Source organism: Marinobacterium lacunae, from assembly GCF_000705555.1.
GTDB classification, from domain to species: Bacteria; Pseudomonadota; Gammaproteobacteria; order Pseudomonadales; family Balneatricaceae; genus Marinobacterium_D; species Marinobacterium_D lacunae.
The window spans coordinates 1-48,511 of sequence record NZ_JMQN01000039.1 but is presented as its reverse complement, the minus strand read 5'-3'; the positions used below and the strand labels follow the sequence as shown (position 1 = coordinate 48,511).

Here is a 48,511-nt window from a genome sequence, read left to right as displayed (position 1 = left end):
GTTCTTCAACAACCCGCAGCATGAGCGGACACAGCTGTTCCTCAGCCAGATCCTCAATCACTGACGCCGGATTACGGCGCCGATTGCTCTCCACACAACGCCCGCGACATCGCCGATGCGATCTGCGCGGGCGTTGCTTTCTGCGCAATCAGCCAATGCAGTTTGGCAAACGCCGCCTCCAGCGTCAGATCCGCACCTGGAATCACCCCGACGGAGGCCAACGCAGCACCGGTAGCATAGGTCGCCGGCGCGACCGCTCCCCGCACACACTGACTGATGTTGATAATACTCACACCCCGTTGCACACCCGCCTCAAGCGCCTCCATAAGTGAACGATCACTTACCGGAGCGTTACCGACGCCGTAACTTTGCAGCACAACACCCTTTAAACCCGGCTGACTCAGCACCGCCTGGACAAAGGTGTTTTGAATGCCGGGGAAAAGGCGAATAACCGCCACCGAGGACGCGTCGAAAACGGGGCTGGTAAAGGCAGGCGCTCCGGCCGGCAGAAGCAGGTCATGACGCAGACGGATACCAATACCCACCTCGCCCAAATGGGGGCAGTTGGGGGAGTCGAACGCCGCCATGGCGCTGGCATCAAGTTTGACGCAGCGGTTACCACGCAACAGCCGGCCATTGAACAGCACGCAGACCTCATTGATCTGTCCGCCACCGGCAAGCCCAAGCGCGGCCAGCAGATGACCCTCTGCATCATTACGGGCGCTACTGAGAGGAATCTGAGAACCCGTCAGCAGCACAGGCTTGTTCAGCCCCTGCAACATGAAGGAAAGCGCCGATGCGGTGTAGGCCAGCGTATCGGTCCCGTGCAGCACGACAAAACCGTCATAGTCCGCATAACGCTGCAAAATCGGTTCAGCAATCTGGCGCCAATGCGCGGGTTTCAGCTCCGCACTATCGATCAGTGGCTCGAGCTCGACCATGTCAAACTCGGGCAATCCGGCTAAGCGCTCGCCCAAGCGCGCTCTGAGCAGCTGTTCAAAGCCCGCGGCCGGCGCCAGCCCTCTGTCAGTGGGCACCATGCCAATGGTGCCACCGGTGTGGACAATCAGAACTCTAGCGTCGCTCATCCCGTCGCCTCATCATCGGCAATCTGCCAGAGCAGCTCCCCGGTGGCCAGGGCCAGCTGACCCGGCAGGGTCTTGTGCTGCAAACCTTGCATCAGTTTGAGCCCCGCATCCCGCTGCGCCTGCTGCCAGGCTTTCGGCATGCACTCGAGCAGACGCCAATCGTGGGCACGGGCCACATCCGCTCTCAGGCGCTGATACTGAGAGATCAGTACCTGACAGTGCTCGGCCACCTCCGGCAGCGACTCAAGGGCAACCAGCAGAAGATCCAGCGTCCGCGCCAGCGATGCAAGTGCCTGTTCATCACCCGCAATGACCGCCTCCAGCTGTACCGGCCAGGCTTTAAGACACGCCTCGACCAGCGCCACCAGACTCAACACGGCATCGCCATCGAAACGCGGCGTCACCTCCGGCAGGGGGGCGTCGATACCGGCCAGTTGATACCCACGCTGCGCCTTGCTGGCATCGCAGACCCGCACCGGCAACTGCCGCGCGATCTCCAGCGCCAGATGAAACAGGGCATCGGTCGGCCCCGCCTTGAGTTCAAGCTCCAGCTCACACAGCGGCATACGCTTGTCAGCCGCACGGATTTCGCCTCTATCAAGCGCCACTTCAACCTTCCAGGTGCCCGCGTCATCCTCTCCGCCGAGCCACCACAACTGGCGCTCGAAGTTGGTTTCAAAAGCCGGCGCCAGGGATGCCAGCAGGACCTCATCTCGCAACGACTCCGGCAGATGCTCAGTGAGCAGCGCCAGATCCAGACTGGGTTCGGGCCGCACCCACTCCCACTCGTTACGTACCGAGAGTCCAGCCTGACCGTTACCCGCACTTTTCAGGGTTTGGATATAACGGTCGCCGTCCTGACGGATTCGCAAGGCCACTCGGGCACGATGCAGATGCTGCTCGGGTGTATCGTAGTAGACGTTGCGTAGCGTCCGGTGCTGCGAGGGCGCACAGGCCAACTGCTCCAGCATGGGCAACGTCGCGACCTCTTCGCTGTATTCCGGCAGCAGTCCCAGCTTCAGTTCCGTTTCAGATCCCATCGATCTACCTCATCATGTGAATAACCACCATTCTAGGTGGGTGAAAACCAAGTCTCCAGCCTCGCACCTTTGCGCGACACAGCGTTCTCAGGAGTCAATAAGCTGATTTGTCGCGCGAATTACCTGCCATATGACAAATTCATTGCTATTTTTTTACAAAAATTACGGATTGATCCGTATACTTGCGCCACCTTCAAACCGGCTAACAGGTACACATCAATGGTTAACAGTCCCCTTTTCCAGATGTTCGCCCGTTCTCCCTTCATGCCGATGCAGGAGCATATCGCCAAGGCGCAGGCATGCGCCGCTGAACTGGTCCCGTTCTTCAATGCGGTGATCGCGGAGGATTGGGAAAAGGCATCAGAGTATCAGCAGCGTGTCGTCACGCTCGAACATGAAGCGGACGAGATCAAACGGAAAATTCGTCAGAACCTGCCGAGCAGCCTTTTTCTGCCGGTGCCGCGCTCCGATCTGTTGGAGTTGCTGCGCATGCAGGACAAGATCGCAAACAAGGCGAAGGATATCGCCGGACTCATTCTGGGCCGTCAGATGACCATCCCGAATGCGTTGCAGCAGGGCCTGATCGAGTTCCTCGACACCGCTCTGCAAACCACAGAACAGGCCAAAACCGCACTCAACGAGCTCGATGAGCTGGTGACATCCGGTTTCCGTGGCCATGAGATCGATCTGGTCGAGCGCCTGCTCACCGAGCTGGATCGCCTCGAGAACGAAACCGACGGCTGCGAACGCAAACTGCGCTCGACGCTGTTCACCATCGAACGCGACCTCTATCCGGTGGATGTGATGTTCCTGTACCAGATCATCACCTGGATAGGCGATCTCGCCAACCGTTCCCAGCAGGTAGGCAGCCGCCTGCAGCTGCTTCTGGCCCGCTAACCGGCAAGATTAAGGATTCTCATGGAAATCATTGCTCAGCACGGTGAGATTTTCATCATTCTCGCCTGCATATTCGGCTTTTTCATGGCTTGGGGTGTGGGCGCTAACGACGTCGCCAACGCCATGGGCACCTCCGTTGGCTCACGCGCGATCACGCTGAAACAGGCGATCGTCATCGCCATCCTGTTCGAGTTCGCCGGGGCCTATCTCGCCGGCGGCGCAGTAACCGAAACGATCCGTAAAGGCATCATCGAGCCTGGCATTCTATCGGCCAATCCAGAGCTGCTGGTCTACGGTATGCTGGCCTCACTGCTGGCCGCCGGTCTCTGGTTGTTGATTGCCACACACTATGGCTGGCCGGTATCGACCACCCACTCCATCGTCGGCGCCATCGTCGGTTTTGCTGCGGTGGGCGTATCGGTAGATGCCGTGCACTGGAACAAGGTCGGCACCATCGTCGCCAGTTGGGTGGTTTCGCCGGTGACCGCCGGTGTCATCGGCTATGCGCTGTTTCGCAGCGTTCAACAGCTGATTCTGGATACCGAAGACCCCTTCCGTAACGCCAAGCGCTACGTGCCGGCCTACATCTTTCTGGTCGGGTTCATCGTCGCCATGGTGACCTTCACCAAGGGCCTCAAGCATATCGGTCTACACCTGAGCTGGGGCCAGAGCGCGCTGATCTCGCTGGTGGTTGCGCTCGGTATTATGGCGGTCGGCATCCTGATGCTGCGCCGGATCAAGCAGGACCCAACCGCTGATCGCGACTATCACTTCAGCAGTGTCGAGAAGGTGTTCGGCATCCTGATGCTGTTCACCGCCTGCGCCATGGCATTTGCACACGGCTCCAACGACGTGGCCAATGCTGTCGGACCGCTGGCTGCGGTGGTCGGCGTCATTGCCGCCGACGGCGGCGTGGCCCAGAAATCGGCCATGCCCGCCTGGGTGCTGCTGCTTGGCGGCGGCGGTATCGTTGCAGGTTTGGTGATGTACGGCCACAAGGTGATTGCAACCGTCGGCACCAACATCACCGAACTGACACCCAGCCGTGGCTTTGCTGCAACACTGGCGGCGGCTTCCACCGTGGTGGTCGCATCCGGTACCGGCCTGCCGATATCCACCACCCACACGTTGGTGGGCGCCGTACTCGGTGTCGGTATCGCCCGCGGCATGGCGGCGCTCAACCTGCGCGTGGTCGGCACCATCTTCATCTCCTGGCTGGTCACCCTGCCGGCCGGTGCGCTGCTGGCGATCATGTTCTTCTTCATGCTCAAGGGTATCTTCTCCTGAGCCACCCCGGGGGAGCTCTCACCTCCCCCGTTTTCCTCCTGCGTACCCCTCGCCACCCGGCTATTAGGCAACACCGTATTGGCCACCGGTAATTCCTTGTGTAGACTGCTTTTTACCCGGCACACAGTGCCAATGCTATGGAAGCCAACCGTCTAAATAAGGGTTCAAAATGCGAAAAATACTGTTGGGCGCTATCTGCGCTTTGACGCTTCTGCTGCCACAGGTTGGCTGGACACAATCGGCCGGAACGAACAGCCTGCCTCCGGCATTGCGAGCGGCAGTGCAGAGCGGAAACCCCAATGCAATCACTCAAGCGATAAGGGCGTTATCCGGCGGCAATCCGCAAGTTGCCGCTACGCTGGCGATGAACGTCGCGACAACCGCTGAGCAGTTGGTGGCAGTAAACCCCCAAGCGGCCGTTAGCGCGGTCGAGGCAGCGGTGGCCGCGATAAACCCAACCGAGACTCCAGCGCAGGCATTGTCGGTCGCATCAATCGCCTCACGGGTTATCGTGAACCCGGCGGTTCAGCGGGTAGCTCCCCAAAGTGTCGGCGCTCTTGCTGTCACCCTGAGCCAGCTGGCATCGACCCCCAGTGTTTATCAAGCCAATCCAAGTGCAGCCGTCACTATCATGGCCAACGCCTACGCTGCGGTTACCGCTCCGACGGTTACCGAAGCCTCACCTGGAGCTGAACAACAGGTGGTCTCTGCCCTGTCTGCTGCCTCAAACGACCCCACGCTCGCGCAGGCAAACCCCACCACTGCCGCACAGATTAATGCAATCCTCGCGAACGCCAACCAAGTGCAGCCGAGCGATACTGATACCACTCAGCAAACAACCACCTTCGAAACAATCAGCACGCTTGGTGACACAGGTGGAGGCAGCAACAATCCTCCCATCTTCTCCGCGAGCCCAAACTGAATCAAGCCATTCGCACATACCGTTGTCACAGGGGACGAGCTCAGCTCGTCCCCTGTGCCTTTAGGGCCCTCTGGCGGCCCAGCCTCTCCCGCTGAATTGTTCCATCGCGCATAAGGATCCATACTGGAACCTGCCGGTTATCCGCGGCACACTACTCTCTCTAACAGCGGAGACCACGCCATGCCCCTTCCCGATACGATGACGATGCTGCGCGCGCTGATCGCCGCACCCTCTATCAGCTCGACCACGCCGGACTGGGATCAGAGCAATCTGGCTGTGATTGAACATCTGCACACCTGGCTCGAGGCCTTGGGGTTCAACTGTGAAGTGATGCCGGTACCCGGTGAGCCGACCAAGGCCAACCTCATTGCCACACTCGGCACCGGCCCCGGCGGGCTGGTACTGTCGGGACACACCGATACCGTACCCTGCGACCCTGAGCTCTGGCGCTCCGACCCGTTCAAGGTGGTCGAGCGCGATCAGCGTTTGTATGGCCTCGGCACCTGCGATATGAAGGGCTTTCTCGCTCTGGCCATAGAAGCGGCCAAGTCATTTGCCGATCAACCGCTGAAAAGCCCGCTGATCATTCTGGCCACCGCCGACGAGGAAAGCTCCATGTCCGGTGCCCGTGCACTGGTCGATGCCGGACGCCCCAAGGCGCGGGCTGCCGTGATCGGAGAACCCTCTAGCCTCAGACCCGTGCGAATGCACAAGGGGATGATGATGGAAGCGGTGCGGATTGAAGGGCGCTCAGGCCACTCCTCCGACCCGTCACTGGGCGCTAACGCGCTGGATGCCATGCAACAGGTGCTCAACGAGCTGTCCGCTTTCCGGGGTGAGTTGCAGGCGCGTCATCGCAATGCGGATTTCAAGGTCGATATGCCGACGCTAAACTTCGGCTGCATCCACGGTGGCGATAACCCGAACCGGATCTGCGGTCGTTGTGAACTTGAATTCGACCTGCGACCGCTGCCCGGCATGTCGCTCGAGGGTCTGCGTAATGCGATCAGTGAGCGCCTGCTGCCCTTTGGCGAACGCTTCGGGGTAAAGCTGGAGGCCCGACCGCTGTTCCCGGGCATTCCGCCGTTCGAGACACCGGCCAACAGCGAACTGGTCGCCCTGGCCGAAAAGCTGACCGGACACACGGCGCAGGCGGTTGCCTACGGCACCGAAGCGCCTTTCCTGCAGCAGCTGGGGATGGACACAATCATCATGGGCCCGGGCTCAATCGATCAGGCACACCAGCCCGATGAATATCTGGCACTGGATCAGATCCAGCCCACCATCGATATTCTCAAACAGATGATCTCCCGTTATTGCCTCTAAACAGGACCTCTTACAGGTAAACCGTGTGAACGATACGACCCAAGACTTTGTTAACTGGTTTCGCCACTCCTCGCCCTACATCCATGCGCACCGCGGCAAGACCTTCGTGGTGATGCTCGGTGGCGAGGCGATCAACGACACTCACCTTGCCAGCATCGTGCATGATATTGCGCTGCTGAACAGTCTGGATGTGCGACTGGTGTTGGTGCATGGCGCCCGTCCGCAGATCGATGAACGCACACGTGAGGCCGGGCTGGAAACGCGCCTGCACCACGACCAGCGCGTTACCGACAGCGAGACGCTGCGCTGCGTGATAGAGGCCGTGGGACGGGTTCGTACCGAAATCGAAGCCCAGCTATCCATGGGGCTGGCCAATACGCCGATGCACGGCGCACGCATCCGCGTCTGCTCCGGCAACTTTATCACCGCACGTCCACTCGGCGTCCTCGACGGTGTCGACATGGGCCATACCGGGGAGTTACGCCGGGTCGATCATCAGGCGATCAAGCAGCAGCTCGACATGGACAACATCGTGCTGATCTCCAACCTCGGCTACTCGCCGACCGGTGAGATCTTCAACCTGTCGGTTGAGGAGGTGGCCACCGGTGCCGCCGTGGCGCTCAACGCGGACAAGCTGATTCTGTTCGGACAACAGGAAGGCATCTACGACTCCAGTGGCGAGTTGCGCAGTGAACTGCTGGCCGAAACGGCACGTCGACTGGTGCACCACTATTCCACCCGCGTATCCGCCGAACCGGAAAAGCCCTGGAGCGAAATGGCCTGTCTGCTGCAAGCGGCCGCCGATGCCTGCGACAAGGGCATACCGCGCTGTCATCTGGTCAGCCACGCGCAGGATGGAGCACTGCTGATCGAGCTGTTCACCCGTGACGGCACCGGCACGATGATCAGCAAGGAGTCCTACGAGCAGGTTCGCGCCGCCGATATCGAAGATGTGGGCGGCATACTCGAATTGATCGCGCCGCTGGAAGAGAGAGGTGTACTGGTTCGCCGCTCCCGTGAGCTGCTCGAATCCGAGATCGAGCGTTTCAGCATTGTCGTGCGCGACGGTGCGATTATCGGCTGTGCGGCGCTCTACCCCTTTGCCGACGAGGCGATCGGGGAGCTGGCCTGTGTCGTGATCAGCGGCGACTACCGAGGTGGCAACCGCGGTGATCTGTTACTGGAGCATATCGAGGATATGGCCAAGGAGCAGGGCCTCAAGCAGCTGTTCGTGCTGACCACCCGCACCGCGCACTGGTTTCTGGAGCGCGGCTTCAAACCCGCGCCCCTCGAGGCACTGCCCAGCCGCAAAAAGGAGCTGTATAACTTCCAGCGTAACTCCAAGGTGTTTATTAAGACGCTCTGAACCCGTCGGCCGACTACAGCGTCGGCAGCTGGATCAAAAAGGCAGCGCCCGACAGATCGGCGCTGTCCCGGATCTCCAGCGCGCCGTCGTAGCTGCTGAGTATATCGACGGCAACCGAAAGCCCGATCCCCTGCCCCGGCGCGGACGAGTCCAGCCGGGCGCCGCGCTCCAGAATGGTTTGCCGTCGATCGGCGCTCACCCCCGGCCCATCGTCGGCCACCTCCAGCACCAGCAACGCACCATCCTGACGCCCTCGCACCAGTACCTGTGACTCACCGTATTTGAACGCGTTCTCCAGAATGTTGCCGAGCAGCTCCATCAGGTCATGCTCGTCACCGGCAAAGCTGATGCCCGCTTCAAGATCGGTGCGCACAACCATATGCTTGTCGGCATATACCTTGGAAAGTGCCGACAGTATGCGGGTGATAACCGGCTCCACCGCCACCGGTTGCGCCAGTGGCGCACCCGGGGATTTCACCGCACGCGAGAGCTGGTACTGAACGATCTGCGTCATTCGCGAGGTCTGCTCATCAACCAGTTGGCGGTAGCGCTCGCTGTCGATCATCTCATCAGCGGCCCCCTTCATGACCGCCAGCGGCGTTTTCAGGCTATGGGCCAGATCACCGAGCGTATTGCGATAGCGCTCCCGCTGGCGGCGCTCACTCTCGATCAGTCGGTTCAGATTGTCGGTGACCGCCTGCACTTCGAGCGGATAGGTGCCCTTGAGCTTGTCAGACTGCCCCTGCTCGATCTGACTCAGGTCCTCTGCAAGGTGATCGAGCGGCTTAAGACCCCAGCGCATGATCAGGAATTGCATCAGCAGCGCCAACAGATAAACACCGCCGAGCCAGCCCCAAAGCTGGGTGGCAAACGCCTGCATCTCGTGATTGACGCTATCGTCAGAGTGCATCACCGAGACCAGAAAACGCTGCTCGCCATTCTCGCCCTCCCACACCACGGGATACTGGAACAGGAACAGGCCATCCGCGGCCAGATGCCGGAACAGAGTCTGGCCCGGTTCAAGATTGCTGCTTGGCAGATCTGCCATCAGCTCCTCTGACAGCAGCTCCGAGGAGGGTGAGCGCCAGAGCAGCTCACCGGCTCTGGAGTGAACCGTCGCGTAAAGACCGGACTGCACCTGGCTGAAACGCGGCTCCTGTACCGAATCCGGCAGCCAGATACGGCCATTGCGCAGCTCTGCCTCACCGAGCAGGAGGTAGACATGCAGCCGGGCCTGACTGGCCTCGGATGCACGCAGACTGTTATGAAAAGCGCGCTGCAGGGCTGCAGCGGCAAAGACAATCACCACCGGCAACAGCACCACCGACGCCCAGAACAGGCGCGCCTTGAGTGAGCGGGGTATCAGCGATGCCAGAATCATCCAGCGTTATCGGTGGCTTTCAAAACAAACCGGTAACCCAACCCACGCACGGTTTCGATCGGTTGCAGACTCTGCTCGGGGTCCAGTTTTTGACGCAAACGGCGGATGAACACCTCGAGCACATTGGAGTCGCGATCATAGTCCTGGTGGTACAGGTGCTCCGTCAATTCGGTCTTGGATACGGTCTTGCCGGCATTGAGCACCAGATACTCGAATGTACGGTACTCATAGCTGGTCAGCTTGACCGGCTCGCCGTCCAGATACACCACCCGGGCAGCGGTATCGAGCGAGAGCGGGCCGAAATCGAACTGCGGCCGGGCATGACCGGCGGCACGCCGCAACAGCGCATTGAGCCGGGCCACCAGCTCTTCGATGTGGAAGGGTTTGACCAGATAGTCATCGGCACCGGCTTCCAGCCCTTCAACCTTGTCCTGCCAGTCACCACGTGCGGTCAGGATCAGGATCGGGAAGTTACGCTCTTGCGAGCGCCACTGGCGGATCACCTCGATACCCGACACCTTGGGCAGGCCCAGATCGACAATCGCCAGATCATAGGGGTATTCACGCCCGAGATAGAGTGCATCCTCGCCATCGCTGGCCTCTTCCACGGTGTAACCGCGCTCGCTAAGGCCGGTACTGAGCTGACGGCGCAGATCCGGATCGTCTTCAACTATCAGTAGCTTCATGCTGTCACCTCCTGTTCAGGATCAGGGGTTGAGTATCCTGCCTGTTTGGGCATCGACCAGAACATCACGCACCCGACCATTGTTGACCAGCCGGATCTGGAACAGATGCTGGCCCTTGCGTGTGACCTCGTCCGCCTTGACGACCTCGCCTCCAAACGCCTGACGGGCGATCTCAACCGCCTGTTTGAGCGTGATGGCACTCTGCGCCAGAAGGACGCCGGCCGGCGCCCACTGCGCCTGCGCCGGCAGACTGAGGAGAGAGGGGATCACCGCCACCAGAGCAACACTTAGCCAACGCACGACAACCCGCCTCACACGCAACATAAACTCAACCTCTTCTATCGTAATAGTGATCAATTTCGATATAGCGGCCCGGGTGTTCTCGGGTACGCGTGGTATAGACCTGGCCGCGATAGATATAACGCACCCGATAGGCGACAGGTTGTTGATGATACTTTAGTTTATGCCGGCTGACACACTCTTTGCCGCGATGGGAAATGCGGCCCTGACTGACGATGATATCGGCCCCGGCAGAGCCGATCAGCGCACCGGCAACCGTGCCGACCAGGGCGTTGTCATGCTCGCGCCCGATCATGTTTCCAACCACACCGCCGGCCAGCGCGCCGACGATTCGCGCCTCGTCGCGGTCGCCGCAGTCGCCGCGGTCACGTCGATCGTCTCGATCACTGTACCGACGGTCATCCCGGCAGTACCGGTCATGCTTTGAATACCGATCGTGCTTGGGCCAGATCGGTTTGACATCAAGCACCCGTGCCAGACGCTCTCGCCGGTCATGCGCCGGATAGCGATCGTGATGCTTGTAGTGGCTCAGCTCAATACCTTGCTGCGGCCGGCGATCGAAAGGGCTGGCCTCTGCGACCAGGCTCGATCCCAGTGCCGACAACAGGGTTAATCCCGCAATAAGCACTTTTGAATTCATGACTGCCTCCCGGGGGTACCCCCTGTGGTGAACGGCCAGCGCTGATCTGCCAGCCTGTTAACGCCACTTTAGTCAGAGACAGATGAATCCAGCATGAACTTTTCGCGCTATTGATCAGATGCAAGCAGATGGTCGAGATCCCCCAGTTCCAGGCCGAACGCATCCGCGACACCGGCGCAATAAAGCGACCCGTCATGCACGTTCAATCCCGGTGCCAATCCCGGCACAGTGCGCAGCGCCTGCCGCCAGCCTTGCCCTGCCAGCGCCTCCACATAGGGCAACGTGGCATTGGTCAGCGCCAGCGTCGAGGTACGTGCAACCGCGCCCGGCATATTGGCAACGCAGTAGTGCACAATACCGTCGACCTCAAAAATCGGGTCAGCATGCGTCGTCGGATGACTGGTTTCAAAACAGCCACCCTGATCGATGGCCACGTCGACCAATGCCGCACCGCGTGGCATCAACGCCAGCATATCCCGCGTCACCAGCTTGGGTGCCCGTGCGCCCGGCACCAGCACCGCACCAATAACCAGATCGGCTTGAGCCACCTGCTGGCGAATATTCTCGCCGGTGGAGTAGAGCGTACCGACACGGCCGCCGAACAGATCGTCCAGCTCTCGCAGGCGGGGAAGCGACTTATCGAGAATGGTAACCTGAGCGCCCATGCCCTGAGCCACGCGCGCCGCCTGACTGCCCACGACGCCACCGCCGATCACCACCACACGTCCGGGTGACACACCCGGTACACCAGAGAGCAGCACGCCGCGCCCGCCCTGCTCCTTCTCCAGACAATGGGCACCCGCTTGTACCGCCATCCGTCCGGCCACCTCGCTCATTGGTGCCAGCAACGGCAAGCCACCCTGACGATCCTCCACCGTCTCGTACGCAACGGCCGTACAGCCGCTGGCGAGCAGCGCATCGGTCTGCGGCCGGTCGGCCGCCAGATGCAGATAGGTGAACAGCAGTTGGCCCCGGCTCAACCAGTCACACTCATTCAACTGCGGCTCTTTTACCTTGACGATCATCTCGGCATCGCGAAACACCGCTTCTGCATCGTTCACGATCCGAGCCCCGGCCTCGCGGTAAGCCTCATCCTCATAGCCGATTGCCGTACCTGCGTGTGCCTGCACCAGCAACTCGTGCCCCTGTGCCACCAGTTCATGGACACCCATAGGTGTCAGACCGACACGGTACTCATGTACTTTTATCTCCTTGGGAACGCCTATGCGCATACAGACCTCCTGCCCTTTTGAAACTCAGCTTTTTTGCTTTTCACACCGGCAGTCTAGACGTTATTTGCGCCCTTACCCGCGTCTGGCGCAGGCGAATACATGCGTGGGGCGATCTGCTATACTCTGGCCCTTTCCGAAACGACAGATCACCCCCAGTTACCGAGGGATCCGAGATGCCAGAGTATCGTTCCAAGACCTCAACAGCGGGCCGCAACATGGCGGGCGCACGCGCCCTGTGGCGTGCCACCGGCATGAAGGATGAAGACTTCCATAAGCCGATCATCGCCGTTGCCAACTCCTTTACCCAGTTCGTACCGGGCCACGTCCACCTCAAGGATATGGGGCAGCTGGTGGCACGCGAGATCGAAAAGGCCGGTGGTGTGGCGAAAGAGTTCAACACCATCGCCGTCGACGACGGTATCGCCATGGGCCATGACGGCATGCTCTACTCACTGCCGAGCCGCGACATCATCGCCGACTCCGTCGAGTACATGGTCAATGCCCACTGTGCCGACGCGCTGGTCTGCATCTCCAACTGCGACAAAATCACCCCGGGAATGCTGATGGCCGCCATGCGCCTGAACATCCCGGTCATTTTCGTCTCCGGCGGGCCGATGGAAGCAGGTAAAACCAAGCTGGCCGACCACAAGCTGGACCTGGTCGATGCCATGGTGCTGGCGGCCGACCCCACCGCATCGGACGAGCTGGTCGATGCCGTCGAGCGCTCCGCCTGCCCCACCTGCGGCTCCTGCTCCGGCATGTTCACCGCCAACTCGATGAACTGCCTGGCCGAGGCGCTGGGTCTGGCTCTGCCGGGCAACGGCACCGTGGTGGCCACCCACGCCGACCGCGAGCAGCTGTTCCTGCGCGCCGGACGCACCATCGTCGAGATGGCCAAGCGCTACTACGAAGGTAACGACGAGCGCGTACTGCCGCGCTCCGTGGGGCTGAAGGCGTTCGAGAACGCGATCACGCTGGATATCGCCATGGGCGGTTCCACCAACACCATTCTGCACCTGCTGGCGATCGCCCAGGAAGCGGAGATCGACTTCACCATGAAGGATATCGACCGCCTCTCCCGCAGCGTGCCGCAGCTGTGCAAAGTGGCGCCAAACACGCAAAAATACCATATCGAGGATGTGCATCGTGCCGGCGGCATCATGGGTATCCTTGGTGAGCTGGACCGTGCCGGCAAACTGCACACCGATGTGCCGACCGTACACAGCGAGACCATGAAGGACGCGCTGGATCAGTGGGACATCATGCGTAACCCGAGCCCCGAAGTGGTCGAGTTCTACCGTGCCGGACCCGCCGGCATCCCGACCCAGGTTGCATTCAGTCAGGCCACCCGCTGGCCGACGCTGGACGGCGACCGCGCCAACGGCTGTATCCGCTCCATCGAGCATGCCTTCTCTCTGGAAGGCGGTCTGGCGGTACTGCACGGCAATATCGCCCTGGATGGCTGCGTGGTTAAAACCGCCGGTGTCGACGACTCGATTCTGGTGTTCGAGGGCAGCGCCAACGTCATGGAATCCCAGGACGAAGCGGTGCAGAAGATTTTGAACGACGAAGTGAAGGCCGGCGATGTCGTGATCATCCGCTACGAAGGCCCGAAAGGCGGCCCGGGTATGCAGGAGATGCTCTACCCGACCTCCTATCTGAAGTCCAAGGGCCTGGGCAAAGATTGCGCCCTGCTCACCGACGGTCGTTTCTCCGGCGGCACATCGGGTCTTTCGATCGGGCACGCCTCTCCGGAAGCGGCCGCGGGCGGTGCTATCGGTCTGGTCCGTAATGGCGATCGCATCCGCATCGACATCCCCAACCGCACCATCGACGTGCTGCTGTCGGATGACGAACTTGCCGCTCGCCGCGTCGAGCAGGACAAACTGGGCTGGAAACCGGCCAAGGAGCGTCCGCGTAAGGTGTCAGCCGCTCTGAAAGCCTACGCCAAGCTGGCTACCAGCGCAGACAAAGGCGCAGTACGCGACCTGTCACAGCTCGACTGATTGGCAGATCATTAAAAAGGCGACCCTCGGGTCGCCTTTTTTGTCGCTACAGCTTTACTCAGGCGGCACTCAACGCCGTCATCGCCAGCCCGAGCATGCGCAGCGCCAATAGCGTAACCAATGACTTGAAGATCAGACTAAAGCGCTCTGCGGGTATCTTTTTCAACAGGTGCAGGCCGATCCAGGTACCCAGTGCACCGCTGGCGATCATGGCCAGTGACAGTCCCAGCCAGTCGATAAAACTGAAGCCGATAAATGAGAATACCGCCGCTTTCAGCAGATGCTGTACCGACAAGCAGGTAGCAAAGGTGCCGACAGTGCGAAAACGGTCAAAGCTGTTGCGATGAATATAGGCACCAACCAGAGGCCCCGTGGCGCCCACAAACACCGTCAACACCGTGGTCAGCCCGCCCATCAGCATCAGGCTCCAGCGTGTGAGTTCGCGTTTGCTGGGCTTCGGCCCCCACACCAGCCACAATATAAACAGACCGATACAGAGCTGGATGGTCGCCAACGGCAATTGAACCACCACCATCGATGCCAGCAATGCCCCCGGAATTGCACCAGCGGCAAACAATCCCACCATCCGCCAGTCGATATGTCGGCGCATCATGACCGCACGGTTGGCATTGGAGCCCAGCTGCACCAGACCGTGCACCGGAATCAGCGCCGTCAGTGGCACGATCTGGCCCATCACCGCCAGCAACAGTAACCCACCACCGATCCCCATCGCGGCCGTCAACATCGAAGTGAAGCCTGCGGTCAATATGAGTACGGCCGCGTCCGCCACCGCCAAGTCCGGCGGCAACAGTCCGATCATGCCGCGCTCTGCAGCGCCTGCATCACCTGAGTGGCCCAGCTCAGGCTGTGGCGATAGGCCACCTCATAGGTGTGTTTATCGAGCATCTTGCGCAGGTGTTCGAACTCACCGCGCTCGTAATGCTCGACCTCCTGAAGCACTTCACCGTAGGAACCGGCACGACTGATCAACGCGGCCTTTATCTCCTGATGCAGAGGCACCTGGCTCATAAGCTCAGCCATATCCATATCCATCATCACATCCAGCTGGGACAGAAGGCCTACGATGAAGTGGTTAATCGGCTCCTCACGCCCGCTCATCTCGGCGATCAGCTCGCACATGCGGCCACGCTGCAGCATGTTGCGGGTCAGGTCATCCGGCTTATCGCCATTGCTGTTGGCCAAGAACAACATTACCCAGCGACGCACCTGCTCCATGCCCAACATGGCGATCGCGTGGGACAGGGAGGTGATTTCGCGGCGCAGGTTAAAGGCCGCCGAGTTGACTACCTTGAGAATCTTGAAGGTCAACGCCGGGTCGTTGAGGGCGATCTCCTCGACCGACTGTGCCGTGGCACTTGGACGCTGCAATTCGGTCAGCAGCTGGATCAGCAGCACCTTATTGCCGGTGATCTTCTTGCCCTTTACCGGTTCAGGCTTGCTGAGGAAATAGCCCATATAGAGCTCGAAGCCCATCTCGAGGCACTGGCGAAACTCGTCTTTGGTTTCGACCTTGTCGGCCAGCAGTTCCAGTTGGAAGGGCCGCAGCTTCTGCACCAGCTTCTGCACGTTACTAAGGCCGAGCTTCTGGATATCGAGCTTGAGTACATGAACCACATTAAGCAGCGGCCCAAAGCGGGGGTCTGTGGGATTGTAGTCAGCCAGCGCCAAACGGTAGCCGTCATTCGCCAGCCCCTTGACCCGCTCAATCAGCGCGGGTGAAATCTTGGAGTGGCCCAGAATTTCGATGACGAAGTTCTGCCGCGGCAGATCCGGCATCTCATTATCGAGCAGGAAAGTATCGGTCACCTTCAGGAAGCAGGGCAGGTTCTGTACCTCACCACCCTTACTGATACTGGAGTAGGTGCCCATCAAAACGCCGAGCGTAGCATCCTTGTCCTTGAGCCCATCGACGAACTTTCCATCCGGATCGCGGAAAAGCAGCTCGAAAGCCGAGACGTCGTGGCTCTTGGTATAGATCGGCTGACGCGCCATCAGAACATGAAGGTTCTCGTCTCCCATATCGACTGCACCCACGATTTACACCTCGCAACTCACTGTTATTCGATTCCTGTTTTCACGCTAGTATACCCGTGGATTGCTTTATGTCTGCACCGATCGCGGCTCAATCACCTCCAGATCTGCGCTGATCTGCTCAGCCCTGCGTTCCTGAACCCAGGTTTCAAGTTGTTTCAGCCGCATCGGCTTGCCAAAAAGATAGCCTTGCAGGCAATCACAGCCAGCTGCAACGAGCAGCTGTGCCTGCTGTTCGGTTTCGACACCTTCTGCCGTAACGCGTAGCCCGCGCGCATGACAAAGGGAAATAATGGGTGCCAGCAGCCGCTGGTTGGCCGGCTCGATCAACCGTTCGATGAAGCTGCGATCCAGCTTCACCTTATCTACCGGGTACTCAACCATCTGCATCATGGAGGTATAACCGGTGCCGAAATCGTCGATGGCGATCTGCAACCCCAGCCCACGCAACCGGGCCAGCATCTGGTTCCGCTGTACCGAAGCCTCGACACCGAAAGTCTCGGTCATCTCCACTTCGATGCACTCAGCTTTTACACCTACACGCTCCAACTGATCCCGCATGTACTGATCGAAATCGGGCACGGTGAGTTCGGCCGAGGACAGGTTGATCGACAGCGTGATCGAGTCGCCCAACAGTGCTTTCAACTGCTGCAGGTCGTCAAGTGATCGCTGCACAACCCAACGATCGATCTGACCATACAATCCGGTTCGTTCGGCAATGGGAATAAAGCTGTCAGGTCCGACCCAGCCCAGCGTCGGTGACTCCCAGCGCAGCAGCGCCTCACAACCGTCGATTAGACCTTGTGCGTCGATAATCGGCATGTAGGTCAGATACAACTCCTGGTCGAAGTCGATCACCTTGAGCTGATGCTCGATCTCAAGCTCACGCCGTGCCTTGCGCGCCAGCTCTTGAGAGTAGAATGCCACCCGGTTTTTACCGGCGCTTTTGGCCTGATACATGGCCGTGTCGGCGTTGGATATCAGCTGAGTGATGTTGTGGCCATCCTCGGGGAAGCGCGCAATCCCGATACTCAGTGTCACCGGATAGCTGCCCATCTCGAACTGGTAGCCATCCTTCACCAGATTGAGCAGTCGCGTCGCCAAATGTTCCGGCTGTCCGGCATCAACATAACCAAACAGCAGTACCGCGAACTCGTCACCAGCCAATCGTGCCAGTACCGCATGGCCGCAGCTCGGTGAACGGTTGCACTCGCTTTGCAGCAAGGCGCTGGCCCTGTGGGCGAAGGACTTAAGCAGGGCATCGCCAACACTGTGGCCATACTTATCGTTGACGAATTTGAAGTGGTCCAGATCGATATACAACAGGCCAACCTGAAGCTTTCGATCACCGGCAATCTTCAGCTCACGCACTGCCAGCTCGTAAAACCGATTCCGGTTGGGCAGTTCCGTCAACGAATCCTGCTCGGCGAGCTGGCGAGACCGACGATAGGCGTCATCCAGTTGACCGTACAGCTGCTGAAACTGTCGCGCCAGTCGGCCAATCTCATCGTTGCCGGAGTAGCTGATGCGGTTCTGCATGCCATGCATCACCTCGCTTAGTTGCCGCTCCAGGACCTGCACCGGACGGGTGATGAAACGACGAATCAACCACATCAACAACACCGAACACAGCGCACACAACATTAAGGCGCCGAGAGCCAGTGTGGTTTTCATGCTCCCGAGCTGCTCGGCAATAAAACTCGGATCCGGTACGACGCGCAGGTAGAGATTTGGCAGAAGCCTGACCTGACTGCTGAACGGCTCCATAGACTCGGTCATGGTTTGACTGTACTGGAGCGATCCACCGTAGATTCCACGCAGACGGCGGAGCTGGTCATCGAAGCTGGTCAGCTCCACCGCTACCTGAACCGCAACGCTGTGCTCGAGATGGTTTGGCAAGGGGGCAGCCAACGTACGCAGGTCCAGCAATCGGTTCTGGACCAGTAGTGACGCGCCTGATTCAAGCGTCAACACCTCGATAGACGATAGGGCCTTGGCGCTGAAACTGTGCTGCGCAAAAGCAAGCTCCTGTGATGACTGCTCTCTGAACGGGTTATCGGTGCTGGCGAAGAAGTATTCCGGTTTGCCCTCGGTGTCGATTAGCGAAAAGGCGATATAATCCGAGCGCGAGCGCGTCAGATTGCCAAAAGCTGCCTCCAATCGGCTGCCCAGTGCACGCTTCCTGTAACGGTCATCCGTTTCCTGCATAAAACGGTGCAGCTCTTCGGATTCGCTGACGGCGAACAGATAGCTGTCGGCAAAGGAGGCGTAGACAGAAAAGGTGGCGCCGAGCTCAGTCAGCTGGGTGTGCAGGCGAGCCTGTTCACGCCGCTCGATCGAGGAGCGCTCAACGAAATAGACGGCCAGCGCAACCAGCAGATACCCCACCAGCAGCACTGGAACGATCAGCAGGGCGGCTCGCCTACTGAGCGTCATGCAGTTTCCTTATCGCACCGGTGATGCGCTTGCGCAGCATAACGTTGTCATCACTTAGCACTTCGTAAATCTGACTCTTGGCCATCACCTCAGGCGGCGGATAGATGGTCAAATCAGCACGAAATTCGGGATCGATCAGTTCGAGCGCGGCGCTATTGGGTGTGGCCACCCACAGCGATTCGGCATTACGTGCCGCGATGTCGGGCCGGTTGAGGAAATCGATGAAGCGCATGGCCAGCGCTTCGTGTTCCGATCCACGGATAATCGCAAGACAATCCGCCCACAGGATGCTGCCCTCATCCGGGACGACATACTGCCAGTGTTCGCTACCGGAGATCTCATTGAGCACCCCCTGGTCACCGCTGTATACCAGCGCCATGTACAGCTCATTTGCCTCGGGACGGCTCTGCAGGTAGGTGATCGCGTAATCGTAGGTGAGTACCGCAGGCTCCTGCTGTTTGAGATCCTCGAACGCGGTTTGCAGTACCTCCCGCGATGCACTGTTGATCGATTGATCGCGCATCAACAGAGCCGGGGCCAGCATGTCGGTACCATCATCCATCATGCCGATATGACCGTTCATCTCAGGCGCCGGTCGCACCAGTGCCGACCAGCTGGTCGGGGGTAGCGACACCTTGTCGCTACGGTAGGCGATTCCGAGCGTGCCCCACATATAGGGGATGCTGTGCTCGCCGCACTGTTGCTGAAAACGGGGATCGATATGGTTCAGATTGGGGGCTTGTTCGACGGAGGGCGCGAAGGACACACCCCGCTCGCCGAAAAGACGGGACGCGACCTCATCGAGCACCACAAGGTCAATGTTGTGACGACTGGCGTCGACCATCATGCGGTCGCGACGTTCGTCATTGTCGAAGTACACCTGCTCGACACTGACCCCGGTCTCGGACTCCCATTGTTCGATGACGTCGGGGGCGAGATAAGCCTCCCAGTTCAACAGCGTCAGCTTCTCTGCCGACGCCAGGGGTGACAGCAGCGCCAGCAACACTGCGGTACCGTATCGATACAGCATCGGCGGAACTCCACTCGGGTATTTTTAGGTATCAAACATACCCTAAAACCCCAGAAATTCCACGTCATTTAACGCATCCCTAACCGCTGGTGCGCTTGCGTGCTCCGTGCTGTAGCACCGCGATAATCGACTCGACAAACTGACCGGCCCTTTCACTCAATGAGAAACACTCAGGACTTCTGAGCCAGCTGACGATTAGGCCATCCACCATCACCTTGATCAGAAGTGACGCGGCCTCCGGATCCAGATCGCTCGGTAGTTGCCCCTTCTTGATCGCGTTTTCCAGTGCGCGTACACGTCGGGTATGCAGATCGTTCTCGAGCGCCCGCATGCGCTCAGGCATATCGTCGTTCGAGAGCACCGATGTCTCGCGCGTGTACAGGGTCACCAGACGACGGATGTTTTGATCCTGCTCAGCCCCGACCAATACCAGCCGAAGCAGCTCAACAAATTTACCCAGCGGGTCGACTTGATCATCCGACGCACTGGCCGCCCCCAGCACCGTTAGCGGGCTTGAGTAATGCTCCCACAGCCCATCGAAGAGATCCCACTTATTCTTGAAGTGCCAGTAGATCGCCCCTCGGGTCACACCAGCGCTAAGGGCAATATCCGCCAGACTGGTCGCCGCTATCCCTTTTTCCGAGAACAGCTCCAGGGCGCTACTCATGATGCAGAGGCGGGTCGCTTCCGCTTCCTCTTTGGTTCTACGCAATTGTTGACTCTTTTGTTAAGTTTTTCACTGGTATCAGTTTACATACAAACGCGAATGTATGTAAACTGGCCGGTATATCAGAATCGTCACGGCTGCCACGCCCGGCGCCCCTTGCAACCCCTTTAATTACCTTCTGAGTTACATGAGGAGATCATGGGAAAAACTATCACGTTGTTACGTAGCTGGCCCTCCAGCCTGCTGATCGGCGGCATCCTCCTGAGCCTGGCTGGATGCCAGGACAAAAGTGACCAGGGCGCCGGCGCCACACCCCCGCCAACCACTGTTGATGTGGTGACACTGCAAACACAGGTAGTCGACATTAGCGAGACCTACGCCGGACGCGTGGCGGCCTACCGCAGTGCCGAGATTCGACCGCAGGTCGGTGGCATTATCCTGGCCCGCAGTTTCGAGGAGGGCTCTCGCGTCGAGGCCGGCGAACTGCTCTACCAGATCGATCCATCCCTGTACAAAGCGGAACTGGCCAGTGCCGAGAGCGAACTGGCTCTGGCTCAGGCCAACGCCCAGAGCGCCCGCCTGCTCGCCGAACGCTACCGCGAACTGGTGAAGAGTTCCGCTGTGAGCCGTCAGGAGGCGGACGATGCAGAAGCGGAATGGAAGCAGGCACAGGCTCAGATTCAAGCGGCCAAGGCCGCGGTTCAGAGCGCACGCATCAATCTGGACTACACCCGCATTACCGCGCCTATCTCGGGCATCATCAGCCGCTCCAGCGTCACCGAAGGCGCACTGGTTTCAGCTGCCCAGAGCAGTGCACTGGCAACTATTCGCCAACTCTCGCCGGTCTACGTGGATATACGCCAGCCTGCAAGCTCGGTGCTGAAAATGAAGCGCAACCGCGATGACCTTACAGCCGATGTGTACGTGCAGTTGGAAGATGGCCTCCAGCTAAGCGAAACCGGCACCCTGAAGTTTTCAGAAAGCAGTGTCGACGAGGGCACCGGCACAGTGAACGTGCGCGCTGAATTCACCAACGGCGATGAGCTCCTGCTGCCGGGCATGTTCGTGCGCGCCAGCGTCGTTGTAGAACATCTGGATGCGGCGGTACTGGCCCCTCAACAGGGGATCACCCGTCTGCCCAACGGCAGCACTCAGGCGATGGTCGTCGACGGCGAAAATAAGGTCGAAGTGCGCCCAGTTGAAGTGGGTCGGGCCATCGATGACAAGTGGGTCGTGCGCTCCGGGCTTTCGGCCGGCGACAAGTTGATCATCGGTGGCCTGCAGAAAGTGGCTGCCGGCGCGACGGTCACGCCGCGTGAACCAACCGCCGCAGGCAACGCCCAGTAAGGAGCTTTTCATGGCACGTTTCTTTATCGACAGGCCCATCTTTGCCTGGGTAATCGCCATTGTCATCATGGTCGCCGGTCTGCTTGCGATCCGGATTCTGCCAATTCAGCAGTATCCGACGATTGCACCACCCTCGGTGGCGATCTCAGCCAGCTACCCCGGCGCCTCTGCCAAAACGCTGGAAGACAGCGTCACGCAGGTCATTGAGCAATCGATGACCGGCCTCGACGGCCTGCTGTATATGTCATCCAACAGCAGCTCATCCGGCAACGTTCAGATCACATTGACCTTCGCCCCGGGTACCGACCCGGATATCGCGCAGGTTCAAGTACAGAACAAGCTGTCACAGGCTGAGCCGCTGTTGCCTCAGGCCGTACAACAGCAGGGCGTCAGTGTTACCAAGAGCAGTACCGGTTTCCTCATGGTAATCGGCCTTGTATCACCCAATGGCACGCTCGACCGGGCGGACCTGGCCGACTACGCGGTCAGCCAGTTGAAAGACCCGCTATCACGGACACAGGGTGTCGGCAGCATCCGTATCTTCGGCGGGCAGTACTCAATGCGCATATGGCTACAGCCGGAGAAGCTCACCTCCTTCGGCCTTACACCGCTGGATGTGAACGATGCGATCTCGGCCCAGAACAACCAGTTTGCAGCGGGCCAGCTCGGCGGCCTGCCTGCGTTCGGCAGTCAACAGCTCAACGCCACAATCATCTCCCAGTCCCGGCTTGAAAGTACCGAACAGTTCGAACGCATTCTGCTGAAGGTCAACAGCGACGGCTCACAGGTTCGCCTCGGCGATGTGGCCCGGATCGAGCTTGGTGCCGAAGATTACTCCGTGACCAGCCGCTACAACGGCAAGCCAGCCGCAGGGCTGGCAATCCAGCTCGCCAGCGGGGCCAATGCACTGGATACCGCCGCTGCGGTGCGGGCACGTCTTGAAGAGCTCAAGCCTTTCTTCCCCGCCGATATGGAGGTGGTGATCCCCTACGATACGACTCCCTTCATCGAGATCTCCATCGACGAAGTGGTCAAGACTCTGGGCGAAGCGATCGTGCTGGTGTTCTTGGTGATGTACCTGTTCCTCGGCAACTTCCGGGCGACGTTGATCCCCACCATCGCCGTACCCGTGGTGCTGCTTGGCACCTTCGGTGTCATGGCTGCGTTCGGCTACAGTATCAATACACTGACCATGTTCGGCATGGTTCTGGCGATCGGCCTGCTGGTGGACGACGCGATCGTGGTGGTCGAAAACGTCGAGCGCGTGATGCATGACGATGGCTTGTCACCGCGCGACGCAACGCGCAAGTCGATGGGGCAGATCACCAGTGCGCTGGTCGGTATCGGCCTGGTGTTGGCCGCCGTGTTCGTGCCGATGGCGTTCTTCCCTGGCTCGACCGGCGCCATCTATCGCCAGTTCTCGCTGACCATCGTGTCGGCTATGGCGCTGTCGGTGATGGTCGCCTTGATCCTGACTCCTGCACTCTGTGCCACCATCCTGAAACCGGCGAAGCCGGGTCATCATGAAAGCGGCGGTATCTTTGGGTGGTTCAATCGCAACTTCAATCGCGCGACGCATGGCTACCAGAGGGGTGTCAGCGGCATTCTCAAGCGCCCGGTGCGTCTGGTCAGCGTTTACCTGATTCTGGTAGCCGGGCTTGGCTACCTGTACGTGAAAATGCCCACCGCCTTCCTGCCAGATGAGGATCAGGGTGTCTTCCTGACGCTGGTTCAACTGCCGGCGGGTGCCACCCAGGGCCGTACGCTTGAGGTGATGAAACAGATCGAGGCGTTCGCCGATCACGAGGAAAACATCGAGTCGCTGTTCACCGTGGCCGGTTTCAGCTTCGCAGGTCAGGGTCAGAATATGGGGCTTGCGTTCATCAGGCTTAAGCCGTGGGACGAACGCACCGAGCCATCCCAGTCGGTGGGTGCCATTATCGGCCGCGCCTGGGGTGCATTCAGCCAGATCCCCGACGCTCGTATCTTTCCGATCAACCTGCCACCGATCTCGGAGCTCGGCACCGCCTCTGGCTTCAACATGATGCTGCAGGACCGCGGCAATATCGGCCACCAGGCGCTGGTGGCCGCCCGCAACCAGATGCTGGGCATGGCCGCCCAGGACCCGCGTCTGACCGGCGTACGCCCGAACGGCATGGAGGATGTGCCAATTTTCCATATCGAGCTGGACCACGAAAAGGTCAAGGCGATGGGGCTGAATATCGATGACGTAAACACTACCCTGAGCACAGCCTGGGCATCGAAGTATGTTAACGACTTCATCGACCGTGGCCGCGTGAAGAAAGTGTACGTTCAGGCCGATGCCGCGTACCGCATGTTGCCGAGCGATCTCGACAACTGGCACGTACGCAACGCCGATGGCGAGATGGTGCCGTTCTCTGCTTTCGCCTCCAGCTACTGGGATTTCGGCTCACCACGCCTTGAGCGTTACAACGGCGTGCCAGCAGTGAATATCCAGGGCCAGGCCGCTGAGGGCTACAGTACCGGCGATGCGATGGCGGCGATGGAGGAGATGCTCGACAAGCTGCCACCGGGGCTGTCCATCGAATGGACCGGCATGTCCTATCAGGAGCGCATGGCAGGCTCACAGGCACCGGCACTCTATGCATTGTCGATGCTGGTGGTATTCCTCTGCCTGGCGGCCCTGTATGAAAGCTGGTCGGTACCGTTCTCGGTGCTGCTGGTAGTGCCGCTCGGGGTACTCGGTGCCCTGACAGCCGCCAGTCTGCGCGGGCTCGATAACGACGTCTACTTCCAAGTTGGCCTGCTGACCACGATCGGTCTGTCGGCCAAAAACGCGATCCTGATCGTCGAGTTCGCCAAGTCACTCTACGATCAGGGGATGGGGTTGTTCGACGCTGCGGTCGAGGCCGCCCGTATGCGTCTGCGTCCGATCATCATGACATCGATGGCGTTCATCCTGGGCGTGACACCACTGGCTCTGAGCAGTGGTGCCGGTGCGGCCAGTCGTCAGGCGATTGGCACTGGTGTAATCGGCGGTATGCTCAGCGCCACCTTCCTGGCAATTTTCTTCGTACCGCTGTTCTACGTACTGGTCATTCGCTTCACCAAGAGCAAACCCGCCCCGGCCAGTGGCGAAGGAGAAACCGCATGAAAGTGATCCCTCTTGCGCTGACCATCGCGCTGCTGGGCGGATGCTCGCTGATCCCTGACTATCAGCAGCCGCAGGTGGACAGCATCAACACCTGGCAGGATGGACAGCCGGCAACGCTGGCTGCCGCTGATACCGGTTGGCGTGACATCTTTACCGACCCGGCCTTGTTGGAGGTAATTTCCCAGAGCCTTGAGAACAACAAGGATCTGAATCTGGCGTTGCTCAACGTGGACAGGTACCGCGCCCAATACCGCATCCAGAGAGCGGAACTGCTGCCCTCTATCGAGGCGTCCGGCAGCGGTACGCGCCAGCGTCTGCCGCAGACCTACAACAGCAGTGGTCAGGACAGCATCTCGTCCAGCTATAGCGCAACGGTTGGGCTGGCCAGCTATGAGCTTGATCTGTTTGGCCGCGTACGCAGTCTGAAACAGCAAGCGCTGGAGAACTATCTGGCGCAGGAGCAAAATCTGCGCGCCACGCAGATCACGCTGGTTGCGAACGTTACGAATGCCTACCTGAACTGGGTGGCCGATCGTGAGTTGCTGACACTGGCCGAGCAGACACTGGCGATCGAAGCCGACAACCTGAGTCTGGTCAAACAGCGCTTCGATCTCGGCGTTGCGTCCGAGCTTGAGTTGTCGCAAGCCCAGGCGGCACTGGAAGATGCCAACGTAACCTTGGCGCGCTACCGGCGCCTTGGCGAGCTGGACCGCAGTGCACTGACCCTGCTGGTTGGCGCACCACTTGGCGCGCAGTGGAACCCGGCCGATAAGATCGACCCTCATGCTGTGGCCGATGTTGCCCCAGGCATACCCTCTGAACTGCTGACACGCCGGCCGGATATTTTGGCCGCCGAACATCAACTCAAGGGGGCCAACGCCAATATCGGCGCCGCACGCGCGGCCTACTTTCCCAGTATCAGCCTGACCGCTAATGCGGGCTCTATGAGCCGTGACCTGAGCAACCTGTTCGAAGCCGGCAGCGGCAGCTGGTCGTTCATGCCCAGCATCAGCCTGCCGATATTCAACGCCGGACGGCTCGATGCAGAGCTGGACACCGCCAAAATCGATCGCGATATCGCGCTGACCCAGTATCAGCAAGCCGTGCAAAGCGCCTTTACTGAGGTATCCGACGCGCTGACCGAGCGTGACGGCTACGCGGTTCAGCTGGCGGCACAGGAGCGGGCGGAAGCGGCCTACACCCGCTACTTCAACATCGCCGATCAGCGCTACCACAACGGCGTCGACAGCATGCTGACGCGACTGGATGCACAGCGCAATCTGGTGGCCAGCCAGCAGGCCAGCATCAGTGCACGCCTGGCGTTGATGCAGGCTAAGGTGGATCTCTACCGTGCGCTCGGAGGTGGCTGGCAGGAGCGCAGTTCAACCAACCCGTAGTTCACATCTCCACCGCCTGTCCCCGAGCGTGGGGGCAGGCGGCTTTCCCTGTTTATCGCTAACTGGCACTGACCATCTCCTTGATCACACGCGCCTCATCATCATCGGCACCGTAAAGCAGCCCCTCCTCCAGCAGGCTGTTGATACGCTCCTTATGCAATGCAAATAGCTCATGCAGAGAGCGGGCGATCTCCAGCCGCTGCTCAGGGTAGAGCTCAACCAGATGCTTCATCAGCTCGCCCGACTGTTTTGGCAACGCCAGCACCATCTGCGTGGCCACATCCGCCGGGGCCAGTGCAGCGCTATCCAACGCCGTATGGATCAGCTCAGAGGGGTCGCTCGGGTGTTGCCGCAAAGCAACCAGCAACAGCTTCAGCGCCGGATCGTTGATCTCGGCCAGGCTGTAATCCAGACGCGGATCGAACGCGCTAGCCCCCAGGGAGCTGGCCTGCGTCGTCACCTGATAAGGGCCACTGGCGGACAGGCGCTCGGTGCGAATAAAGAATCGGCGCACCATGAGGAAAACCACTACCGCGGCGTGTACCGCTATCAGGTAGTAATACAGCCAGATGATCTCGAACTGACTCATCAGGAAGCCGGCGATCACCGGCCCCAGCACACCGCCTATACCCAACAGAATCTGCAACGTACTGGTGGCGGGCATCGCCTCCTTGAGATCGATGTGGTCGAACACCTGTGTGACGGCCAACGGGAACAGCGCCACGCCCGATCCACCCGACACCAGAAACACCACCACCAGCAGCGGTACCGGTATGGCGTGAAAATAATCCAGTACGATCAGCAGATTACTCACAACGCCCAATACCATCAGCCCCGCCGCCACCGTACGCTTATCGAACCGGTCCGCCAGCCAGCCAGTCGGGTATTGGGTCAGCAAACCGCCAAGCTGGTAGGAGCCCAGAATCAGCGCCAACCATATGCCACTGAAGCCGCGCTCATAGGCGTAGAGCGAGATCAACGACACACTGGCAGCGCTGATCAACCCTGCACAGAACGACGACAGGGTGCCCGAGGGCGAGTAGTTCCACAGCTGCCTTGGCGACATCGGCCGCGCACGATCGGGCACTTCCGGCACAGGTATTCGGCTCATTGCCATGATGATCAGCGAAAGTGACAGAAACAGACCGATCAGCCCGAACAGGCGTGGGTCACTGTCGACCGACAGGTTGAGCAGGAAAGGGGCGCTGCCAAAGCCGATCGCGATACAGATCTGGTAGAAACTAAAAACCTGCCCACGATTACTGCTGTCGGTCAGCACATTGAGCCAGCTCTCCAGGGTGATAAAGCCGGTGACAAAACAGAAGCCGGCCAGAAGACGCAGCAGGCCGGTAAACCAGACACTGTCGACGTAACTGTGACCGACGGCGATGATCGCCAGTGTCGCCGCCATGCTGGCGAACGCCCGGATATGCCCCACCCGCTGCACCGCCCTGGAACCGAACAGGCCCGCCAATATCGCACCGGCAGGGTACATACTCATCGCCAGACCGATATCGGCGGTGGTGATCCCCTGCTCACTCATGCGGATCGGCAACAAGACAAAAAACAGGTTAAGGCTGACCGCATAGGCACTGATGGCAAGCAGGATAGGGCTGATCCTGTGTAGAAGTGTTGGCTGCATGTCTCGGCTCCGTTCAGATCTCTGGGCGGCACCGGCGTGATTCGCGGCGGCATATGGTTACAAGCAAAATCCGGACCTGTACAGAGATCCCTATTTCGTGTGTTTTGGTATGCTAGAACAGAACGCGCCTTTGCGGGATGTATAGGGAGCATAAAGTGAATCAGGTCTGGGCCGCTCTACTTCTGATCGGAATCGCGGTTGCCGCTGGACGTTGGCTCAATGGCGATACCGCCGTCCTGCAGGCTGTCGTCGACAGCAGCTTCGATATGGCACGGCTATCGGTGGATATCGCCATCGGTCTGGTCGGTCTGCTCGCACTCTGGTCAGGCCTGTTCCGCATCGCCGAGCAAGCCGGTCTGTTACAGGGTATCAGCCGACTGCTCTCACCGCTGTTCAATCGCCTGATGCCGGAAGTACCGCCAGGGCACCCTGCTCAGGGCGCTATCACCATGAACCTGGCGGCCAACATGCTCGGGCTCGATAACGCGGCCACGCCGCTGGGCATCCGCGCGATGCAAAGCCTTCAGACGCTAAATCCTATCAAGAACACCGCCAGCAATGCCCAGATCCTGTTCCTGGTGCTGAACACCTCGTCAGTCACCCTGCTGCCGGTGACTATCTTTATGTACCGCGCCCAAGCAGGTGCCGTCAGCCCGACCGATGTATTCGTGCCGATTTTGCTGGCTACCACGGCGTCGACGTTGGCGGGACTCCTTGCTGTAATGGCGATCCAGAAAATCAAAATGGACGCCGTTATAGTGGCTTGGCTCGCGGGGCTGGTCGCCTTGATCACCAGCTTCGTTTACTGGCTGGGCGGACTGCCGGTGGAGCGCCTTTCGGAGGTCTCAGCGGCGTTGGCCAACAGCCTGCTGCTGGCGGTGATCGCACTGTTTCTGATCACCGGACTGGTGCGCAAGGTCAGGGTATACGATGAATTTATCGAGGGCGCCAAAAGCGGCTTTGAAACCGCCGTCATGCTCATCCCCTACCTGGTCGCCATGCTGGTTGCTATCGGGGTCTTCCGCGCCAGTGGCGCGCTGGACAGCCTGGTGTCGGCCATCGCCGCGGTGCTAGGCTGGATGGGCATCAGCACCGCATTCGTCGACGCCCTGCCAGTGGCCTTCATGAAGCCCTTCAGCGGCAGCGGATCCCGCGCCATGATGCTGGAGACCATCAATACGCTCGGCGTAGACTCACTGGCCGGTCGTATCGCCGCAATCATGCAGGGCTCCACCGAAACGACCTTCTATGTGCTCACGGTCTATTTCGGCGTCGTCGGCATCACCCGCATGCGTTATGCACTCTGGGCCGGCTTACTTTGTGATGTCGTAGGCCTGACCACCGCCATTGTCGTGGGTATGTGGTTTTTCGGCTAGGGTCATTCAATATTCTGGATCTGCTCATTGAGTAGCGGTCTAGACCCTCAAAAAATCAATAAGTTACCGAAAAGAAACCGTTCAAAAATGCCTGTTTGCCCACCAAACTGCCCACCACTTGCCTATGGCTTTTACTAAATCTTAGTGGTTAGCAATGGAAAAACAGTGTCGTTTTTATGCTGCTGTTAGAGCTAAAACATAGCAGTTTTGAAGGGCTTTATCGAGCACGATTTCCGTCAACATAGCTTTGCCATTTTTTCACTAGTTCTACGCGATAGTAATGAGTCAGCAGAAAGCTCACTTAGCCTGAAATGGACATTATGATGTCCATTTTAATAGAAATAAGCTCAATATGGATACTATGGTATCCAAGAGAGATAAGACTGAGTGTCGAATGGTAAGCATCAGGTCTACAAATTGTTATCCCTAAGGTAACTTTGTGTAGACCTTCGGGGCTAGGCAACGCGCTTTTACCACCTCTTTGGTAAATACTGCGTGAAATACAAAGGCATCACGATATTGGTTTGTTCTAACGCTGAAGAGCCTTGTGTACCCGTTAACTTAAAGGTTTTATTTGGAGTACATTTTTCAACGTAGGATGCCAACGATTTTGCTCTTGTACGTTTACCACTTTTGACTTCCACAGGGATGATATCGCCTTCATCGGTCGCCAAAATAAATTCGATTTCGGCGCGGGCGTCATTCCATGAATAGCTTGGGTCAACGCCAATAGCTGTGAGCTCTTGTTGCACAAAGTTTTCAGCCACATAGCCTTTGTATTCATAGTTTTGTTGCTTAATCTCTTTATAACTGCTGCCCAGCATATGATTGAGCAGGCCCACATCAAACAGAAATAGTTTAACCATATTGTCTTTTTTATAGGCCGCCAACGGAGATTTAGGTAATCCTTCAATAGGGTAGTTTGGCAAAGCTAAGCGGCAGCAGTTAAGCCAATGGATCGCGGTTTCAAAATCGCTATAACGAGATTTACGCTCATGCACATGCTTAAATTTAAAGCGTTTAACTGACTCATCGCTGACAAGTGATAGCTGGGCTGGAATGCTATTAAACACCGATTCAATCAGTGTGGCATCGACCTTGCCCGCGTACTTACCGAAATCGCGGCGATAACCTTCAACTAAATCGGCATGAATTTTTGTGACTTTTTCAACACGCTCTAGAATGCTTGAATCCTTAAACTGATACCAAGCAGAAACGGCTTCCGGCATACCACCGGTAAAAAAATAGTCGGTTAGTTTATCCATCAATTTAGTGTGCACCGCCGGTGTGCTTGCTTGACTATCAAATGCTTTGATCAGTGCTTGCTCGTTGGATGCGTAAATAAATTCTTGGAAGGTCAGTGGTCGTAAATTGTATTGTTCTACCTTGCCCACAGGGAAGGTGTTGAGCAAACCAATATTTGAACCGCTGGCTGCGACAAAATAGGACGGTGCTTTTTCGGCAAAATACTTCAGCGAAGTTACGGCTCGTTCACATTCGCCAATTTCATCTAATATCAGCAAGTCGGTGTCTGGATTGAACGCTTGGTTGGTTAACAACTCAATGTTCATTACTAGCTCGTCAGGTGACAACGAGCCATCGAACGCTTCTTTGTATGCTGGGTTTTCAAGGAAGTCGATACGAAGGATGTTGGCAAAGGTATTCCCAAACAACTCTTGCAGTAGATAGGTTTTACCTGTTTGTCTTGCGCCATCGATCAATAATGGCTTGCGCACAGGTTGACTTTTCCATGCTATTAGGGCGTTGAGTAAGTTGCGCTGCATTGTCATTTCCCGCCAATTTAGACTGTTAACTGCCTGTAGTATAACTCAGTCTACACTTTTACGCGCAGAAAAGTGTGATATTTTACATTTTTATGCGCGTAAAAGTGTTGTGGCGTTCTAATTGAGCAAGACTCTCCCTTTTTGATAAAGCTTTTGGCACTCATCCCTTGGGCTTTTGGGGCAGTCTGGGCAAAGCCTTAGTTCACGCCACTTAGGCACACACTAGCCCTGCCCACAGGGTATTTATGACTTGGGGCATTATGTAAATTCTGGGGCAAGTAGCTACTTGTACCCTCAGAAAGCTGCACGATCCGGGCATTTATCTGCCTACTGCGTCCGTTTAGTACTGGCAAACTCCTAACTGAACTTAACAGATCAGTGAGGAAGCAAACGATGAACCCAACCACACAATCACCCACAAACTCAGTACACCCAGCGCGTCAGCAGCGGATTTTGCGCTTGCCCGAGGTAAAGGCAAAAACAGGCTTTGGCCGCAGTACCATTTATGCCCTGATGGCCAGCGGTGAATTTCCGCGATCCATTCGTATTGGTGCGCGTGCCGTGGGCTGGTTAGAAAGCGATATCGACCAGTGGATTGAAACCCGCCGTATCGGTGCTGCTTATGGCCGTGGATAAACCATCAGTATCAACCCCGTTACCTGCCAATGAGATAAATAACAACATGCCAACGTTACCGGCTGGTTTTGCCTATAACGCGCAAAACTGGCTGGTGATGCAACCGGCAGGGCAAGATAGCCCAGTTAAAATCTGCTCTTGGCTGCAAGTGGCTGCCCGCACCCGCGATCCACAAGGGGACAACTACGGCTATTTATTGCACTGGTTAGACGATGACAATCGCCATCGCTATTGGGCCATGCCCGCAGAACTCTTAGCCGGAGACGGCAGCGAGTACCGTCGAATCCTACTCAGCCGAGGCATGCGGCTGAGTAACAGTGTCAAAGCGCGGCAGTTGCTCTCGTTGTTTATTCAACAAATGGGCGAGCTGGCCACGCAAAAGGCCATTAGCGTAAACTGTATTGGCTGGCATCACCACGCTTATGTGCATCCGCGCCTCACCTTTTACCCAAGCGAACACAGCAACAACCCGCGCATGGTGCTGCAAACCATGCACCCGATAGAAGGCTTTATTCAACAAGGCAGTAGCGACAGTTGGCGGCAGCACGTTGGCCGTTATTGTCTGGATAACCCGCTATTAATCGTTGGCGTTTGTGCTGCACTGGCTGCGCCTTTGTTGCACTTGTGTGGGGTGGATGGTTTTGGTTTACACCTCTATGGTGCCAGCAGTACTGGTAAAACCGCAGCGCTGTATCCGGCATTATCGGTGTGGGGCGAACCTAATCAACTGCGCCACAGTTGGCGTGCCACGGCCAACGGTTTAGAAGGCACAGCATTAGCGCATAACGATGCCTTGCTGGCGCTCGATGAAATGGGCGAAGTTGACCCAAAAGAGGCAGGTGATGTCGCTTACATGCTTGCCAATGGCCAAGGTAAAACCCGTGCAGGCAAATACGGTGAAATGCGCTTACCCGCCCGTTGGCGCTTGGTGTTTTTATCCACTGGCGAAGTGACGCTTGAAAGCCATCTTGCCGGTATCGGCAAGCGCGTAAAAGCTGGCCAGCAAGTGCGAGTGATTGATCTCAGTGCCGATGCCGGCGCGCAAATGGGCGTGTTTAACCAGAGTCATGGTATCAACGCCGCCGATTTAGCCGATCACCTAAAACAGCAAAGTCGCCAACATTACGGCTGCTTGGCCTTGGACTGGTTACGGTATTTAACGCAGCACAGCGCGCAGGTGCGACCCGTTTTTCAAAACGTACGCCAACGTTTTTTAGCTAGCTTACCAACCGAGGCTGACGGCCAAGTGCGCCGAGTAGCCGAAAAGTTTGCCTTACTGGCTAGCGCAGGCCTGTTAGCCATTCAAGCCAAAGTGCTCGATTGGCCAGCCCAAAGTGTCGAAGCCGCCTGTTTAAGCCAGCTTAACCAATGGATACTTGCTCGCGGTGGTGTAGCCGCCAATGAAGATCAACAAGCCATTCGCCAAGTGCGCAGCTTTATTGAGCAACATGGCGAAAGCCGCTTTACGCCTAAACAAATTGGTTACAGCAGCCAAGTACGCCAACGAGCAGGGTGGATAGATGTCACCGGCCCACAAACCCTCTACCTGTTTTACCCAACTGGCTGGCGTGAAGCCACCGAAGGCCTCAGCCCAGATCGCGCCGCCAAAGCACTGATGGCCGCAGGTTACCTAATCCCCGATGGCAACCGGCCACAGCGAAAAGTCAGCCTACCTGACAACACTCGCCCACGAATGTACTGCGTAAAAGGCAGTATCTTAGATGATTAGCGCCAGAATTACAGTTGACGTCTTATCATTAACTGATAACATACGATTTGTTTATTTATCTAGTATTAAGGGTGTTTTGTGTCAGAGGTGGGTATAGACGTGACTAGCTGTATTATTGGTATTAAAGGTCAAACTCCAAGTTCCACAAACCAAGTAGATGTTTGGTTTGACTCCCTTAAATCAATTGCATCGGTTCTATCTGAAGAAAATCAGCATTTGCTAAAGATTATTGCAGATAAAAAACCAGAAAATATTACAGAGCTATCTGAATTAACTGGGCGAGCAGTAAGTAATCTTTCTCGAACTATTAAAACGTTGGAGAAACATGGGCTCATTAATATTGAGAGCTTTGGGAAAAGTATTAGGCCGAAGATTAAGTATAGTAATTTCAATATATTATGTGATTTGAGTTTTAGTGGTGGAAAAAAAGATTTGTTAGAAAATAAATTTACTTTGGTCTCAATGTTTACAGGTGTTGGTGGGCTAGATATGGGATTTGAAGGAGGCTTTAAATACAAAGATAAATACTTTGAAAGTCAACCATTCTCAACCCTGGCTGCTTATGAGAAAGATGAAAAGTGCGTAGAAACAATAAAGAAGAATTTAGATATACCTATTAGCCAAGTGGAGTTATCTGAAGAGCTTGTTAATGATTTTCCAAGTGCTGATGTGTTAATAGGTGGTTTTCCATGCCAAGACTTTAGTTCTTGTGGCCCTAAAAGAGGTCTTAGTTCTGACAGGGGGCAGCTATACAAAGTTCTAGTTAAATATATGCAACATCACAAACCTAAAATTGTATGCGCTGAAAATGTTCCTAATTTAGCTCGAATGCAAAAAGGTGCTGTGCTAGAAACTATAGTTAATGATTTTAGCGAGCAAGGTTATAAAGTCCAAGTTTGGGATCTTTTTGCTCCGGATTATGGTGTGCCGCAAAGCCGTAGAAGGCTGTTTTTTGTTTGTACCAGAAATGATCTTGAAGGCGAGCCACTAAAACCAGAACCAAAATTTGTTGGTATGCATCGCGGAACAAAATGGGCAATCGAAGATTTGGAAAAAGTTATTGATGAGACCATTCCTAATCAAAGCCAGTATTTCAAGGCATCAAAAGCCAAGAAAGGCAATGGGCAAGGTGATGAGCACTGCAAAGCAGATGAACCATCATACACAATTAGGGCAAACGCTAAGTCTAGAGTCCAATTTCATTATGAATTAGATAGAAGGCTAACGATCAGGGAGTGTGCTCGTCTACAGACGTTCCCCGACTCTTTTGTTTTTCCTCATTCTGCTACTTCAAATGTTATGCAAATAGGTAATGCAGTCCCACCTATGTTGTCATATGAGGTGGCAACATCAATCAAAGAATTTTTATTAAAACAGGATTGATCAATATATGAAAGGAAATAGGGATGAGGTTTTTTCTTATATTTTTTCGAAAGCCGATGAAGTTGGTTATATGGGGCTTGATTCAGCCAGGTCTGGTAAATTCCAAGATGAATTGGAAAATGATCCTGAACTAATTAGAATTGCTGGGGAAAAACTTTCAAGAAATTACATCAAGGATACCGTTTTAAACAATTATAGTAAGAAGCAAAGATATATATCAGAAGATGATGTGCTTAGTGTTTTCGTTGAGTTGAGTGATATTTCTGTTTTAGGTGCCAAAAAAGATCTTGAGAATGGTATTTTTAAAATTTCATATTCAAATGAGGAGTTTGAGTGTACTAGTTCAAGTATTAACGAATGGCAAACAGTTTTAAAACGATTCGGAAAAAGAAGAAGCGGAAAAACTAGATTTGCTTTTTTGACTTGTGGTGGTATAGAGAAACAGCAAGATGAGCTTGGGGCTGTCGTAGATATTTTAAAATCATATGGTGTAACAGCTCTCATCGTTAAGCCTAGCCAGAAACCTATATCAATAAAGCTGTATTTGAGTAATAAATCTGGTCAGCCTTTTAGTTTAGTTAAAACGGGATTGTCCAAACCCTTCCTCCTTCTCGCAGGTATCTCAGGCACAGGTAAAACCCGCTTTGTGCGTGAGCAAGCAAAAACATCAAAGCAGTTTGCTGAAACCTATTGTTTAACCTCAGTACGCCCCGATTGGCATGAGCCGAGCGATTTGCTGGGTTATATTTCACGCCTAAATGGTGCTGCTGAATACATCACTACCGATGTATTGCAGTTTATCGCCACAGCTTGGCGTGCCATTGCTGATAGCGACTTAACCGTTGAAGTGCAAGAGAACGAAGACCAAGGCAAGCGCTTAGTTGTGGCCGGTGAACGTGATGCGTTAGATAAGGTGCTGCCTTACTGGCTGTGTTTGGATGAAATGAACCTAGCCCCTGTTGAGCAATATTTTGCTGATTATTTATCGGTACTGGAAACCCGCGAATGGTGTTGGACAGGTAATAGCTTTACCTACAGTTGTGATGCCCTATTAAAACCCGCCACCATTAAAGAAGTCGCTGATAAAGAAAAGCTGCGCGAAGCGCTAGGTTTTGATGACGCGCAATACGATGAGCTGTGGGCACATATTTGCCAATATGGTTTAGGTATTCCGTTTAACCTGCTTGTTGCAGGCACAGTGAATATGGATGAAACCACTCACGGCTTTTCGCGCAAAGTGATTGACCGAGCGCTGAGCTTTGATTTTGGTGCGTTTTTCCCGAATAACTTTGATGAGTTTGCTGATTTTGGAACTCCGACAAGTTGCAATAAACGCCTTAGCTATCCTATTTGGTCAAACGCCAGCAAAGCAGACTTAGACAATACCTTTGATGCGGATGGCACAAAAACCGTTGCGTTTTTATCGGCCGTTAATGCCGTGCTAAAAAATACCCCGTTTGAATTGGCATTTCGTGCGCTCAATGAACTTCTTCTCGCGGTTGCTAGTAGCCAACCACAAGATGACCTAACTCTAAAAGCTGTATGGGACGACTTTATGATGTGTAAGGTTCTGCCGCGTATCGAAGGCGATACCGACAAACTGACTACATCTGATGGAAAGGCTTTGTTGGTTGAACTTGATACTGTGTTGGCAGACCAGTTTGCCCCTATTTGGTTAGCGTCTGACGCAGACGAAGCCAATCAACGCCCTGACTTGTATCGCGAGAAAATCGTGGCCGATGGTGCTACTGAAGAGGAAAAAGTACTGCGTATACCTTGCCGTTCAAAAGCGAAGTTGCAGTGGATGAGCGAGCGATTAGCCAGTGCGACCTTTACCAGTTTCTGGCCTTAATGAGTCGGTGCTGTTTGATGCCTTCTGCAATGAATGAAACCTATAAGCAGAACCCGTACAGTGATGGTGTAAGGAGTGGTAGGGAATGCCGGAGTTAATACGATTACAAACCCCTGACTTTGAGTTTTCGGTCTGGGCGAATGATATTAGCCAGCGGTTGCGTGTGTACCAGAATACAATGGCGCATAGGGCGAGCGCTAATCATGCACAACCTAGCTACGAATTGCGCTTTGCGCCAGCAGCGCAGCTGAGCAATGCGATTGAACCGCAAGGGCTTGTTGCAGATGCTTTCGTACAAAGTAGTTTAGTACAAAGTAGTTTAGTACAAAGTGGGTTAGATGAAAGTGACTTAGCCGAAAGTGACCTTGTTGCCAATGGCTTAGCGAAACACGCTGAGCTGACATTAAATTCTCCCTTGTTTTTTGAGAATACTCAGTACCAGTTTGAGTGGGTATTTTTTAGTGAAGTAACCCATGCGCGGCTAACTCACCGAAGCCAAAACGTGAATGAGGCATTTCGTTTTGCTCCCGAAGTAAAAACCGCAAGGGGCGTGGTGCCCGCACGTTTAACCGGCACCATTAATACCGGTAATGATGTGGGCTGGTTACGTTTGCCACTTACCTTTGAGCACAATGGTAAAACACAGACTCAGCACATAGCCTTTGAAGTGCTGCCAACCAAAATGGCACTTCACCAAGACTTGCCCGCCATGTACCAAGCCATCGACAAAGTTTACCCTCTTTGGCGCTTTAGTTTGGTCGAAAAAACCGAGCAAGATGCAGCGACCAGCCAGCAACGCGGGCATTTTCCACTGATGTGGTTGGCTAATTTTGCCGCGTTACGGGAGCGTTTTGAGCAAGGCTTAAAAGTGATTTGTGCAGCCCCTCATAGCCGTTTGCAACCGACGGTAGCCAATATTAAAGCGGCCAAATTAAAAGGCCGCCTGCCAAATAAGTTAGCCGAGAAAGTTAAGCAAGACTTTGCGAATGGCCAGTACGATAAGCGCTATGCAGTCGAAAAAAAGCAACTGAGTGTCGATACCCCAGAAAACCGCTTTATTAAAATGGCGGTGAGTAAAAGCAAGCGGCAATTAGCGGAGTTTGAACAAAAGCTTAGACAAAGTAACCAAGCACCAGAGCGGCAACGGTTGTCGGATTCATTTTTAAATGAGCTGCATAGTTGGCAACAACCGCTGCAAAAAGTGTTGGGCCAAAGTTTTTTAAAAGAGGTGGGTGCATACACAGGGTTAAACCGTGAGTCGTTAGTGCTACAGCAAAAAACCGGTTACAGCGCGGTATATCGTATTTGGCAGGAGCTGAAATTTTATTTAGATATGTTTGGCAATCAGTCGAGCATTTCAATGAAATCAGTGGCCGAGATTTACGAAGTATGGTGCTTTTTGTGTTTGAAGCAGATTTTAGAGCAGGATCTCGGCTTTGAATTGGTTGAAAACGGGGCGGCAGAGCTAAAACAAAATGATTTTTTTGAGTACAGATTTAAAGAAGATGGCTTGAAAGGCGCCTTTCGTTTTAAACGTAGCGATGGTGTCACTGCAAGGCTAGCACACGAGCCTGTATTCAATAAAGACGGTGTAATTCGGTCTTATTTGGTTAACCAAAAGCCGGATATTGTGTTGGAAGTGACACTGCCCAAAAGCGCCCATTTAACAAAAGCAGACTCATCAGAAGAAAAGCAGTTTATTTGGCTATTTGATGCCAAGTACCGTATTAAAACCGAGAAAAACCGCTTTGATGACAGCAATGAAGATATCGAAAGTACCGATTACGTACCAGACGATGCCATTAACCAAATGCACCGTTATCGGGATGCCTTGATTCGTCTATCAGAGCCGCGCTTGTCTGAGTCACCATCCAGTAAAATCGAAGGACAACCTGCTAAAAAAAGCCGCCCAGTTTTTGGTGCGTTTGCTTTATACCCAGGTTTTTTTGATCAAGCCACAACACCCAACCCCTACGCAGCTGCGATAGAAGAAGTGGGTATTGGCGCATTTGCCCTCTTACCTAGCCAAAATGGGCCTAGCCAAAACGAACTTAGTCAAACTGAATCAACCCAGACTAAGAGCCGTTATTCCGGTCACCAGTGGTTGTTAGAGTTTTTGCAAACGCAAATTGGCACAGCGCCGAATGCACAAACAGGGCAAGGCAATGAGGCCATGTATCCTGTGGCTGGCATGGCGGAAAGGCTTTACGTACAAGAAGCCGCACGCATACCGTATTACGGCATGCGTCAAGTACTGTACCCTGATTTGACGATGACAGTGGCATTAGGTGGGCAGCGTGGCCGTGATAATGGCTACTTTGAACAATTTGAGCAAGGCACAGCGCGGTGGTATCACCTGCCGCAAAGCACGTTTTTACAGAAATTTAAGCAGCATATTGCCGAGGAAATTCGCTATTTAGCGTTGGCGTCTACCTCAGACACTCAAAGTTCATCCAAGCAAATTGACAAACTTTGGCCGGTTAAACGAGTCACCGTATTACCACGCTACGCCATTACCGAAGATCAAGCGGGTAAGAAGTCAGGTTCTGCTGATTTGTATTATTTATTTGAGCTTGGCAAACCGCTATCACTGCAAACGCCAGTGACCAATGTGCCACATCGCCCAATGAAAAACTCGATGAAACTCACAACCTTAACTCGCCTAGAGAGCGTCACTAAGTTTACCGAGGTTGAAAAAGTGTACGAAGCGGCAATGGTGTGAGCGAGTGTTATTAATTATGCAGAAGGTTAAGAGAATGACAGCCTCGTTTTCTAGCTGTTAGCCAATGCAGTGGGAGGATATGTGATGAATACTCGAACCTGTTCAATTTGTGAGATGGGTCAACTCATCCTGTATACTGAAAAGATTACGGTTGTGCATTTGGGGCAACAAGGCCAAATTGAAAGCCAGTATTCAATGTGTGATTATTGTAACAGTGAACAGGTAGGTGCAGATGAAGCTCGTTTTAACAAGCTCGCCATGAATGCCTTTAAAAAGCAGGTGTTTAAAACAGTCTGATACATACTGCCAATTAAAAAGCGACATCAAATGATATCGAGCTATTTGGCGCTTTTGATATTAAAATTGCACCAACAACACCCCTCTCGCTACCCGTTAGATCAGCGCCCTGTGAGGGGTTACTCTTTTTTCAGGCTTCTAATTTTTGGTACCGTAATGAGTTATGGCACCAAAATTCGCTTTCAACCACACATCACTCTCCGGCCCACAAAGGTGGTGCAGTAGAGCTAGGTTTATCTTGTGGCTGATCACGTTGCCGTTTCGTTTTTGGCTCTCCTTTCTAAAACCTCTCAGTAATAACCCCGTACATGATTTGCCCACTTGCTCTGGCGAGCAGGGCAGGCAAAAGCCGCGGTTTTGCTGTTTGGGGTGCAAGGTAGCGCGCTTTCCTGTTTTAGACAAAGGCGCAGCGCACCAAAAGATACAGGCGTTGGCCGGTGTGTTTGCTTTCAATGTGTTGGTTTTGCTCGTGTAATCCGCATATACCGGTAACAAATGTGCCGGTAACAAAACCAACCCGCCTTGCGCGTGGCCTTCAACCTCAGGTAAAGGTAGCCAATACAGGTTTGGCCATTGCTCGGGGCTCTGCCATTTTTCTACGATCACTTGCGCGCCAATGCTATTCAGCCATTGGTGAATGGGGCAGCCTGGATGCGCTTGTTTAACGCGCGGTAACTGATAGGTCAACCAGCGGGTTAAACGTTCGGCGGCATTATCGCACTGGCTTAATGCTGGGTAGAGGGTAAACGCGCCATGCCCAACCAGTAAAGCGACCACCTGCTGTATCCATTCTCTATCCCAATCGTTAGCACTTGCCCATAACACGTCACTTATCACCTTGTTGGTTCGTCATGCCGTCTATTTTCAGTGGTCGGGTGCAGACTCAGTGGTGAATTAGATGAAAGAAATGGCCATCAAACTAACCAGTCAAATCGGTTTTTTATGATGACCTGTGCGCGGCTAACTGTTTGATATACATAGTCCAATACAGCGCTGTTTGACGGCATTTAGCCCATGCAAAAAAATCGAGACGCCAAACGATCGTTTGCATTCTGGGTTTAAAAAATCAAACGGTTTGTACTTTGATGCCGAGGTTGGTTTAGGGTACAAAAAGTGCCAAACCTTGCTTTGAGCCAGTACTGGCAAGGCTTAGCAGCGTTGGATTTCAATCGAGAAGCCAAACAGTGAATGGGCTAATTTCCCTGTTTGGCGTTTCGATCCAAAAGCCAAACGGATAGTGGTTTTGGCGTATGGGGGTAAAGGCATGGGGAAGTGTGTGCGCGAACACGCGAATGATTGCCCTGTAAAACCAATCGACAAAAACGCCAACTTGGTTTATATTTTTAAAATAATTTTAGTTTTCATAAACCAGAGGTCTGTATGATTGGAGAGCGCATAAAACGAGCCCGTGCAGCCGCTGGCCTGTCGATGCAGGCCTTGGGTGAGCAAGTTGGTATTAGTGCCAACATGGTTAAAAAATACGAGCACGACCAGAGTATGCCTTCGTCGGGAGTTTTACTTAAATTGGCGACGGCTTTGTCGGTTCGTACTGAATACTTCTTTCGCCCAGCACAGGTGACTTTGGGTGAGGTGGAGTATCGTAAAAAAGCCTCAGCTTCAGCTAAGTTGCTAAAGAAGATTGAGTCTGATGTGGTTGACCAAGCCGAACGCTGGTTATCACTTAAAAATGTATGGCCAAACTTCCCGATAGCGAGTTTTAACTACCAGCCCGACGTTCCTGTTGTAAGCACTTTAGACGCAGTAGAGCAGGTTGCCGCCAAAGTCCGTACTGATTGGCAGTTAGGTATGAATCCATTGCCAGACTTAATCGACTTGCTTGAGTCTAAAGGTATTTTGGTGATTGTCAGTAACGTACCCCAAGCCGATAAATTTGATGGGTTACAAGCCAAAATATCAGGGCAGCCAATTGTTGTTGTGTCTTCTCATTGGCCTGGTTGCCGCCAGCGGTTTACATTGGCGCATGAACTTGGCCACCTTGTTTTACATGGCTTACTCGATGAATCCCTTGACGAAGAGATGGCCTGCAACCGCTTTGCTTCTGCGTTTTTACTGCCCGAAGTTGGCCTTTTTCAGCATCTAGGAGAGCGACGTTCGAACGTAGACCCCAAAGAGCTATATTTCCTGAAACACGAATATGGCTTAAGCATGGCAGCTTGTTTGTATCGCAGTGCCGACCTTGGTGTGATCACCGAAGAGAAAAAACGCCAAATATTTATACAGTTCTCAAAAAACGGTTGGCGTAAGCAAGAGCCTGGGAATCCTTATCCACAAGAGCAAACATTATTGTTTGAGCAGTTGGTTTATCGTGCATTGGCAGAGGGAATTGTTAGTGAATCCAAAGCCGCTGAGCTGTTACAGATGTCAGTGATGGCATTGCATAAGCAACGCCAAATGTTGGCTGAGGCTGTTTAAATGTATTTGTTGATCAGTGATGCCAATATCCTCATTGATCTCGAAGAAGGCCAATTATTAGGCGTCTTTTTCAATTTGCCTTACCAGTTCAAAGTTCCAGATGTGTTATTCCACGAGGAGCTAAGCAATCAACATGGCTATTTACTCGAGTTAGGGTTGTTGTTGGGAGAGTTAAGCCCTGAGTCTATGATGTACTCATTTGAACTGAGGCAAAAGTATGCTGGCCCTAGCATGAACGATTGCTTTGCACTTGCGTTGGCGAAACAAGAACAGTGTCCATTGCTAACTGGGGATATGGCGCTTAGGAAGGCGGCTGAAAAAGAAGCGATATTAGTTCAAGGTACGCTATGGGTTGTTGAGCAGCTCGTCACCCATGGTGTATTGTCAGTTGAAGAAGCTCAAGCTGCCTACGATAAAATGGCAAAAGCTGGTCGTCGCTTACCTTGGGCGCTTGCAAAGCAGCGTTTAACCCAATTATAAACTTTGCATAGCCCCGATTGCCCCATTCCTTGGGGCGGTTCAAATTCCTCTTATTCACCCTCTAAAGCTCGGCATATCAAGTGTTGCCCCATTGTCCCAACTGCCCACGGTAAGTGAGCAAATGGGGGCTTGTTAGTTTCGCCTGATAGGCCTTTTCGGCATGCGGCTGCGTTTGCCATCGAAGAAGGCCAATACTCTGAACCAATAGAGTGATTCTTCATAACCTAGGCTATGCGTTGGGCGTGCAGGCGGGATCGGGATGAGCCCCAGTTTGCGTCCTAAACTGACAATCACGTAGAACGTGAGTTTTAGCGTCAGCCAAGGAGCGAGTACTACGAATACCATCAGGCAATACCGAGTAAGTGCGTAGCCTATACCATGAGGTTGTTCGAGTAAGGCAATGCCAATACACCAACCAAGGCCTGCCAGCATGGCTATTGGAAAGGTAATGGGGGCGAGTCGCATCATAAATTGCATGTTAGCGCCCTCCTGTGTGGTGTTGTGAAGCGGGCTCAAAGTTCACCAATGGTTCAACCACATCAGCCACGGTTTGATGGGCAATTCGGCGCTCTTCAAAGTAATCGTGGCGGTCGTAGATACCCTCAACGCCTTTTAGCTTATGGTTAAGACAGCGTTCGGCTACGTTGCCTGCAATACCCAAAGAGGCGGCAAGGCTGCGAAAGGTGCGGCGCAAATCGTGTACGGTGAAGTGTTCAAGTTTGCCCATTTTATTGGGAGGCTGTTTTTTGCGCCCAGGCTCGCGACCAAAGAGTTTAGAAATGGCACGGTTTAGCGTATCTGGCCCCATATGTGGACGATGGCTTGCTCGTCTGGCTGGGAAAACATAAGGCGAGCCACAAGCGCGGACTTGCAACTCGTTAAACCAAGCAATGGCTTGGCGTGGTAAGGGAATGCTGATTGGCACGCCGGTTTTGCTGCGTTCTTTGGGCAGATCCCACACGCCTGTGGTTAAATCCATTTCACGCCACATGGCTTCGCACAGTTCGCTTTTGCGTACACCCAATACCAAAAACAGGCAGCAAGCGAGGTAGTTGTCGCGGCCAAAGCTATTGATATGGGAATGAAACACGCTAAAGGCGTAGTGAATTTCCTCTTTGCTAAGCATCCTGTCTTTACTGGACTCCACGCCACCGGCATCGTCTACGGTAAATGCTGCGGCTGGGTTGTTCAGCGTTAAGTCGAGCTTTATCGCATGCCGAAATAGCTGCTTCATGTACATCAAGGTATCGTTGGCAATGGTAGGGCGGTTACTTTCTCGAATGCGCTCTAGCACCTCCCGCACGTCACGTGCGGTCACCTCAGCAATACACTTAATGCCAATGACTGGGCTTATGTCTTTGGTGTAAACCCGATACGGAATCTTGGGATGCTTAAGTCGTCGACTAAGATCGGTTCGATACCAGTCATGGAACAGTTGATCCACGGTTTCAATGTCAGGTAACTCGATTTTCTGTTTTTCTAGAAGAGGATCTATGCCGTCACGTACTTCCTTTCGAAAGTATGCGGCGGCAATTCGAGCGTCTGCCAACGACATTAAAGGAAATTGCCCCAAGGTTGCTTCTCGTCGTCCTTTGGCTGTGGTGTAGCGGATCATCCAGTAAGGCGAGCCTTGTTTGCGGACGCAAAAATATAGACCTTCACCATCTGAATATTTTTTGGGGTCGGCTTTGCTGTATGCAATAACCTGTTTTGCTGTGAGTTTTCCCATGTTTACTCCATAGTTGCTGAAATAATGGAGGGGGCAATAATGGCTGCCCACCACCGATTTGCTTATTGAATCAGCAGCTAACCTGTTGTGGTGGCGAGTTAAATGCGAAAATTGGGTAACTTACTGCCCACCAATTTGCTCACCGCAAAATGCTTATTGAGCAAAAATGAGGGGGCTGCCCACCATTCTGCCCACCACTAAACAGGTAGTTGGTAACGGACATCTATAAACCGATTTGGACGGGAAAAATAAAAAAGCCCTGTATTTACAAGCAAATAACAGGGCTTCTAAGACATTCTTGGACGGGTGAAAAAACTATTCGATATTTTGGATCTGCTCACGCATCTGCTCGATCAGAACTTTCAGTTCGACCGCTCGCTGTGTCGTGCTGGCAACAATTGATTTGGACGACAGGGTATTCGCTTCGCGATTGAGCTCCTGCATGAGGAAATCGAGACGTCGCCCGATCGGCCCTTTCTGTCCAAGCACCCGGCGCACCTCCTGCACATGGGTATCGAGCCGGTCCATCTCCTCGTCCACATCCGCACGCTGAGCAACCAATACCAGCTCCTGCTCAAGCCGCATCGGGTCAGCATCCACGTTCATCTCCTCGATACGTGCGCGCATGGCGTCACGCTGGGCTTCAAGAATCTGCGGCATCAACGCACGTACTTCAGCCACGATTTCAGAGATGCTGTCCAAACGCTGTCGAATCAGCTGGCTGAGTTCTCCCCCTTCGCGCTCACGACCTGCAGACAAATCAGACAGAGCACGGTCGAACAAGCCAAGGGCTTCGCGCTTGATCAGATCCATATCCAGGTCGGCCTCGACAAGCACGCCGGGCCAGCCCAGCACCTGGAAGGTATCAAGTGGCGCCGAATCCGGCATCAATGCCCTCACCTGCGTGGCGGCCGCAATCACTTCCTGAGCACGCACCTGATCCACATTCATGGAGCGGGCTCCGGCCTCGGCCACAAATCGCAGCGTACACTCGACCTTGCCCCGGCTCAGTGAGATCCGCAGCTTTTCTCGCAGCGAGCCCTCCAAATCGCGCAGAGTTTCCGGCAAGCGCAGATGCGGTTCGAGATAGCGGTGGTTGACCGAACGAATCTCCCAGGTAAGCGTTCCCCAATCCTTATGCAGTTCCTGGCGGGCGAAGGCGGTCATGCTGCGTGTCATATGGTGCAATCTCGATTAAAATTGTCTGTTCTGATTCGACACATATTAACAGCCCCGCCGCCATGCCTCTATCGGCGCGGGGAAAACCTCAACTAAGGTATCTTCATGTCCTCCACGCTTTCCGAACAACTGCAGAATCTGGGTTTGAAAAAACTGCGTCCGAGCGGTCGCCAGCCGGACCAGATGCGCGAAGTGCGCATCACTCGCCAGTTCACCAAACATGCAGAGGGCTCGGTACTGGTCGAATTCGGCGATACCAAGGTGATCTGCACCGCCACAGTTGATCGCGGCGTTCCCCGCTTCCTGCGCGGTTCAGGCTCTGGTTGGGTGACGGCCGAGTACGGCATGTTGCCTCGCTCCACCAACACCCGTAGTGACCGTGAAGCGGCGCGTGGAAAGCAGGGCGGCCGTACCGTCGAAATTCAGCGCCTGATAGGCCGCTCTCTGCGCGCTGCGATGGATCTGAAAAAGTTAGGTGAAAACACCATCACGATCGATTGTGATGTAATTCAGGCCGACGGCGGCACCCGTACCGCCTCGATCACCGGTGCCTTCGTGGCGCTGCAGGACGCGGTGAACGTTCTTAAGAAGGACAAGAACGGGGCCATGAAAGGCGATCCAATCAAGCATCAGCTCGCAGCCGTATCCGTTGGCATCTATGAAGGGCATCCCGTGCTGGATCTTGATTATGCCGAAGACTCCAAAGCCCATACCGATATGAATGTGATCATGACGGCCAATGGTGGCTTCGTTGAAGTACAGGGAACCGCAGAAGGTGAGCCCTATACACAGGATGAGCTCAATGCGATGCTGTCTCTCGCCAGCAAGGGTATCAAGGAGCTGATCCAGCTTCAGACCGAGGCACTCAACAGCTGATGCATGCCCTCCCACGGAAACAAAAAAGAAGCCGACCGGCTTCTTTTTTTATTTCAGCTTTTTGAGCTTTAGATATCGACCGCATAATCGATGATCAGCGGGCAGTGCTCCGAGAATCGGTGCTCTCGATCAATGCTTACACCCTTAATACTCTTGCGCAAATTTGCGGTGGTAATCTGGTAGTCAAGACGGGCGCCCTCGTTCAGCGTCCAGGCCCGGTTATAGTCCGGCCACCAGGTGTACTGCCGCTCTGACTTGTTGATCTCTCGGAAAGCATCCACATAACCCATCTCACTGATGATCTCGTCCATCCAGGCCCGCTCTTCGGCAAGGAAGCCGGACACCTTCTGGTTTACGTACCAGTTGCTGAGATCGACCGGTTTATGTGCAATATTCAGGGTACCCGCAAATATGAAGTCGCGGCGCTTACGCAATGTCTTCTTGAGGTGGGCCTTGAAGTGTTCCAGGTATTCCAGCTTGGCCGCTTGCGCTTCTTCACTTTTCAACCCCGACGGAATGGTCAGGGACGACACACTAACCTTGTCAAAATCCGCCTGGATGAACCGGCCCTGATAGTCGCACTGCTCAAAACCAAGCCCAGTCATGATCGCTTTCGGCAGGTGGCGAGTGTAGATGGCAACACCACTAAAGCCGTCTTCAAAGGCATCGAAGAAATAGGCGTGATAACCGTCCGGGTGATAACGATCGCCATCGAGTTGATACTCGCGCGCTTTCAGGTTCTGCAAGCAGACAACGTCCGCATCCTGCTTAACCATCCAGTCGAAAAAGCCTTTGTCAGCGGCCTGTTCAATACCCTGAGTATTGAATGTGATCACGCGCATAGTTTGTTGTGCCTCACCCGAGCGAGCATGGGAGAATGAAAATCAAGAACGACAATTGTATCGGTAAGAGACGGAAAATTAAAATTTTTCCATAGAACTTTAGCCATAATGACGGTGAAAACTCATATACAGACATAATCAGAGAGAATGTCGCCGGATATCGCTTCAGGGGCAGCCCTCTAAGCCCTTTAGCGTTATCATAAGCGCCTGTTATTTCCCGCCGGAACACGCAATCGGAGACCGTTTTATGCAGGACTATCAGCGCGCCTTTATCGAATTTGCCATTGAACAGGAAGTCTTGCGCTTCGGCGAGTTCACACTGAAATCAGGTCGTAAAAGCCCCTACTTCTTCAACGCGGGACTATTCAATACCGGCGCTGCATTAGCCAAACTCGGTCAATTCTACGCGTCAGCGATTGTGGCCTCCGGTATCGAATTCGATGTCATGCTGGGCCCTGCTTACAAAGGTATTCCTCTGGCTGCGACAACCGCTGTTGCCCTTGCTACCGAGCATCAACGCGATGTCCCTTATGTGTTCAACCGCAAAGAGGCCAAGGATCATGGCGAAGGCGGTACGCTGGTCGGTGCTCCGCTTGAAGGCAGGGTGCTGATCATTGATGACGTAATCACAGCAGGCACCGCCATTCGCGAGGTCATGACGATCATCGACAATGCAGGCGCCAAACCCGCAGCGGTTGCCATTGCACTTAATCGGATGGAGAGAGGTCAAGGAGAGCTTTCAGCTATTCAGGAAGTTGAGCGCGACTACAGTATGCCTGTTATCAGCATCGTATCACTTGACGACCTTATTGAGTTCCTCGAAGAGAAAGGCGACATGCAGGCGCAGCTAGCGGCCATCCGCCAATATCGTGATGATTACGGCATTACCCTCTGAGGCTATGATAATGGTCTGCCACGCTTGACCCAATCGGCTCTAAGTGGTTGAATATGCAACCTGATTGCCCGGATAGCTCAGTCGGTAGAGCAGGGGATTGAAAATCCCCGTGTCGGTGGTTCGATTCCGCCTCCGGGCACCACCTCTTTCAGAAGCCCTGCATCATCGATGCGGGGTTTCGTCGTTTTATACTCGCGAAAAATAACGTCCTACTGACCTGTACCCTGTTCGCTTACTCACAGGATCAGCCATTACATAGTGCCCTGCCTCGACCACACCCTAATCTCCCAGTCCTACACAGAGCTGTCAGAGCGCTGGTCTGGTTTAGGCAAGAGACCAATAGTCCCCTGCGTCGCGATAAGTGAGCATCCCACGCCCCGGACGCAAAAAACCCCAGTACCTTTCGGTACCGGGGTTCTT

39 protein-coding genes and 1 tRNA gene are annotated in these 48,511 nt (G+C 54.9%); 21 read left to right on the top strand and 19 right to left on the bottom strand.

The window, feature by feature from the left end:
* Positions 1-71: 71 nt before the first annotated feature.
* Both ADIMK_RS12585 and ADIMK_RS21390 read right to left on the bottom strand, forming a co-directional pair.
* A complete protein-coding gene (locus ADIMK_RS12585) occupies positions 72-1,088 on the bottom strand; it encodes an asparaginase domain-containing protein (RefSeq protein ID WP_036188662.1) in 1,017 nt (338 codons plus the stop codon).
* The gene (locus tag ADIMK_RS21390) at positions 1,085-2,128 is read right to left on the bottom strand and encodes a CYTH domain-containing protein (RefSeq protein WP_051692916.1); all 1,044 of its coding nucleotides are present in this window, start codon (positions 2,126-2,128) and stop codon (positions 1,085-1,087) included. Before ADIMK_RS21390 ends, ADIMK_RS12585 begins: the two co-directional genes overlap by 4 nt.
* A gap of 219 nt (positions 2,129-2,347) precedes the next feature.
* On the opposite strand from ADIMK_RS21390, the gene ADIMK_RS12575 reads away from it, so the two are divergent.
* From ADIMK_RS12575 to argA, 5 genes are all read left to right on the top strand, one after another.
* Positions 2,348-3,025, top strand: coding sequence for a TIGR00153 family protein (locus tag ADIMK_RS12575; protein ID WP_036188659.1), 678 nt, complete (start codon positions 2,348-2,350; stop codon positions 3,023-3,025).
* Between the two features lie 21 nt (positions 3,026-3,046).
* Positions 3,047-4,312 carry an inorganic phosphate transporter gene (locus ADIMK_RS12570; protein WP_036188656.1) on the top strand — a complete coding sequence of 422 codons (1,266 nt, stop codon included), beginning with the start codon at positions 3,047-3,049 and terminating at the stop codon, positions 4,310-4,312.
* Between the two features lie 169 nt (positions 4,313-4,481).
* Positions 4,482-5,234, top strand: a complete 753-nt coding sequence (locus ADIMK_RS12565) for a hypothetical protein (protein ID WP_036188653.1) — start codon at positions 4,482-4,484, stop codon at positions 5,232-5,234.
* A 180-nt stretch (positions 5,235-5,414) separates the two neighbouring features.
* Complete coding sequence (gene argE / locus ADIMK_RS12560; RefSeq protein WP_036188650.1) at positions 5,415-6,560, top strand: acetylornithine deacetylase; 1,146 nt, start codon at positions 5,415-5,417, stop codon at positions 6,558-6,560.
* Between the two features lie 25 nt (positions 6,561-6,585).
* Positions 6,586-7,926 (top strand): amino-acid N-acetyltransferase, encoded by a 1,341-nt coding sequence (gene argA, locus ADIMK_RS12555; RefSeq protein WP_036188648.1) that lies wholly within the window; start codon positions 6,586-6,588, stop codon positions 7,924-7,926.
* Positions 7,927-7,939: 13 nt separating this feature from the next.
* On the opposite strand, the gene ADIMK_RS12550 is transcribed toward argA, so the two are convergent.
* The 5 genes from ADIMK_RS12550 to ald form a co-directional block, all read right to left on the bottom strand.
* A complete protein-coding gene (locus ADIMK_RS12550) occupies positions 7,940-9,307 on the bottom strand; it encodes an ATP-binding protein (protein ID WP_036188645.1) in 1,368 nt (455 codons plus the stop codon).
* Positions 9,304-9,993: a response regulator transcription factor gene (locus ADIMK_RS12545; RefSeq protein WP_036188642.1), complete on the bottom strand. Its 690-nt coding sequence runs from the start codon at positions 9,991-9,993 to the stop codon at positions 9,304-9,306. The genes ADIMK_RS12550 and ADIMK_RS12545 overlap by 4 nt, the downstream gene beginning before the upstream one ends.
* 21 nt (positions 9,994-10,014) lie before the next feature.
* Complete coding sequence (locus tag ADIMK_RS12540; protein WP_036188639.1) at positions 10,015-10,317, bottom strand: PepSY domain-containing protein; 303 nt, start codon at positions 10,315-10,317, stop codon at positions 10,015-10,017.
* Positions 10,318-10,321: 4 nt separating this feature from the next.
* On the bottom strand, positions 10,322-10,933 hold the full coding sequence (locus tag ADIMK_RS12535; RefSeq protein WP_036188637.1) for a glycine zipper 2TM domain-containing protein: 612 nt from the start codon (positions 10,931-10,933) through the stop codon (positions 10,322-10,324).
* A gap of 107 nt (positions 10,934-11,040) precedes the next feature.
* Complete coding sequence (gene ald, locus ADIMK_RS12530; protein WP_036188635.1) at positions 11,041-12,165, bottom strand: alanine dehydrogenase; 1,125 nt, start codon at positions 12,163-12,165, stop codon at positions 11,041-11,043.
* A gap of 173 nt (positions 12,166-12,338) precedes the next feature.
* Between ald and ilvD the strand changes: the two genes are divergently transcribed.
* The gene (gene ilvD, locus ADIMK_RS12525; RefSeq protein WP_036188630.1) at positions 12,339-14,171 is read left to right on the top strand and encodes a dihydroxy-acid dehydratase; all 1,833 of its coding nucleotides are present in this window, start codon (positions 12,339-12,341) and stop codon (positions 14,169-14,171) included.
* A gap of 58 nt (positions 14,172-14,229) precedes the next feature.
* Here the strand turns inward: ilvD and ADIMK_RS12520 are convergent, their stop codons facing one another.
* From ADIMK_RS12520 to ADIMK_RS12500, 5 genes are all read right to left on the bottom strand, one after another.
* Positions 14,230-14,991 carry a sulfite exporter TauE/SafE family protein gene (locus tag ADIMK_RS12520; RefSeq protein WP_036188628.1) on the bottom strand — a complete coding sequence of 254 codons (762 nt, stop codon included), beginning with the start codon at positions 14,989-14,991 and terminating at the stop codon, positions 14,230-14,232.
* The gene (locus ADIMK_RS12515; protein WP_231517049.1) at positions 14,988-16,226 is read right to left on the bottom strand and encodes an EAL and HDOD domain-containing protein; all 1,239 of its coding nucleotides are present in this window, start codon (positions 16,224-16,226) and stop codon (positions 14,988-14,990) included. The genes ADIMK_RS12520 and ADIMK_RS12515 overlap by 4 nt, the downstream gene beginning before the upstream one ends.
* A gap of 66 nt (positions 16,227-16,292) precedes the next feature.
* The gene (locus ADIMK_RS12510) at positions 16,293-18,659 is read right to left on the bottom strand and encodes a putative bifunctional diguanylate cyclase/phosphodiesterase (RefSeq protein ID WP_051692915.1); all 2,367 of its coding nucleotides are present in this window, start codon (positions 18,657-18,659) and stop codon (positions 16,293-16,295) included.
* A complete protein-coding gene (locus ADIMK_RS12505; protein WP_036188625.1) occupies positions 18,646-19,689 on the bottom strand; it encodes a polyamine ABC transporter substrate-binding protein in 1,044 nt (347 codons plus the stop codon). The genes ADIMK_RS12510 and ADIMK_RS12505 overlap by 14 nt, the downstream gene beginning before the upstream one ends.
* A 79-nt stretch (positions 19,690-19,768) precedes the next feature.
* Positions 19,769-20,401: a TetR family transcriptional regulator gene (locus ADIMK_RS12500; protein ID WP_036188623.1), complete on the bottom strand. Its 633-nt coding sequence runs from the start codon at positions 20,399-20,401 to the stop codon at positions 19,769-19,771.
* 153 nt (positions 20,402-20,554) lie between these two features.
* On the opposite strand from ADIMK_RS12500, the gene ADIMK_RS12495 reads away from it, so the two are divergent.
* From ADIMK_RS12495 to ADIMK_RS12485, 3 genes are read left to right on the top strand one after another with little or no spacing between them, the layout of a single operon-like run.
* Positions 20,555-21,703, top strand: coding sequence for an efflux RND transporter periplasmic adaptor subunit (locus tag ADIMK_RS12495; protein ID WP_036188621.1), 1,149 nt, complete (start codon positions 20,555-20,557; stop codon positions 21,701-21,703).
* 10 nt (positions 21,704-21,713) lie between these two features.
* Positions 21,714-24,839 (top strand): efflux RND transporter permease subunit, encoded by a 3,126-nt coding sequence (locus ADIMK_RS12490; protein WP_036188619.1) that lies wholly within the window; start codon positions 21,714-21,716, stop codon positions 24,837-24,839.
* Entirely contained in the window at positions 24,836-26,236 is a 1,401-nt protein-coding gene (locus ADIMK_RS12485; protein WP_036188617.1) for an efflux transporter outer membrane subunit, read from the top strand. Before ADIMK_RS12490 ends, ADIMK_RS12485 begins: the two co-directional genes overlap by 4 nt.
* Positions 26,237-26,294: 58 nt before the next feature.
* Here ADIMK_RS12485 and ADIMK_RS12480 read toward each other — a convergent pair whose 3' ends face one another.
* Positions 26,295-27,878 (bottom strand): MFS transporter, encoded by a 1,584-nt coding sequence (locus ADIMK_RS12480; RefSeq protein ID WP_036188616.1) that lies wholly within the window; start codon positions 27,876-27,878, stop codon positions 26,295-26,297.
* 155 nt (positions 27,879-28,033) lie between these two features.
* Between ADIMK_RS12480 and ADIMK_RS12475 the strand changes: the two genes are divergently transcribed.
* Positions 28,034-29,254: a nucleoside recognition domain-containing protein gene (locus ADIMK_RS12475; RefSeq protein ID WP_231517048.1), complete on the top strand. Its 1,221-nt coding sequence runs from the start codon at positions 28,034-28,036 to the stop codon at positions 29,252-29,254.
* Between the two features lie 470 nt (positions 29,255-29,724).
* Here ADIMK_RS12475 and ADIMK_RS12470 read toward each other — a convergent pair whose 3' ends face one another.
* Positions 29,725-31,038, bottom strand: a complete 1,314-nt coding sequence (locus ADIMK_RS12470; protein ID WP_036188612.1) for an ATP-binding protein — start codon at positions 31,036-31,038, stop codon at positions 29,725-29,727.
* Positions 31,039-31,431: 393 nt separating this feature from the next.
* On the opposite strand from ADIMK_RS12470, the gene ADIMK_RS12465 reads away from it, so the two are divergent.
* From ADIMK_RS12465 to ADIMK_RS12440, 6 genes are all read left to right on the top strand, one after another.
* Entirely contained in the window at positions 31,432-31,674 is a 243-nt protein-coding gene (locus ADIMK_RS12465) for a helix-turn-helix transcriptional regulator (protein ID WP_031214901.1), read from the top strand.
* Entirely contained in the window at positions 31,661-33,403 is a 1,743-nt protein-coding gene (locus tag ADIMK_RS12460; RefSeq protein WP_036188609.1) for a DUF927 domain-containing protein, read from the top strand. The genes ADIMK_RS12465 and ADIMK_RS12460 overlap by 14 nt, the downstream gene beginning before the upstream one ends.
* 99 nt (positions 33,404-33,502) lie before the next feature.
* Positions 33,503-34,786 (top strand): DNA (cytosine-5-)-methyltransferase, encoded by a 1,284-nt coding sequence (dcm, locus tag ADIMK_RS12455; RefSeq protein ID WP_197027532.1) that lies wholly within the window; start codon positions 33,503-33,505, stop codon positions 34,784-34,786.
* A 7-nt stretch (positions 34,787-34,793) separates the two neighbouring features.
* A complete protein-coding gene (locus ADIMK_RS12450; RefSeq protein WP_197027531.1) occupies positions 34,794-36,638 on the top strand; it encodes an McrB family protein in 1,845 nt (614 codons plus the stop codon).
* Positions 36,639-36,723: 85 nt separating this feature from the next.
* A complete protein-coding gene (locus tag ADIMK_RS12445; protein WP_036188608.1) occupies positions 36,724-39,360 on the top strand; it encodes a restriction endonuclease-like protein in 2,637 nt (878 codons plus the stop codon).
* Positions 39,361-39,444: 84 nt separating this feature from the next.
* Positions 39,445-39,657 carry a hypothetical protein gene (locus ADIMK_RS12440; RefSeq protein WP_051498221.1) on the top strand — a complete coding sequence of 71 codons (213 nt, stop codon included), beginning with the start codon at positions 39,445-39,447 and terminating at the stop codon, positions 39,655-39,657.
* Between the two features lie 138 nt (positions 39,658-39,795).
* On the opposite strand, the gene ADIMK_RS21720 is transcribed toward ADIMK_RS12440, so the two are convergent.
* A complete protein-coding gene (locus ADIMK_RS21720; RefSeq protein ID WP_231517047.1) occupies positions 39,796-40,434 on the bottom strand; it encodes a hypothetical protein in 639 nt (212 codons plus the stop codon).
* Positions 40,435-41,037: 603 nt separating this feature from the next.
* Between ADIMK_RS21720 and ADIMK_RS12435 the strand changes: the two genes are divergently transcribed.
* Together ADIMK_RS12435 and ADIMK_RS12430 are read left to right on the top strand one after the other, a co-directional pair.
* On the top strand, positions 41,038-42,090 hold the full coding sequence (locus tag ADIMK_RS12435) for a helix-turn-helix domain-containing protein (RefSeq protein ID WP_036188605.1): 1,053 nt from the start codon (positions 41,038-41,040) through the stop codon (positions 42,088-42,090).
* Positions 42,091-42,570 carry a PIN domain-containing protein gene (locus ADIMK_RS12430; RefSeq protein ID WP_036188602.1) on the top strand — a complete coding sequence of 160 codons (480 nt, stop codon included), beginning with the start codon at positions 42,091-42,093 and terminating at the stop codon, positions 42,568-42,570. It begins immediately after the preceding gene.
* Between the two features lie 132 nt (positions 42,571-42,702).
* Here ADIMK_RS12430 and ADIMK_RS12425 read toward each other — a convergent pair whose 3' ends face one another.
* The 3 genes from ADIMK_RS12425 to ADIMK_RS12415 all read right to left on the bottom strand — a co-directional run bounded on the left by ADIMK_RS12425 (position 42,703) and on the right by ADIMK_RS12415 (position 45,478).
* Positions 42,703-43,047 carry a hypothetical protein gene (locus tag ADIMK_RS12425; protein ID WP_036188600.1) on the bottom strand — a complete coding sequence of 115 codons (345 nt, stop codon included), beginning with the start codon at positions 43,045-43,047 and terminating at the stop codon, positions 42,703-42,705.
* 1 nt (position 43,048) lies between these two features.
* The gene (locus ADIMK_RS12420; RefSeq protein WP_036188597.1) at positions 43,049-44,299 is read right to left on the bottom strand and encodes a tyrosine-type recombinase/integrase; all 1,251 of its coding nucleotides are present in this window, start codon (positions 44,297-44,299) and stop codon (positions 43,049-43,051) included.
* 315 nt (positions 44,300-44,614) lie between these two features.
* Positions 44,615-45,478, bottom strand: coding sequence for a YicC/YloC family endoribonuclease (locus ADIMK_RS12415; RefSeq protein WP_036188593.1), 864 nt, complete (start codon positions 45,476-45,478; stop codon positions 44,615-44,617).
* Positions 45,479-45,583: 105 nt separating this feature from the next.
* Here ADIMK_RS12415 and rph point away from each other — a divergent pair, with 105 nt between their 5' ends.
* Positions 45,584-46,354 carry a ribonuclease PH gene (gene rph, locus ADIMK_RS12410; RefSeq protein WP_051692914.1) on the top strand — a complete coding sequence of 257 codons (771 nt, stop codon included), beginning with the start codon at positions 45,584-45,586 and terminating at the stop codon, positions 46,352-46,354.
* Between the two features lie 68 nt (positions 46,355-46,422).
* Here the strand turns inward: rph and ADIMK_RS12405 are convergent, their stop codons facing one another.
* Positions 46,423-47,196 (bottom strand): exodeoxyribonuclease III, encoded by a 774-nt coding sequence (locus ADIMK_RS12405; protein WP_036188591.1) that lies wholly within the window; start codon positions 47,194-47,196, stop codon positions 46,423-46,425.
* Between the two features lie 247 nt (positions 47,197-47,443).
* Here ADIMK_RS12405 and pyrE point away from each other — a divergent pair, with 247 nt between their 5' ends.
* Together pyrE and ADIMK_RS12395 are read left to right on the top strand one after the other, a co-directional pair.
* Entirely contained in the window at positions 47,444-48,091 is a 648-nt protein-coding gene (gene pyrE / locus ADIMK_RS12400; RefSeq protein ID WP_036188589.1) for an orotate phosphoribosyltransferase, read from the top strand.
* A 66-nt stretch (positions 48,092-48,157) separates the two neighbouring features.
* Positions 48,158-48,233, top strand: a tRNA-Phe gene (locus ADIMK_RS12395).
* Positions 48,234-48,511 lie beyond the last annotated feature (278 nt).

What these genes read in the sequence shown, in the direction of transcription:
- ADIMK_RS12585 (WP_036188662.1), bottom strand. Translation starts at nt 1,088, where the DNA reads ATGAGCGACGCTAGAGTTCTGATTGTCCACACCGGTGGCACCATTGGC.
- ADIMK_RS21390 (WP_051692916.1), bottom strand. Translation starts at nt 2,128, where the DNA reads ATGGGATCTGAAACGGAACTGAAGCTGGGACTGCTGCCGGAATACAGC.
- ADIMK_RS12575 (WP_036188659.1), top strand. Translation starts at nt 2,348, where the DNA reads ATGGTTAACAGTCCCCTTTTCCAGATGTTCGCCCGTTCTCCCTTCATG.
- ADIMK_RS12570 (WP_036188656.1), top strand. Translation starts at nt 3,047, where the DNA reads ATGGAAATCATTGCTCAGCACGGTGAGATTTTCATCATTCTCGCCTGC.
- ADIMK_RS12565 (WP_036188653.1), top strand. Translation starts at nt 4,482, where the DNA reads ATGCGAAAAATACTGTTGGGCGCTATCTGCGCTTTGACGCTTCTGCTG.
- argE (WP_036188650.1), top strand. Translation starts at nt 5,415, where the DNA reads ATGCCCCTTCCCGATACGATGACGATGCTGCGCGCGCTGATCGCCGCA.
- ADIMK_RS12550 (WP_036188645.1), bottom strand. Translation starts at nt 9,307, where the DNA reads ATGATTCTGGCATCGCTGATACCCCGCTCACTCAAGGCGCGCCTGTTC.
- ADIMK_RS12545 (WP_036188642.1), bottom strand. Translation starts at nt 9,993, where the DNA reads ATGAAGCTACTGATAGTTGAAGACGATCCGGATCTGCGCCGTCAGCTC.
- ADIMK_RS12540 (WP_036188639.1), bottom strand. Translation starts at nt 10,317, where the DNA reads ATGTTGCGTGTGAGGCGGGTTGTCGTGCGTTGGCTAAGTGTTGCTCTG.
- ADIMK_RS12535 (WP_036188637.1), bottom strand. Translation starts at nt 10,933, where the DNA reads ATGAATTCAAAAGTGCTTATTGCGGGATTAACCCTGTTGTCGGCACTG.
- ald (WP_036188635.1), bottom strand. Translation starts at nt 12,165, where the DNA reads ATGCGCATAGGCGTTCCCAAGGAGATAAAAGTACATGAGTACCGTGTC.
- ilvD (WP_036188630.1), top strand. Translation starts at nt 12,339, where the DNA reads ATGCCAGAGTATCGTTCCAAGACCTCAACAGCGGGCCGCAACATGGCG.
- ADIMK_RS12520 (WP_036188628.1), bottom strand. Translation starts at nt 14,991, where the DNA reads ATGATCGGACTGTTGCCGCCGGACTTGGCGGTGGCGGACGCGGCCGTA.
- ADIMK_RS12510 (WP_051692915.1), bottom strand. Translation starts at nt 18,659, where the DNA reads ATGACGCTCAGTAGGCGAGCCGCCCTGCTGATCGTTCCAGTGCTGCTG.
- ADIMK_RS12505 (WP_036188625.1), bottom strand. Translation starts at nt 19,689, where the DNA reads ATGCTGTATCGATACGGTACCGCAGTGTTGCTGGCGCTGCTGTCACCC.
- ADIMK_RS12495 (WP_036188621.1), top strand. Translation starts at nt 20,555, where the DNA reads ATGGGAAAAACTATCACGTTGTTACGTAGCTGGCCCTCCAGCCTGCTG.
- ADIMK_RS12490 (WP_036188619.1), top strand. Translation starts at nt 21,714, where the DNA reads ATGGCACGTTTCTTTATCGACAGGCCCATCTTTGCCTGGGTAATCGCC.
- ADIMK_RS12485 (WP_036188617.1), top strand. Translation starts at nt 24,836, where the DNA reads ATGAAAGTGATCCCTCTTGCGCTGACCATCGCGCTGCTGGGCGGATGC.
- ADIMK_RS12480 (WP_036188616.1), bottom strand. Translation starts at nt 27,878, where the DNA reads ATGCAGCCAACACTTCTACACAGGATCAGCCCTATCCTGCTTGCCATC.
- ADIMK_RS12470 (WP_036188612.1), bottom strand. Translation starts at nt 31,038, where the DNA reads ATGCAGCGCAACTTACTCAACGCCCTAATAGCATGGAAAAGTCAACCT.
- ADIMK_RS12465 (WP_031214901.1), top strand. Translation starts at nt 31,432, where the DNA reads ATGAACCCAACCACACAATCACCCACAAACTCAGTACACCCAGCGCGT.
- ADIMK_RS12460 (WP_036188609.1), top strand. Translation starts at nt 31,661, where the DNA reads ATGGCCGTGGATAAACCATCAGTATCAACCCCGTTACCTGCCAATGAG.
- ADIMK_RS12450 (WP_197027531.1), top strand. Translation starts at nt 34,794, where the DNA reads ATGAAAGGAAATAGGGATGAGGTTTTTTCTTATATTTTTTCGAAAGCC.
- ADIMK_RS12445 (WP_036188608.1), top strand. Translation starts at nt 36,724, where the DNA reads ATGCCGGAGTTAATACGATTACAAACCCCTGACTTTGAGTTTTCGGTC.
- ADIMK_RS12440 (WP_051498221.1), top strand. Translation starts at nt 39,445, where the DNA reads ATGAATACTCGAACCTGTTCAATTTGTGAGATGGGTCAACTCATCCTG.
- ADIMK_RS12435 (WP_036188605.1), top strand. Translation starts at nt 41,038, where the DNA reads ATGATTGGAGAGCGCATAAAACGAGCCCGTGCAGCCGCTGGCCTGTCG.
- ADIMK_RS12430 (WP_036188602.1), top strand. Translation starts at nt 42,091, where the DNA reads ATGTATTTGTTGATCAGTGATGCCAATATCCTCATTGATCTCGAAGAA.
- ADIMK_RS12425 (WP_036188600.1), bottom strand. Translation starts at nt 43,047, where the DNA reads ATGCAATTTATGATGCGACTCGCCCCCATTACCTTTCCAATAGCCATG.
- ADIMK_RS12420 (WP_036188597.1), bottom strand. Translation starts at nt 44,299, where the DNA reads ATGGGAAAACTCACAGCAAAACAGGTTATTGCATACAGCAAAGCCGAC.
- ADIMK_RS12415 (WP_036188593.1), bottom strand. Translation starts at nt 45,478, where the DNA reads ATGACACGCAGCATGACCGCCTTCGCCCGCCAGGAACTGCATAAGGAT.
- rph (WP_051692914.1), top strand. Translation starts at nt 45,584, where the DNA reads ATGTCCTCCACGCTTTCCGAACAACTGCAGAATCTGGGTTTGAAAAAA.
- ADIMK_RS12405 (WP_036188591.1), bottom strand. Translation starts at nt 47,196, where the DNA reads ATGCGCGTGATCACATTCAATACTCAGGGTATTGAACAGGCCGCTGAC.
- pyrE (WP_036188589.1), top strand. Translation starts at nt 47,444, where the DNA reads ATGCAGGACTATCAGCGCGCCTTTATCGAATTTGCCATTGAACAGGAA.